Raw genomic sequence first — 54,171 nt, 5'->3', positions numbered from 1 at the left:
GGCTCCTGGGAGTTCCGAGACGGCTTCCACTCCTCTGACGCGCAGGGCGCCCGCGCGAACCATACTGAGCGCCGGGGCGAACGCCCGCGGATACAGCAGCGGATAGACGAACGGCGTGTGCTCACGGCGGTAGCGGTACGGGTGCGCTGCCAGCTTGCGGTCGTCCGCGTGCACGAAGACCGGGACCCCGAGCTCCTCTACGGCGCGCGCGGCAACCCCGACATGGTCGAAGTGCCCGTGAGTGAGCACGATGCCCTGCAGGTCGCGCATCCGCAGATTCAGCTCGTGGGCCGCGCGGATCAGCGGACCCCAGGTGTTCGGGAACGCCGCATCCACCAGGGTCCACGCGTCGCCCTGGGCCAGCAGGTAACAGTTCGTGAACGCGTGCTCCAGCCGGTGGACGCCGGGGACCACGTCCGGTGTCAGTCGCGGAGTGCCGCTCCGGCGCTCGGGTGTGAGGGTGATGGCTCGGGTCACGGAGGCCTCCCGTCGATGTGCTCCGTTTCTACGCGTGAGGCCCGAGGGCGGGGAGGGGTTGACAGGATGCGGTCGCCGGCCGTTTCGGGATCGCCCCATAGCCCCTAAGCTGTTCCGGGGGAAAGGGGCATCGTATGGGCGCGATCGCTGTGCACGAGTTCGTCTCGCTCGACGGCGTCTTCGAGGATCCGAGCTGGACCGCCGAGTTCGGGTTCGATGCGGAGATGGGCGAAGACATCGGCCGGCTCACGCGTTCATCCGACGCGATCCTCCTCGGGCGGCGCACGTTCGAGATGTTCGCGCCCGCCTGGTCGCAGCGAACCGCGGCCGACGACCCGGGGGCTCCGTTCTTCAACGACAGCCCGAAGGGCGTGGTCAGTTCGTCGCTCGACGACGAGGCCGCGTCCGGCACCTGGGCCAATTCGCGATCTCTGGGCGCCTACGACGCCGGCCGGATCCGCGAGTTCGCCGACGGGTTCAGCGGCGGCGTGTACGTCAGCGGCTCCGGGTCGCTCGTCCGGTCGATGCTTGCCGACGGCCTGGTCGGGGCCCTCCATCTGTTCGTCTACCCGACCGTCCGCGGGACAGGCGCCCACCTGTTCCCCGACGGAAGCGCCGCCGCCCGGCTGCGGCTGCGCCACCACGACGCCTACGACAACGGCGTCCTCCACCTCCACTACACGCCTGCCTGACGCGACATCGATCGTTCGCGTCACGATTGAGGTCGCCACGCGTCCTCAATGGTAGGTAGCGTCATCGGTACCGCACATCACGGCACCGCCGTCCACACACAGCACACCCGGGAATCACTGTGACTCTGCTTCGTCTTTCGCTCCGCTTCGTGCGCCCCTACTGGCGCGCGGTCACCGCGGTCGTGATCCTTCAACTGATCGCGACCATGGCGGCCCTCTACCTCCCCACCCTCAACGCCGACATCATCGACAAGGGCGTCGTCAAGGGCGACACCGACTTCATCTGGCAGACCGGCGGCACGATGCTCATCGTCTGCTTCATCCAGGTGATCGCGGCGGTCGCGGCGACCTACTTCGGCGCCCGCGCGTCCATGTCGGCCGGTAAGGACATCCGCCGCACCTTCTATCGCAAGGTGGATGCGCTCCCCTCGCTCGACCTCGCGCGCTGGGGCATGCCGACACTCATCACTCGCAACACCAACGACGTGCAGCAGGTGCAGATGCTGCTGCTCATGACGTTCAACTTCATGGTGTCGACGCCGATCATGTGCATCGCCGGCATCATCTTCGCCGTGCGGGTCGACGCCGGGCTCTCGTGGCTGATCTGGGTCTCGGTCGCCGTGCTGTTCATCGTCGTCGGCATCCTCGTGACGCTGCTGCTGCCCATGTTCCGCGTGATGCAGGAGCGGATCGACGGCGTGAACGGCGTCATCCGGGAGCAGATCGTCGGCATCCGCGTGATCCGCGCGTTCGTGCGCGAGAAGTTCGAGACCGACCGGTACGACGACGCGAATGCGGCGCTCACCCGCATCTCGGTCAAGGTCGGGAACGTCTTCGTGCTGATGTTCCCGATCATCATGCTCATCCTGAACGCGGCCACGGTCGCCGTCCTCTGGTTCGGAGGTCACCGCGTCGCCGCGGGCGACATCCAGATCGGAGCGCTCACGGCGTTCCTGCAGTACCTGCTGCAGATCCTCGTCGCCGTCATGATGGGTGTCTTCATGGCCATGATGATCCCCCGCGCGATGGTCTGCGCCGAGCGGCTCGAGGAGGTCCTCGGAGCGGTACCGAGCACCACGATCGCAGGCGGAGGAGCGGGGGCCGTCCCCGCGAGCGGACGCGTCGAGGTGCAGAACGTCACGTTCGGGTACCCGGGCGCCGAGAAGCCGGTGCTGAACGATGTCTCGTTCACCGCTGAAGCCGGACAGGTCACCGCCATCGTCGGATCGACGGGATCGGGGAAGTCGACGCTCGTCTCGGTGATCGCCAACCTGTTCACCCCGCAGAAGGGCCACGTCATGATCGGCGGCGTGCCGGTCGACGGCCTGAGCCGGAAGCAGATCGCCGGGGTGCTCGGCCTCGTTCCGCAGCGCCCGTACCTCTTCTCGGGGACGATCGCCTCCAACCTCCGGTTCGGCAGGCCGGATGCCACCGATGACCAGATCTGGGAGGCGCTGCGCGTCGCCCAGGCCGAAGACTTCGTCCGCGCCAAAGAGCACGGTCTCGATGAGCGGATCGCCCAGGGCGGCACGAACGTCTCGGGCGGTCAGCGCCAGCGTCTCTGCATCGCCCGTGCGCTTGTCGCACGGCCCCGGGTGTTCCTCTTCGACGACTCGTTCTCGGCACTCGACGTCGCGACGGATGCCCGCCTCAGACGGGCTCTCTCCGACTCCACCGGAGACGCGGCGGTGATCGTGGTCGCACAGCGGGTCTCCACCATCCGCGAGGCGGACACCATCATCGTCATGGATGACGGTCGAGTGGTCGGCCGCGGAACGCACGACGAGTTGGTCGAGACGAACGACACCTACCGAGAGATCGTCGAATCGCAGCTGAGCTTGGAGGTGGCCTGAGATGGCGCGCAACACCGAACGCAAGAAGCGCGGCGGCCGCCCCGAGCAGGGGCAGGAACCCACCGCAACCGACATCGTCCTCGACGAGCTCGAAGAGGAGTACGACTTCACGCCGGGCGAGGCCGACGGCGACATGTTCGGCGGTGGCCCCGCGAAGAAGGCGAAGAACTTCTGGCCGTCGTTCAAGCGACTGCTCGGCCTCCTCAAGCCCGAGTGGCTCGGGATGGCCTGGGTCACGCTCCTCACGGTGGTCTCCGTCGTGCTCGTCGTGATCGCCCCCAAGATCCTGGGCAATGCGACGAACGTGATCTTCCAGGGCGTCATCGCCTCCCAGATCCCGAAGGGCGTCTCCGTCGACCAGGCGGTCGAACAGCTCCGCGCCGCCGGGCAGAGCCAGCTGGCGGATGTGGTCGCCGGCTCGGGTGTCACCGCCGGGCAGGGGATCGATTTCACCCAGCTCGGACGTCTGCTGCTGATCGTGCTGGCGATGTACCTGGTCGCCTCGCTGCTGCAGTGGTGGCAGGGGTTCCTGCTGAACGCCCTCGTCATGCGGGTGATCTACGGCCTGCGCAAGGACGTCGAAGCGAAGCTGAACCGGCTCCCGCTCAGCTACTTCGACACCCGCCAGCGAGGTGACCTGATGTCGCGGGTCACCAACGACGTCGACAACATCCAGACGGCGCTGCAGCAGGCGTTCTCGCAGCTGATCCAGTCGGTCCTGACGGTGATCGGCATCGGAATCATGATGTTCATCGTCTCGTGGCAGCTGGCGCTCATCGCCCTGATCGCGATCCCGCTCTCCGGTGTCATCGCCGGGGTCATCGGCTCGCGGTCGCAGAAGCTCTTCACGACGCAGTGGGCATCGACGGGCGCGCTGAACGGGCACATCGAGGAGTCCTACTCCGGGCTCGACCTGGTGCGTGCCTTCGGCCGCGACGAGGTCATGCTCGGCGAGTTCGACTCCCGAAACTCGACGCTGCACAGATCGCAGGTCGGGGCGCAGTTCGTCTCGGGCAGCATCATGCCGGCGATGAACTTCGTGTCGTACCTCTCGTACGTCCTGATCGCCGTCGTCGGCGGCCTGAAGGTGGCTGCCGGCCAGCTGACGATCGGCGACGCGACCGCGTTCATCCAGTACTCCCGCGAGTTCTCACAGCCGATCGGCCAGATCGCCGGTATGGCCAACATGCTGCAGTCGGGTGTCGCCTCCAGTGAGCGGACGTTCGAGTTCCTCGACTCCGACGAGCAGACCCCTGACACCGCGACCGAACACCTGCCCGAGCGGGCGGACGGGCGCGTTGAGCTCGACCACGTCGGCTTCTCGTACGACCCGGAGACCGAGCTCATCCAGGACCTGTCGCTCAGCGTGCAGCCCGGAAGCACGGTCGCGATCGTCGGCCCGACAGGTGCAGGCAAGACGACCCTGGTCAATCTGATCATGCGGTTCTACGAGCTGAACAGTGGGGCCATCCGACTCGACGGCATCGAGACGACTCTCCTGTCCCGCGCCGAGCTGCGCGGGCAGGTCGGCATGGTCCTGCAGGACGCGTGGCTGTTCTCGGGCACCATCCGCGAGAACATCCGGTACGGCCGGCTCGACGCCACCGATGACGAGGTGATCGCTGCGGCCAAGGCCACCATGGTCGACCGCTTCGTGCGTCAGCTGCCCGACGGCTACGACACCGTGATCACGGCCGACGGCGGAAACGTCTCAGCGGGCGAGCGGCAACTCCTCACGATCGCGCGCGCGTTCATCGCCAACCCGTCCCTGCTCATCCTCGACGAGGCGACGTCGTCGGTCGACACCCGCACCGAACTGCTCGTCCAGCACGCCATGGCGGCACTCCGAACCGACCGGACGTCGTTCGTGATCGCGCACCGCCTCTCCACCATCCGCGACGCGCACACCATCCTGGTGATGGAGCACGGCCGGATCGTCGAGCAGGGCGATCACGCCACACTGTTGGAGCGCAGAGGCGCCTACTACGACCTCTACATGACGCAGTTCCGCGGCGACGACGCGGAAGGGGAGCTGGAGCGCGAGTCGCAGGAACGGGAGCAGGAGCGGCCGGAGGTGCAGGAGGAGGTCGCGGCCCCGTAAACGGAGCGAGCGACCTCCGGCCGGCTACCGCTTCGCGATCTTCGCGACCGTCCGGACGACGACAAACCCGGCGAGAACCCACGGCCCGAGCACGACGATCGGGTCCAGCCAGTTGTGCTTCACGTCGGCTCGCCGAACCCCGAACCGGGACGAGAACGGATGGTGCCCCGCCTCCGAGAGGATTCCGGACTCGGTGATGGGGTCGTCCGGCCGGCGGCTCGCCAGCGACTTCGCGTGCGCGCCGATCGCATCCACCCGGTCGCCGAGCACCAGGAGCAGCCAGTGCGCGGTGCGACCCTCGCTGTACCGGTCGTAGGCGAGACGGCGGATCGCGCCGGACACCCCGTGCAACGGCTGTGCCGTCCCGAATACCGGCGTGAGCATCTTGTGCTCGATCGACCGCTCGCGATATCCCGTCGACTTCTGGCGCTCCGGGAATGTCCAGTGCGCTCCCGTGGCTTCCGGGTCGATCCGCTCCCGCGGGTGCGACGGGCGGTCGGCCGGGTCCTTGTCGACGCCCCAGCCCGGGATGCGCTGACGCAGCGCCTCCGGGTCGTACTTCTTCGTGTGGTCGCTTGCGACGTACGGCATGGTGGTCTCCTCCCTAGGCCGCGCTCGACACCACGAGCGGCTTGATGATGCCGTCGAGCTTCGTCGAGAACAGGTGGTAGCCGTCCTGGATGTGCTCGAGCGGGATGCGGTGGGTGATGATGTCGCTCGGGCTGAGGTACCCGTTGCGGACGTGCTCGAACAGCCGGGGCCACTGGCGCTTCACCGGGCACTGGTTGGTGTTGATGCGGAGGCCCTTGTTCATCGCGTCGCCGAACTTCACGGCACTGAACAGCGGACCGTATGCGCCCATCACCGAGATCGTGCCGCCCTTCCGCACGGAGTCGATCGCCCAGTTCAGCGCGACCGGCGACCCGCCCTGCAGCTTCAGCTTCGACGAGGTGATGTGCTGCAGTGCGGCACCGTCCGCCTCCGCGCCGACGGCGTCGATCACGACGTCCGCGCCGAGGCCGTCGGTCGCCCGCTTCAGCGTGAGAACGATGTCTCCGACCTCGACGAAGTTGTACGTCTCCGCGTGCGCGAACTCCTGCGCCTTGGCGAGCCGGTAGTCCAGGTGGTCGACGACGATCACGCGCCCCGCGCCCATCAGCCACGCCGACTTCGCCGCGTACAGCCCTCCCGGCCCGGAGCCGAGCACCACGACGGTGTCGCCCTCCTCGATCTCGCCGAGCTGCGCCCCGAAGTACCCGGTGGGCAGGGCGTCTGTGAGCATGACGGCGTCTTCGTCCGACATCCAGTCGGGGATGATCGTCGGGCCGACATCGGCGAACGGTACGCGGACGTACTCCGCCTGGCCGCCGTCGTAACCGCCGGTGGTGTGCGAGTAACCGTAGATCCCGCCGACCGCGGTGGCGTTCGGGTTGACGTTGTGGCAGTTGGAGTAGAGGCCGCGGACGCAGAAGTAGCAGCTCCCGCAGAAGATGTTGAACGGCACCATCACCCGGTCGCCGACCTTCAGGTTCTGCACATCGGGTCCGACCTCATCCACCACCCCGATGAACTCGTGCCCGAACGTGTGCCCGATCCGCGTGTCCGGCATCATGCCGTGGTAGAGGTGCAGGTCGGAGCCGCAGATCGCGGCCAGCGTCACCCGCACGATCACATCGTCCGGATGCTCGATCTTCGGCCTGTCCTTCTCCTCGACCCGGACCTTGTACGGCCCGCGGTATGTCATCGCCAGCATGGGGCCTCCTCTCGTCCCGTCCACTCCAGCCCGATGAGCGGAACGAGTCGAGGCGTTGACACCTCGCGCGGCCGGTGTAGCCGTACACCGAATCGCTAGGCAAGTGAACGGTTTGCTCTTCCCCGTACCCCGGTCGTAGAACGGGAGTATGACGAAGGATGAGCGCGCGTCCCTGCCTCCCGGCCCGGACTTCCAGTACGGCGGCTTCACGGTCAGGCTGGAACCCGAACACGGCCGGACCGGCCGGTGGCGTGTCGTGGACGACGAGAAGTACTACGGCCTCATCGCGGCCTCGGACCCGCTGAACGGCGAGCCCGAGGTGCACTTCGCCGCGCACTTCCCGGGCGAGGAGGAGATCCCGCCGATGAAGATCGTCCCGTTCTGGACCTCGGCGGTCGAGTTCCTGTTGGACGCGGGCGAGGGGCAGCCGCTGTGGGGCATCCCCGACGACCGCACCGCACCACATCCCATCGTGGTGGACGACCTCACGCCCCCGACCGGCCCGGTCGAGACGCAGGACGCCCCGGCGCAGTAGGCGACGAAGACGCTCAGGTGCCCCGGCCGATTGACCGGGGCACCTGAACATCGGCGTTTGTGTAGCTACGCACGCAATCGAGTGATCGCCGCAAGGCGAATGGCTGAATTCAGGTAGAGGGCCGCAATGGTCAGCGAAACGATCCCTCCGACCAATCCCACCGATCCATCGGCGAGCGTGGCCGACGTCACGGAAGCGATCGCTTGCGCCCCGAACCAGCATGCGAGCGCGTAGCCTGCGGGCGGGTGGGCTGTCATGCGCCACCAGCTGCGCGGGGCGTCTGGCTCGTTCTCGCCCCTGAACGTCCGAGAGGATACAAGCACGAGTAGCAGGACGATCCCGCTGCTCGCTGCCACGCCCCATACCAACTGCGTCGAGAGCCCGACCGTTATCCCGACTACTACCGCGAAGGCATAGACGGCGATGATCAGAATCGCTTTGGTAGCACCGTTGCGGACTCGCATGTGATCAGCTCGTGACTTTGTATTCGTAGTAGTTGCAGTAGGTGAACCCACAGTTGTAGAACGTCGCTTTCACTCGCTTCGACTGGTAGTGAGCACTGCTGACGGCGTCCTTCAGGCGGGCGCCCCCCGGGCACAGCAGGGACACCATGTAGTTCAGACCTGGTACGACGTTACAGATCGTTCCGTACCACTGGTACGTGTTCCACATGCGCTCCACGTCGGCGCGAGAGTATGTGTACGTCGTCGTGATGACGGACGGATCGGCCACCACGGGGAAAGCTGTGTCGGCGTTGAAATCAATGACCTGGGTCAGCGTGTTGCCGTCGACCTCGTAATGGGTCGAGAGAGCATTTCCGTCTGCATCCTTCGCCCACGGCGCTGCGATCTCGGCCTCGTAGGACCTGTCAGCATTGGCGACTGTTACTGACCCATTGTCCGTGAGCGTGAGGTTGGCTCCACCATGAAGCTTGATCAGATAGTCGTACCGTTTCGGCGAGTTCTCGTTGTTGATCACAGTGACGATCTGGGTGGTGCCGTCTTGGTGGATCACGGGAACGGTGGACGAGCCGTTGTTGTTGTCGAAGACGACCACACCGGCCTCCCGTGAGTCCGCTGCCATGGCTGCCTGGTCGGCAAAGGGCAAGCCGATCGTCATATCCGGACCCGCACCCGGTGCGCCCAGCTGCACCCCACCTTCCGCATTCACCGGCACCGACACCGTCGTCTCGCCCGCGACTGTCGCTCGTGCAGCCATGTCGCCGTCAGCAGCCGCAGCAGCTACACCGGACACCGCTGCTGGAGCAACGTCCTGGATCGCTGCGACCGCATCGACCGCATTCGTTGTTGCTGCGTCCGTGGAGGCGAAGCCGGTCAGACCGGCAGCGATCAGGAGCGCGCCCGTGATCGCTACCGTCGTTACCATTTCTCGAGATCTCCGCATGGGATCACCTTTCGCTCGTCATTGAACGAGTGGACTGGTGTTCCTCACCCGGCGACACCGGAACGAACGCTCCTACTGAGTCCACGACCGTGACCGGCAAGAGCCCGTCACTCTCTCAGACGTGAGAGGTCCCCGATCGTGACGCCATCGCGAAGAAGTTCTCGCCGCTGCGAACGCACGAGAGGCCCGGAGTCGTCGGACTCCGGGCCTCTCGTCGAGCGGCGGCCGCTAGGCGATCGCGCCGATCGCGAAACTGACGCCGCCCTGGTCGTCGACCTGGGCGTCGAGAACCTTGTCGTCGAGGACCTCGGCGGCCTGCGTCTCGAGGAAGATGCGGGCACCGCCCGACTCCACCACCTGGTCGGATACCTCCGGCTCCGGCGTGACGGCAGCCGCGAAGGCGGTGCTGTCGGGGTTGCTGCTGCTGATCCGCAGACCCGCGGCTTCGTCCGGGGACTGCTCGGTCAGCGTCTTGACGATCGTGCTGGCGTTCTCCGTGAGGGTGAGCATGCGCTCTCCTTCCGTTGTTTCTTCCAGGAGTGCCCTACGTTCCCGCATGCGGGGAACGGCTGCAACCGCTGTGGAGGCCATTGCCAGGGAACACTCACGGGGTGTTTATCCGAACGCCTTCACCAGTTCGCGGTTGAACGCGTCCAGGTCGTCCGGCTTGCGCGACGAGACCAGGGTGAAGGGCCCGTCGTCGACCACGACCTCCTCGTCCACCCAGGTTGCGCCGGCGTTGCGGTAGTCCGTCTGCAGGCTCGGCCAGCTGGTCAGTGTGCGGCCGTCGAGCACGCCTGCCTCGACGAGCACCCATCCGCCGTGGCAGATCACCGCGATCGGTTTGCCCGCGTCGGCGAACGCTTTCACCAGGGTGACAGCCTCCGGGAACGTGCGCACCTGGTCGCCGTTCGCCACGCCTCCGGGGAGCACCAGTGCGTCGAACTGGTCGGCGCTCGCGGCTTCGAGGGTCACATCCACCGGGAAGGTGTCGGCGGGTGTCAGGTGGTTGTACGCCTGCACCTCGCCGTCCTCCTTAGAGATCAGTCGTGGCGTGCCGCCGGCCTCGCTGACGGCCTTCCACGGCTCCACCAGCTCCGCCTGCTCGATGCCCTCCGGACCGACCAGGAACGCGATCGTCTTCTCATTCAGTGCCATCTGTCGTTCTCCTTCCGTCACCCCACCTGTACGCGCGGGGCGCGGCAGAATGAACCCATGGCGAGCATCCCGCAGCTGACTCTCAACGACGGCAACACCATCCCGCAGCTCGGCTTCGGCGTCTACAAGATCCCGGAGGCGGACACCGCGGATGCTGTGGTGGCCGCTCTCGACGCGGGGTACCGCCACATCGACACGGCGGCCTTCTATGCGAACGAGCGCGGGGTCGGCGACGGGGTCCGGCGTAGCGGGCTGGACCGGTCGGAGGTGTTCATCACCAGCAAGGTGTGGTGGACGGAGAACGGATACGACTCGACGCTCCGGTCGTTCGACGCGAGCCTGGAACGGCTGGGCTTCGACACGGTCGACCTGTTCCTCATCCACTGGCCGGCCCCGAAGAGCGACCGGTACGTCGAGACGTGGCGCGCGCTGGAGCGGGTGCGCGGGGAGGGCCGTGCGCGTTCGATCGGTGTCGCGAACTTCCACACGCACCACCTGGATCGGCTCGCCCGCGAGACAGAGATCGTGCCCGCGGTGAACCAGGTGGAGCTGCACCCGTGGTTGCCGCAGCAGGAGGTGCGCGCTTATGACGCCGCTCACGGCATCGTCACCGAGGCGTGGTCGCCGCTGGCGCGAGGCCGCATCCTCGGCGACCCGACGCTCGACACGCTGGCGGCGAAGCACGGAGTGTCTGCGGCCCAGGTGGTCATCCGGTGGCAGTTGCAGCTCGGCAACGTGGTGATCCCGAAATCGACGTCGCCGGAGCGCATCCGCGCGAACCTCGACGTCTTCGGTTTCGAGTTGGACGCCGACGACCTCGCCGCCATCGCGCGCCTCGAGACGGGCGAGCGGACCGGGAAAGACCCCGACGACCTCGGCTGAGGCCTAGGCGCCCGCGGCAGACGCGCGCGCCACCGGCTGACGCAGAATGGTCCGCAGCTTCTCGGGCGCGGTCCGTCGCGCGTCGCTCAGGTAGATCTCGTGGTGACGCCCTGTCATGACCAGACCCGCCTCGGGAACGAACGAGTTGTGCAGCGCGTCGAGCACCGGCGCCTCATCGTCGTACGAGCCGACGTGGAGCGTCTGCACGCAGAGCCCCTCGTCGAGGGTCTCCACTCGGAGCGAGTCGAGCAGCGGCGCAGCACCCTTACGGCTCACCGAATCGCGGGCCGTCGCCAGGTGCTCGGCTGTGATCCACTCCGGCACCAGGTTCAGCAGCGTCCAGCTCCACTGCGACTTGTCGCGCGCGCTGGTGAACGCGGCCATGTCATCCGCCCACCACAGCGCCTCGAGCGGCATGACGGTGTAGTCGCGGTCGAGGGTGCGCTTGCTCAGGAACTTCAGCGCGTAGGCGAACGGGTAGATCGTCTGAAGCGCATCCCGGTACTGCTCGGCGGTGTTCGGGTCGCCATGCCCGTCGACCATCAGGTAGCGCAGCGGCGGGACCGTCACGACATCGAACCGTCCGCGCCGGGCGGTGTAGGTGCCGAGCTCTTTCTTCAGATCCACCTTCACAGCGCCACCCTCACGCGCCGCCTCACTCACCGGAGGGGTGCGCCCCGACGACGTCCAGCAGCCACGCCAGCGTGAACGCCCGCTCGCGCCACGCGGCGTACCGGCCGGACACACCGCCATGGCCGGCCGCCATCTCGATCTTGAGCAACGCGTCCGCCTCGACCTCGCGCAGCTTCGCCACCCACTTGGCCGGCTCGACGTACAGCACACGCGTGTCGTTGAGGCTGGTGACGGCGAGGATGCGCGGGTAGCGGGTGGCGTGCACGTTCTCGAGCGGCGAGTACGACTTCATGTAGTCGTAGACCTCCGGATCGTGGAGCGGGTCGCCCCACTCGTCCCACTCGATCACCGTGAGCGGCAGCGACGGGTCCAGGATGCTGGTCAGCGGGTCCACGAACGGCACCTCCGCGAGGATGCCGGCGAAGTCGCGCGGAGCAAGGTTCGCGACCGCGCCCATCAGCAGGCCGCCGGCGCTTCCTCCCTGCGCCGCCATGCGCGACGGCTCCGTCCAACCGCGGTCCACCAGGTGGCGGGCCGCGGCGACGAAGTCGGTGAAGGTGTTCTTCTTGTGGAGCTTCTTGCCCTTCTCGTACCAGAGCCTGCCGAGCTCGCCCCCGCCGCGCACGTGCGCGATGGCGAAGACGACGCCGCGGTCGAGCAGGCTGAGACGGGGGATGCCGAACGATGGGTCCATGCTGGCCTCGTACGACCCGTAGCCGTAGAGCACCAGCGGGGCCGGTTCGCCGGGCGTGACCAGGTCGGTGCGGTACACCAGCGAGATCGGGATGCGGGCGCCGTCCGCCGCAGTGGCCCACTCCCGGCGCTGCTCGAACAGCGACGGGTCGAAGCTGCCCAGCACCGGCTGCTGCTTGCGCAGCGCCAGTTCACGGGTCCGCACGTCGTAGTCGTAGACCGTCGACGGCGTGACGAAGCTGCCGTAGCCGAGGCGGAGGAACGGCTGCGTCCACTCGGGGTTGCCGCTGACCCCAACGGTGAACAGCTCTTCGTCGAAGTGCAACTCGTGCGGGGTGTCGTCGACCGGCCCATCGGCGTCCGGGTCGGGGAGGCACGCGACGGCGACTCGTGTCATGCCCTCGCGGCGGTACTCGACGCTGACGAAGTCGCGGAACGCATCCACACCCTCCAGTCGCACGGCGGGGTCGTGCGGGAGCAGCACACGCCGCGGACCCTGGGGATCGTCCGCGGAGACGCTGACCAGTTCGAAGTTGACGGCCTCGTCGTTGTGGACGATCAGCAGCCGGTCGTGGCCGCTGACGACGGCGTGCTCGACGTCGTACTCGACGCCGTCGACGCGGGGCCAGACCACGCGGAACTCGCCGGTCGGGTCGTCAGAGCGCAGCAGCCACGCCTCGCTGGTGATGTTGGAGCCGGCCTCGATCACCAGGAACCGCCGGCTCCGGGTGAGGCCGACGCCGATCCAGTACCGCTCGTCCGGCTCGTGGAACACCTGGACGTCGTCGACGTCCGGGCCGTCGCCCACACGGTGGCGCCAGACGGTGTCCGGGCGCCAGGACTCGTCGACGGTCGTGTAGAAGATGTAGGCGCCGGTCTGGTCGAACAGTGCACCGCCCGCCGTGTCGGCGATCTCGTCCGGGAAGATCGTGCCGTCGTCGGTGAGCGAGCGGACGCGGATCGTGTAGCGCTCGTCGCCCTCGGTGTCGACCGCCCACAACAGCCGCGTGCCGTCGGCGCTCACGTCGAAGCTGCCGAGCGCGTAGAACTCGTGCCCCTCCGCCTCGGCGTTGTCGTCGAGCAGGACCTGCTCACCGGGGAGGCCGTTCCGCTGGGCGTCCTCGTCGAGGGTCGGCGGCACCCAGTCGTCGGCGGAGGCGATCGGGGCCCGGCAGTGGATGCCGTACTGCTCGCCCTCGACGGTGCGGGTGTAGTACCACCAGTCGCCCTCGCGCACCGGGACGCTCATGTCGGTCTCGCGGGTGCGCGCCTTGATCTCGTCGAAGATCTGCTCGCGCAGCACGGCCAGGTGCTCGGTGCGCGCGTTCGTGAACGCGTTCTCCTCGTGGAGGTGCGCCACGACCGCCTGGTCGTCCTTCTCGCGGAGCCACTCGTAGTCGTCCACATAGACGTCGCCGTGGTGGATGCGTTCGACGGGCTTCTTCGGGGTGACCGGCGGGGTGAGCATGAGCCCAGGCTATCGGGCGACGCCCACCCCGGCCGGGGTCACGGACGGAGCAGGACCTTGCCGACGCGGCCGGGCTCGCCGCTCGCGGTCACCGCCCCGGCGATGTCGTCGAGTGAGTGGATGCCGGCGACCGGCAGCGTCAGTGTGGCGTCCTGGATACGGCCGATCAGCTCCTGGAACAGGCGACCGCGCTGGTCGGCGGGCATCTCACGGCTGACGACGCTTCCCCAGAAGCCCTTCACCGTTGCCTGCTTGAAGATGACATCCCCGGAGGCGAGCTCCAGCGTCGGCGACGCCATCGCGCCGAAGACGACGAGGGTCCCGTTCACGGCGAGGGTGGAGAGCACGTCGCCCGCGGCCGAGCCGCCGACGGAGTCGACACCCACCCGGATCGGCGCGCCACCGGTGATCTCGGCGAGCTGGTCGCGCCAGCTGTCGTCGTCGGTCGCGATGACGTTGCCGATGCCCTGGGCACGCAACTCCTCCACCCCGGCCGCGCGGCGGACCAGGCCGACCACGTTGAGTCCGCGGGCGGTTCCGAGCTGCGCGACCATCCGGCCGACCGCTCCGTTCGCGGCGTTCTGGATGAGCCAGTCGCCCTCCTGCAGGTCCAGCGACTCGAGCAGGCTGATGGCGCTGAACGGCATCGACACCAGTTGCGCGGCGGACTCGTCGGGGAGGGCCTCCGGGACGGGGATGAGACCAGCAGCGCCGGCGACGAAGTACTCCGCCCAGACGCCGAACGTTCCGCCGGTGACGACCCGCTGGCCGACCGTGAGCTGCTCGACGCCGTCGCCCAGCGCATCCACGACACCGAGTGCCTCGGTGCCGGCCTGGGCGGGAAGCTCCGGCTTGTAGCCGTAGGTGCCGCGCACCGTCCACAGGTCGTGGTTGTGGATGGGCGAGAGCAGCATCCGGGCACGGACTTCGCCCGGACCGGGCTGCGGGAGCGGGCGCTCCCCGACGGCGAGGACCTCGGCCGGGTCGCCGAACTCGTTGTGGATCAGTGCCTTCATCGTTCAGTCCTCCGAGACGGTGATCGTGACGTCGATGTTTCCGCGCGTCGCGTTCGAGTAGGGGCACACCTGGTGCGCCGCGTCCGCGAGCGCCTGGGCCTCCTCCGACTCGAGCCCGGGCAGGACGACCTCCAGCAGAACGGACAGCTGGTACCCGCCGTCGCCGTTCGGGCCGATCTGCACGCGGCCGCCGACCGACGAGTCGTCGACCTTCACCTTCTGCGCGCGGGCCACCGACTGAAGCGCGGAGTGGAAGCACGCGGCGTAGCCTGCGGCGAACAGCTGCTCGGGGTTCGTGCCGGCGCCAGAGCCGCCCATCTCCTTGGGGATGGCCAGGTCGAGCGCGAAGGCGCCGTCGCTGGTGGCGACGCGGCCGTTGCGACCGGCGCCCGTCGAGAGGGCTTCAGCGGTGTAGAGGACGTTCATCAGTGCCTTTCGGTGTTCTGTTCTTCCGGGTGAGGCTGCTGCGCCGCGGCGTGCATGGTCTCGGTGAGCCGGTGCAGGGTGTCGATGAGGGCGGTCGCCGCCTGCTCGTCGGGCAGGCCGGTGCCTGCGGCGATCCGGCCGGGGATGTGCGCGAGCTGCGGCCGCAACTGCGTGCCGCGCTCGCCGATGCTGACCGTGACGACGCGCTCGTCGCCGGGGCGGCGTTCACGCCGCACCAGGCCGGACTGCTCCATGCGCCGCAGCAGCGGGGACAGCGTCCCCGAGTCCAGCTGCAGGTGGTCGCCGAGCGAGCCGACCGTCTGGTCGCCCTCCACCCAGAGGGTGATGAGCACGAGGTACTGCGGGTAGGTCAGGTCCCACGGCTCCAGGAGCGTGCGGTAGGCCTGGGTCGTCGCGCGCGTCGCCGCGTAGAGCGAGAAGCACACCATCTCATCGGTCACCGGCATGCTGTAAGTCTTGCACACAATTCAATTGTGCACAACTTAATCGACGCGATCTAGTTGACGCAACACGCCGTTACGCGGTGGCCGAGAACGGCGTGTTGCGTCCACTCGATTGAGGGATGCGGCGGTGGGGCGGCGGGTCAGCGGGCGGCGTCGAAGGCGAGCAGCGCCGCACCGGCGCGTCCGGCGTCGCCGCCGAGCGCGCTCTGGGCGACCGGCGGCCGCTCCCGCCAGGCCAGCCCGGCGGACATGCGCTCGCCGAGTGGCCCGAAGAGGGCCTCGCCGGCGTGCGACACCCCGCCGCCGAGCACGATCAGCCCCGGATCGAAGAGCAGGGTCAGGATGTTGAGGCCCTGCGCCAGGACGTCCAGCGCCTCCGACCACACGCGGTCGGCCAGGGGATCCTCGCCGAGGCGGCCCACGATGCGGCGCGTGCTGAGCGCCGCGCCGCCGGCCGCCCGGTAGCGCCGGGCGACGCCGGCACCGGACATGTAGACCTCGAGGCAGCCGCGCTGCCCGCAGGTGCACGGCTCGCCGCCGGGGATGACGGGGATGTGGCCGAACTCGCCGGCGGCGCCGGTCGCGCCGGTGACAGCGCCGCCGGACGAGACCAGGGCGGCCGCCACGCCGGTGCCGATCGGCACCAGAGCGAAGTCACCGAATCCGCGTGCGGCTCCCGTGCTGCGCTCGGCGAGCCCGGCGGCGCGCACGTCGTGACCGACGGCCACCGGCAGGCCCAGCTCCGCGCGGAGGATGTCGAGGAGCGGCACGTCCCGCCAGCCGAGGTTCGAGGCGTAGTGCACGAGGCCGCGCTTCTCGTCGAGCATGCCGGGAGTCGCAACTCCCGCACCGACGACGTCGTGACCGTCGTCTGCCGCGGTCCGCCGCAGCTCGCCGAAGAGTGCGACGAGGGCGGCGAGGATGCCGTCGGGCGGCGTCGCCAGGGTCGACTCCGCGACGGTCGCGCCATCCTCCGCGACCACGGCGCCCTTCATCGCGGTGCCGCCGAGGTCCACGGCGAGGACGACCGGCAGTCCGCTCATGCGGTGGTCTCCCCGGGGTTGCCGGCACCCCGACCGCCTGCGACTGCGGCGACGACAGCGCGGACGACGTCCGCCGACGTGACCTCCCGCTCACCGGTGTCGTACGCCGTCGGCGCGCCCGCGCCCACGGTGGTCACGATCCGTGGTGCGCGCAAGTGCACCTCACGCACGCCCGTGCGGGCCACGATGTCGGCGGCGTTGGCAGGCCGCACTCCGCCCCCCGCGAGGATGACGATGCGGTCGCCGGCCTGCTCCACGAGGGCTTTCAGTTCGTCGGTGCCTTCGGTGACCCGCGGTGCTCCGCCGGACGTGAGCACGCGCCCGACGCCCAGCTCCACGAGCTGCTCCAGCGCCTGTGTACGGTCCACCACCTGGTCGAACGCCTTGTGGAACGTCACCGGCGCATAGCCGCAGGCTGCCACGAGTCGGCGGGTGGCCTCCATGTCGATCCGGCCGTCGGCGCGCAACGCGCCGATCACGAACCCGACCGTCACCTGTGCCGGGCTGGGGAGCGCTCGGATCGAGTGGATGTCGTCGACCATCGCCTGCAGCTCCGCGTCGTCGTAGACGAAGTCGCCGGGCCGTTGGCGGATGAGCACCTGGATGCCGATCCGCGTGGCCGCGCTCAGCGCCGCCGCGACGGTGCCGATCGATGGCGTGATCCCTCCCTCGCCGAGGGCTGCGCACAACTCGATGCGATCCGCACCGCCCTCCTCGGCGACGCGGACGCCGGCGAGGTCGTCGAGGCAGATCTCGACGACCGTCACGCGAGGCGCTCCAGCGCCGCAATGAGGTCGACGCCAAGCTCGATCGCCCCGACGGGCCTGCCGCCGCCGAGCACCGGCAGATCGACGAGTGTGCGGGCATCCGAGAGGGAGGTTCCGAGCGCCTCCAGCACACGCAACGCGATGAGAGTGGTCGCGCGCGGACTGCCGTCCACGATCTTCATGGCCACGGCCGTGCCGTCGCTGGACGCGACCCCGATTACGCCCTCTGCGCCGCCCTTGGCGAGCGCGCCGGGAACGGTCTCCATCAGGGTGGTGTTCTGGTGCCCGGCTCCGCCGACGTAGTAGGGATGCTCGCGCATCGCGTCCGCCACCGCGCGTTCGGGCGTGCCCGGCCGGGCCTGTACCAGGCGTCCGAAGGCGCGGGCGATCCCGCGCACGCTCGTTCCGAACAGCGGCGCGCCGCAGCCGTCGATGGCGTCGTGGCCGACCGGCACACCGGTCAGCTCGGCCATGGTCGAGCGGATGTGCTGCTGCAGTGGGTGGGCAGGGTCCAGGTAGCCGTCCGTCGGCCAGCCGTTCGTCGCCGCGGCGAGCAGCATCGCGGCGTGCTTGCCGGAGCAGTTCATCCGGACGCGCGAGCGGCCCTCGCCGTCGCGCAGCATCCGCTCGAAGGTCGCTTCGTCCTCCGGACGGTCGACCGGGCAGCCGAGGGCGGCTTCGTCCACTCCGGCGCGTGCCAGGAGTGCGCGCACAACGCGCACATGCTCGTCCTCGCCGGTGTGGCTGCCGGCGGCGATGGCCAGCTCGGGCCCGGCGAGCGGGGCGCCCGCGGTCAGACAGGCGAGCGCCTGCAGAGGCTTCACCGTGCTGCGCGGCAGGACCACCGCGTCCGGGTCGCCCAGCTCGATGAGTGGCGCGCCCGACGGATCGAGCGCGACCAGGCTGCCGAAGTGCCGGCTCTCGATCAGGCCGGAACGGCGGACGACGGCCAGCTCTGCAAGTGCCGCGGAGCCGGCGGCCGAGGGGAGGGACACGGTGGGGGTGGTGCTAGGCATGACCGGCTTTCGGGGTGTCTGCGTCGTCCCCGTGCTCGACGGCGGCGACGACAGGGAGGGCGGGGAGGGTCGGCGGTGCGGTGGTGCGACGGCGCGAGCCGCGCTGCAGTCGCGAGGCGAACGCCGAGAGGCTGCCGTTCACGATCAGGTAGATCACCGTCACGGCGACGTAGGTCGGGATGAGGAGGTGCAGATAGGAGGCCAGCACCTGCCCACGGTAGAGCAGTTCGGTGAAGGCGACGATGTAGCCGAGGGAGGTGTCCTTCAGGAGGCTGACGAACTGGGTGACCAGCGACGGCGCCACGTTCCGGAACGCCTGGGGGAGGACCACGTACGTCATCGCCTGCACCGGGCGCATCCCGAGGCTGAGGGCCGCCTCGCGCTGTCCGCGCGGCAGGCTGAGGATGCCCGCCCGGATGATCTCGGCGAAGACGGCCGCATTGGCGATCGTCAGCGGGACGACCAGCTTCCACAGCGTCGGCAGGTTGATGCCGATCTGCGGCAGGCCGAACAGCATCAGGTAGATGACCAGCAGCACCGGCACTGTGCGCGCGATCTCGATGTAGAGCCCGCAGAGGAAGCGCACCCACTTCACGTGACTGACGCGACCGAGGGCGAGCAGCACGCCGAGCAGGCCGCCGAGCACGGCGACGATGACGGCGGCTTCGAGGGTGCCGAGGAGGCCGACGAGCAGGTACTGCCAGATCGCCCACTCGGTGAACGGCGCCCAGCGCTCGGGCGCGAGCTGTCCGTGCGCGGCGAACTGCCAGAGCCCCAGCCCGACGATCACGGCGAAGACGATCACGCTGATGGTCGACCCGATGGCGATGTTTCGGCGCCCGCGCGGGCCGGGTGCGTCGTAGATGAAGGCCGCGTCGTAGCGGCGCCTCGAGCGGCGTGCGCGCACCGGAGCGGGACGGTCGGGGATGAGCTGCGCGGTCATCGGACGATCGCCACCTTCCGCTCGACCCAGCCGGCGGCGAGGCCGATGGCGAGGGCGATGGCCATGTAGAGGATGCCGGCGCTGGAGAAGATCAGGATGGGCTGCGCCGCGACGAGGTTGATCTTGTTGACCTCGGCGGTGAGCTCCACGACGCCGATCGCGGCGGCCAGGGCGGTGTTCATCGCGAGCGCGATCATCACGTTGCCGATCGGCTGGACGACGGCGCGCAACGCTTGCGGCACGACCACGTAGCGCAGCGACTGCCAGAGGGTCAGACCCAGGGCGCGGGATGCCTCCACCTGCCCGACCGCGACGGTGTTCACGCCCGATCGGACGGCTTCGGCGACGTAGGCCGCCTCGTAGACGGTCAGCACGATGATCGCGGTCGGTGTCAGCGGCAGCAGGATGCCGGCGTCCGGGAGTGCGAAGACCGCGAGCAGGAGCAGCGCCAGCAGCGGCACATTGATGAAGAACTGCACGTACAGGAACGCGGCAGCACGCAGCACCGGGATCGGGCTGACGCGGGCGATCGTCACCAGGATGCCGAGGACGATGGACCCGACACCCGCCACCACCGCCATCAGCAGTGTGGTGCCGAGCGCCTGGACCAGTGGTCCCAGGTTGTCGATCAGGGGATTCATCGTTCTCTCATCGCGCGGGCGGGGGTGGCTGAGCGAAAGGGAGGCCGGATGCGCGCGGGCGTGGGGGCCGCCTCCACGCGCATCCGGCCGGTTACGTCAGGAGCCGGGGACGGAGCCGATCTCCGGGGGCGTCGGGATGGCGGAGTCGGTCACGGTGCCGAGCGTGGTCTTCCACGCCTTGCCCCACTGGCCGCCCTTCTGGATCGTCTTGAGCCAGTCGTTGACGAACTTCTTGAAGTCGTCGTCGCCGTGCTTGAGACCGATGCCGTACGGCTCCTTGGTGAAGGGCTGTCCGACGACCTTGATCTGCTTCTCGCTGGCGGCGTCGCTGGCGAGGAGGGTGTAGTCCTGCACGTACGCGTCGCCGCGGCCCTGGATGAGCGCCTGGACGGCGGCCGGGTCGGTGCCGAACGCGGTGAGGGTGGCCTTGGGCGCGACCTTCGGCACCTCGGTGACGGCCGGCGTGTTGGCGCCGACGATCACGTTCTTGCCGTCGAGGTCCTTGTAGCTCTTGATGTCCTTGTTGTCGCTCTTGACGGCGACGGACAGGCCGGACTCGAAGTACGGGCCGGCGAAGTCGACCTGCTTGGCCCGCTCCTCGGTGATCGTGTAGGTGTTGAAGACCACGTCCACGGTGTCGTTCTGGAGCATCGCCTCGCGCGTCTCGGACGCCGGTGGGACGATCTCCACGTTCGGCTTGCCGATGATGTAGGTCGCGAGGAGCTTGGCGAGCTCGGCGTCGAAGCCGCTCACCTTCGACGGGTCGGTCGGGTCCTGCTGCGAGAGCAGCGGGGCGTCGAGCGCCTCGGCGACGATGAGCTTTCCACGCTTCTTGATCTTCTCCATCGTGGAGCCGGAGATGATGAGGCCTGCTTTCGCGACCGGCGCACCGGCGAGGACCGAGTCTCCCGAGGCGGTCGAGCTGGCGGAACTGCCGGGCAGTGCCGTGTTTCCGGAACAGGCGGTGACGGCGAGCGTCACGGCCGCGAGCAGGACGCCGGCGACGGCGCTTTTCCTGCGGATGCTGCGTGTCATGGGTGCATCCCTTTCTGATGGGGTGGGGTGGGGTGTGCTGTGGAACCGGTGGTGCGTGGCCTCGCCGTGTCAGTGCGACAGCACCGAGGCCAGGAACGACTGCGCCCGCGCGGTGGCCGGCGAGTCGAAGAATTGTGCGGGAGGCGCCTGCTCGACGATCTGCCCCCTGTCCATGAAGACGACCCGGTCCGCAGCGCGGCGGGCGAAGCCCATCTCGTGGGTGACGACGATCATCGTCATCCCCTCCTTCGCGAGGGAGGTCATCACATCCAGCACCTCACCGACCATCTCGGGGTCGAGGGCACTGGTCGGCTCGTCGAACAGCATGACCTTCGGCTGCATCGCGAGGGCGCGGGCGATGGCCGCACGCTGCTGCTGGCCGCCGGACAGTTGGGCGGGGTGGCTGTCGGCCTTGTCGGCGATGCCGACGCGGTCGAGCAGCTGCATCGCCTCGGCGCGTGCCGCATCCTTGCCGAGCTTGCGCACCTTGAGAGGGGCGAGCGTGACATTCTCCAGGATGGTGCGGTGCGCGAAGAGGTTGAACGACTGGAACACCATGCCCACCTCGGCGCGAAGCTTCGCGAGCGCCGCGCCCTCCTGAGGGAGCAGTTCGCCGTCGACGCGGATCTCGCCGCCGTCGATGGTCTCCAGCCGGTTGATGGAGCGGCACAGCGTCGATTTGCCGGAACCGGACGGCCCGACCACGACGACGACCTCGCGCTCAGCGACGTCGAGGTCGATGTTCTGCAGCACGTGGAGCTCGCCGAAGTACTTGTCGACCCCGCGCAGGCTCACCATGGGTCGGGTGTCCGTCGCTGTCATCCGGTTCCTCGCATCGTCTTCGGGCAGGTTCCGATGAGCGTACTAAGTAACGACCAATAACCGCAATATCGAATTTAGATAATGCGATTTCGAACGAAGTCGGTACAGTATCCTCAACCGAACGCGGAGTGCATGGTCTCCGCCAGCCGAGGGGACGCGCCGATGACGAGCACGATCGAGGGAACCGGGACGGGCACGGTCCCGGCCGGGTCAGGCACGCCGGGCGGCATCCTCGACCTCGTCCGCTCCGGCCGCTCACGCTCGCGGGCCGACCTGGCCCGCAGCACCGGGCTGTCGCCCTCCACGGTCTCGCAGCGCGTGGACGCGCTGATCGCCGCCGGCTACCTCCGTGAGGCGGGCGCCGGCGTCTCGCACGGCGGTCGCCGCCCGCGCGCGCTCGAAGTGGATGCGTCCACCGGCGTCGTCTGCGCCGCCGACCTCGGCTCGCACCACGCCACCTTCGGGCTGATCGACCTCAACGGACGACTCCTCGCGTCACGCACGGAGGCAATGGACATCGCCACCGGCCCCGCGGTCGTCCTCGGCTGGATCGCGGACATGGGCGCCGAACTGACGGCGGAGCACGGTCAGCCCGGCCAGACCCTGCGCGGCTTCGGCATCGGCCTCCCCGGGCCGGTCGACTCGACCACCGGTCGCATGGTGTCGCCGTCGCGCATGCCGGGCTGGAACGGCGTGGACGTCGCTGCTGAGTTGACCGCCATCACCGGACTGCCCGCCGCCGCCGACAACGACGCCAACCTGATGGCCCTGGGCGAGTACGACACGCTCGGCGCGGAGGTCGGCGAGCTCGTCTTCGTCAAAGCGGGCTCGAGCATCGGCTGCGGCATCATCGCCTTCGGCGGCGTCTACCACGGCCACCACGGCATGGCGGGCGACATCAGCCATGTCACCGTGCCGGGCGCTCCGGATGTGCTGTGCTCGTGCGGACGGATCGGGTGCCTGGATGCGGTCGCCGGCGGGGCGGCGATCGTGCAGGCCCTGCGCGCCTCCGGAGTCGAGATCAGCGACACGCGCGAGGTGCTGGCGCTTGCGCGGGACGCACATCCACGGGCCACGCAGGAGTTGCGGGAGGCGGGGCTCCGCACCGGCGGCGTGCTGGCGACCATCATGAACTTCTTCAACCCGCAGCGCCTGGTGCTCGGCGGCATCCTGGGGGAGGCGGAGGCGTTCGTCGCAGGCGTCCGCTCGGCGATCTACTCCGACTGCCTGCCGATGATCACCGACCAGCTCGACATCGCAGTGAGCGTCGCGAAGGAGAACGCGGGCATCCGCGGGGCCGGCCGCCTCATCCTCGACTCGGTGTTCGACCCGGCGCGGGTCGACCTCGTGGTGCGGTGACCGCGACGATGAGCCACGGCGTCGCCATCGTCGGGGCCGGACGGATGGGCGGTGCACACGCCGCCGCGTGGGCGCGCAACGGCATCCCGGTGCGCTGGGTCGTCTCGCCGCGGCGGCGGCCCGAGCTGCCCGATGCGCCGGACGCCCGCTGGGCCACCACCCTCGCCGAGGCGCTCGGCGACCCGGCCGTCACGCTGGTGTCGATCTGCACGCCCACGCCCTCGCACGCGGAGCTCGCACTCCAGGCGTTGGCCGCAGGCCGAAGCGTACTGCTGGAGAAGCCGATCGCACTGACCAGGGAGGATGCCGCTCGCGTCGCGGACGCCGCATCCCGGAGCCAGGGCACGCTCATGGTCGCCCACGTCGTCCGCTTCTTCCCCGGCTACGCCGCCCTGGCCGACCGGGTGGCCTCCGGCTCGGTGGGGCGGCCCCGGGTCGTGCGAGCGTCCCGGATCTCGGACGCCCCGGTGGGATACGACTGGCTGACCGACGACGGCCGCTCCGGCGGGATGCTCGTCGACTTCGCCATCCACGACATCGACCAGGCGAATGCGCTGCTGGGCCGGGCTGTCGCCGTCACCAGCGTGCCGCTCGCCGGTGCCGTCGGTGCCGCAGGCGCCGCCTTCGGCGCCCCTGTCGCGACGACGATCGAGTACCACGGCGGCGGTGTCGCGCAACTGCTCAGCGTCTCCGACCTCCCGCCCGGAGCGCCGTTCCGCGCCAGCTTGGAGGTGGTCGGTGACACCGGAGTGGATGCGGCGACTCCCGAAGCGGGTGACGCCTTCGCCGCCCAGGCCCGGTACTTCGTCGAATGCGTCGACCGCCGAGCAGCGCCTACGCGCGCTCCGGTCGCCGCCGCCGTCGAGGCGCTCCGGGTCGCCCTCGCCGCACGGGAGTCCGCGCGCACCGGACGGCGGATCGCGCTGCCGCTCGGCTGACTGACCTCGAAGGTGGGGACCGAGGATCGCCCGCCACGCCGTTCTCCCCGTCGTGAAACGGAGGATGCTCGATCCGGCCGGCCCAAAACTTCCTTCCTCCCCGACATTCCCGCACTCCCCGGCCCGCATCACCTCCCTTTCCTGCACCGCCGCAACGGGGGTCTCGGCGGTCGCGTCCCTCTTCTGCATCGCGGGAGACGGAGGAGTCCGCGTGCGACACGCCGCCGCCCGCGGCGAAACGGAGGACGGACCGACTGGCCCGATCGCAGCTTCCTCCGCTTCCGCCTGCCCCGGCGTTCCACGACCGGGTTCTCCGCACAGTCCTGCACCCTGCCCGGGTAGGGTGGGCGCGTGAGCGACAAGTGGTGGCAGTCGGCCGTTGTCTATCAGGTCTACCCGCGGAGCTTCGCGGACAGCGACGGTGACGGGATCGGCGACCTGAAGGGCGTGATCCAGCACCTCGACTACCTGAAACTGCTGGGCGTGGACGTCGTCTGGCTGTCGCCGATCTACGCCTCCCCCCACGACGACAACGGGTACGACATCAGCGACTACCGCGCGATCGACCCGTTGTTCGGCACCTTCGGCGACTTCGACGAGCTGCTGGAAGGACTGCACGCCCGCGGAATGAAGCTCGTCATGGACCTCGTCGTCAACCACACCTCCGACGAGCACCCCTGGTTCATCGAGTCGGCGTCGTCCACCGACAACCCGAAGCGCGACTGGTACTGGTGGCGGCCCCCGCGCGACGGCCGGCAGCCGGGGGAGCAGGGCGCTGAGCCGAACAACTGGGGCTCAGCCTTCTCGGGCCCCGCCTGGCAGCTGGATCCGCAGACGGGTGAGTACTACCTCCACCTCTTCTCGCGGAAGCAGCCCGACCTCAACTGGGAGAACCAGGAGATGCGCGCGGCCGTCTACGACATGATGAACTGGTGGCTCGACCGCGGCGTCGATGGGTTCCGGATGGACGTCATCAACTACATCTCGAAGGTCACCGACCTGCCCGACGGCGCGATCCCCGAAGGCTCGCTGTTCGGCGACGGGTATCCGTACTACGGGCAGGGGCCGCGCATCCACGAGTTCCTGCACGAGATGCACGAGCGGGTCTTCCTCGGGCGGGGTGACCGCTACCTGACCGTCGGCGAGATGCCGGGCGTCGACATCGAGCAGGCCCGGCGGTTCACGGACCCGCGCAGCGGCGAGTTGGACATGGTGTTCCAGTTCGAGCACGTCGACCTGGACCACGGCCCCGGCGGCAAGTGGGACCACCGCCCGGTGACCGTGCTCGACCTCAAGCGCAACCTGAGCAAGTGGCAGGAGGGACTCGCCGAGGTCGGCTGGAACAGCCTCTACTGGAACAACCACGACCAGCCGCGCGTGGTCAGCCGCTTCGGCGACGACGGCGTGCACCGGGTGGCCTCTGCGAAGGCACTCGGAACCGTGCTGCACCTGATGCGCGGCACCCCGTATGTCTACCAGGGCGAGGAGCTCGGGATGACGAACGTCCCGTTCGCCGCGATCGACGACTTCCGCGACATCGAGTCGCTGAACCACTACGCCGAGGCGGTCGACATCCTGGGTGCGTCGCCGGACGAGGTGCTCGCGGCGCTCCGCCGGACCAGTCGCGACAACGCACGCACGCCCATGCAGTGGACCGCCGGGCCGAACGCCGGCTTCACCGCGGGGACACCCTGGATCTCAGTGAACCCCAACGCCGCCGAGATCAACGCAGAGGCGGAGGTCGCCGACGACGACTCGGTCTTCGCCCACTACCGCGCCCTGATCGCGCTACGGCACCGATCGGAGGTCGTGGCGACCGGCGACTACGAGTTGGTGCTCACCGAGCATCCGCAGGTGTTCGCCTACACGCGCTCGCTCGGCGACCGGTCCCTCCTGGTGCTCGCGAACCTGAGCGGGGCCGAGGCGGCCTTCGACAGCGCGGCCCTTCCCGGCTGGCGCGAGGCGGAAGTGGTGCTGACGAACCTAGGTGCCTCCGGCGGGTCCGTCATCGACGCCGGCAGGCTGCGCCCGTGGGAGGCCGTCGTCCTCGCCCGCGGCTGACGTTCGAGCCTTGCGCGCGCGCCGCGACGGGTGTGGGATGGGCGACAGGCGACGGCGGGAGGCGGCGATGGGCGAGTACGTGGCTCGGGCGGAGGTCGACGTGGCGGCGCCGCGCCGTGCCGTGTGGGAGGTGCTGACGTCGAACGGCGCGCGTCCCGAGATCATGTTCGGCGCGGAGGTCGTCTCCGACTGGCGGCTCGGGTCGGAGATCGTGTGGCGCGGCGAGTGGCAGGGCACCGCGTTCGAGGACCACGGTCGCGTGATCGAGCTGGAGGACCGGGAGGACCCCTGGCGGATCGTGCTCACCCACTTCAGCCCGCTGAGCGGTCTCCCCGACGAACCCGAGAACTACCACACCCTCCGCTTCGAGCTGGATGAGCTGCCCGACGGGACGCGGATCACGCTCGACCAGGACAACAACCCGACCCGTGAGGCGGCGGAGCACTCCCAGGCGAACTGGGCGCGGATGCTGGAGGGCGTGAAGACGGTTGCCGAGCGCGAGGCTCGGTAGGGGTCAGTCGCCGAACGCCTCGCGCAGGAACGCGCTGAGGAAGACGTCGAAGGCCTGGACGGTGCCGTTGCGGTCGCCGCCGATCAGGAAGCCGAAATGCAGCCCGGCGGCCGAGTCGACCAGCCAGTGCGAGAGGACCCCGGCCCGGCGGGTCTCGACACCCTGCTTCTTGAGCCACGTCTTGACCGTGTCGCGCCACTGGAGGAACGAGGTGGTGACCCGTTTCCCGATGTCGGGGTCCACGGGCTCCAGGGCGCCGGCTTCGAACTGGAGCCGGAGCGCCGTCCGGTTGTCCTCGCGCAGGGATCGGCGGAACGCCTCCTTGTACCAGTCGCGGAACTGGTCCCTGTCGAATGCCGTCACGTCGACCCCAGTCATCGACTCGGACTGCTGACGCACGCCCTCCGCGAGGATGGCGTCGATCATCTCCTGGCGGGACCCGAAGTGGTAGACGAAGGAGTAGGTGCTGACGCCCAGCGCGCTCGCCAGACTCCGGAAGGTCATCCGCGAGAGCGGCTCCGTCGCGACGTGCTCCATGATCCGCCCGAGGAGCTCGGGTTTGCGGTTCGGATCCGGAGTGCGTCCCACGCCATAACACTAGTCCGAATATCGCGCCGGATGACTAGTGATCTCTCGGATGGCGGCAGGCCCTACGGCTTGTGCGGGTTGCCCGGTCCTCCGCCGTTTCCCTGGCCTCCGCCAGGGTTGGGCGCAGGCTGTGCGGGCTGTGCCGGCGCGGCGGGCGCCGCAGGCGGCTTCGGCGCCACCGGGGCCGTCGTGTACTTTCCGTTCGGCGAGGGGAAGGCTGCGCCTCCGTACACTCCGTTCAGCGCCGTGAGGATCCGTTTGGCGATCGCGAACTTCACGTTTCCACCGCCGATCCCCTGGAAGCTCACGCTTCGGAGCGCCACACCTCCCTCGACGTTGCCCACCCAGGTCGCCTGGGCGACCCGCGTCGTGGAGGTCACCAGCCAGTTCTCGACAGAGTTGTCGGTCGTGCCCGTCTTGCCGAAGATCGGCACGCCGTCGCCGGGATTCGCGGAAGCCGCCGTGCCGCCGCCGCGCAGGACGCCCTGCAGGGCGTAGATGGCGGCTGCTGCGACCTGCGGGTTGATCGGTGTCGACGAGCAGGTCGACTTGGGCACCGGCTGCTGTGTTCCGTCGGCTGCGACGACCTTGTCGATCGCGATCGGGCTGCATGCGACGCCGTTGTTGGCGATGCCCGCGTACGCCGTCGCCATTGTCAGCGGGGCGATGTAGTTGGTGCCGAGCACCGAGGACGGATTCGCCATGAAGCGGTTCTGCTGCTCATCAGCACCATGGACCAGGAGGTCTTGCGCCCGTTGCTTGATGCCGCACAGGTCGAGCTTGGTCGCCATCATGGCGAAGATCGAGTTGATGGACTGGGCTGTCGCGTTCATCACCGTCGTGGCGCTCACCGACTCGCCTTCGTCGTTCGCCACCGGCCATGGCGACCCGCCGATGTCGTTGCACGGCTCGCTGGAGTGGAACAGGGTCTGCGGGAAGAGGTGCTGCGACCCGTTGACCGTCTCGTAGAGCGAGTGGCCCTCCTGCAGCCATTCCAAGAGGTCGAACGCCTTGTATGAAGATCCGGTCTGGAAGCCTTCCGAGCCGCCGTAGGCGTAGTCGGTGTTGTAGTTGACCGCCGTCGTCGTGGGAGCCGGTTGCGCGGTGTTGTCGTACTGACGGTTCTGCACCATCGTGACGACCCGGCCCGTGCCGACCTCGACCGAGACGTTCGACGAGCCGAGGTCGAGCCGGGGATCGGATGCCGGGATGTAGGCACTCACCGCCGACTGCGCCTGGTTCTGCAGGTCGAGGTTGAGGGTCGTGTAGATCTTCAGGCCGCCGCGGTTCAGGAAGCTGGAGCGGTCGTCCTCCGACTTGCCGAAGATCGGGTCCTGCTCGATGATCCGCTCGACGTAGTCGCAGAAGAACGCTGCGTTGTACTGCTGCGCCGTCATACAGCCGTTCTGAGTCGGCGTGATCTTCGGCTCCACCTTCGTCGCACGCGCAGCGTCGTGCTCCTCCTTGGTGATCTTGCCGTTCGCGAGCATCCGATCGAGCACGTAGTTGCGACGGTCGAGGGTCTCCTTATACCCGTTGGCGGCGCCGTTCTCCTTGCTGTCGGGCTTGTCGATGCGCAGGTTGTCCGGGTTGTTCAGGATGGCGATGAGGGTCGCGGCCTGCTGCACGTTCACGTCGTTCGCCGACACACCGAAGTAGTACTGGGCAGCGGACTGGACGCCGTACACGCGACCACCGAACAGAGCGATGTTGAGATAGCTCTGCAGGATGTCGTTCTTGGAGTACTCCTTCTCGAGCCCGATCGCGTAGCGCATCTCTTTGAGCTTGCGGGAGGGGTCGACCTTCGTCGCGTCGTCGTAGCAGGCCTGGTAGGCCGTCTCCTGCTTCTTCTGCACGGCATCAGAGGCGGTCGGGTCGGGCTGCTTGTTCTCGCAGCGCTGCACGAGGATGTTCTTCACGTACTGCTGGGTGATCGACGAGCCGCCCTGCACCGACTTGTGCAGCGCCGTGAGCACTGCGCCGCGGAGCGTGCCCGTGACGTCGACGCCGCCGTGCTCGTAGAAGCGCGGGTCCTCCGTCGCGACGGCCGCATCCTTCAGGTTCTGGGAGATGGCGTCCCAGCCCACTTCGATGCGGTTCTGGGAGTAGAACGACGCGATGGGGACCTGCTGACCATTGCTGACCGCGTACATCGTGGAGGCCTGCGCGAGCGGCTCGACCTTGACGTACTCGGGAAGGCCGTCGAAGACGCTGATGGTGGAGTCTGCCGCAGAGCCGGTCAATGCCACCGCAGGCGTGACCGCCGCCGCTGCCAGCACGCCCGCCAGGCCGCTCAGTGCGACGAAGCCGACAAGCGCAGGCGCCCATCCCCATCTCATGCGTCTTCTCCCTCGTAGAGACCGTTCATCCGTGGCGGCAATGATACGCGTCGGGTGTGACGGCTCCGGGAGGCGGGCGCTCAGGTTGGGGGCTGAGCGAAGGTCCGGCGAACGGTGGACGGAAAGGTCACTCCGCGTCGCGCAGCTTGTCGCAGAGCTGCGCGAGGGTCTCGAGCTCCTCCGGACTCAGCCGGCCGCCTACGCGGTCGTTGATGGTCTTCATGTGGTCGACGGCCACCCGGCGGAACATGGCGAACCCGGTCTCCGTCAGGCGGATCACCGTGCCGCGCGCGTCCGTCGGCTCGGGCTCCTTGCACACGAGGCCTCGTGCCACCAGGCGGTCGACGAGCCGGCTGACGCTGGGCTGCGTGAGCAGCACGTGCTTGTTGAGGTCGCGAAGCCGGAGCTCGCGGTCCGGCTGGCGCGAGAGGTTGAACAGCACGTCGTACTCGTTGAACGAGATGTCCCGCGTGGGAAACTCGGCGGCCAGCGTGCGCATCACCGCGACCTGTGCGCGGAAGAGCGACTCCCAGGCGGCAACGGCGCTCACACGGGAACGGTTGGTGGGGTTCTGCGTCGCCGTCTCGCTCATGGCTCATCCCTCCGGCTCGTGCTCAATGCATTCGCATCTTCTCATCATGAGCGTCGGGGCGACATCCGTGCCACCACGGGCCGAGCGGAGGGGACAGTGAGAGGAGCGGCGCCGAACAAAGATTGAGGGCCGACCGCAGAGGCTAGCGGCCGGCCCTCTCCCTTGCACCAAGAGTGTCCTGCAATCACATTCCGCGATGGCTGCCACAGCAAACAACCATTGCTCTTGAACTATATAACGAAGAGGTAACGGCAGCTAGTTATCAAGTCGTTATTTTTTCTGCGAATTTTCTATGCGTCCCTGAGCGAACTCGCGGGAGGTACTCTCGGGCACGTGGACGACGACGCCGCGGGCTTCTCGGGTTCCATTCCCGCTCACTACGATTCCGGCCTCGGGCCGGTGATCTTCCGTCACTATGCCGACGTGTTCGGTCGAGCGATCGCCGAGAGCCGACCCCGCCGCATCCTCGAGACCGCCGCGGGCACCGGAATCTCCTCGGCCGCGATCGTCGAGCACAACCCGGACGCCGAGCTCGTGATTACCGACCTGAACGACGGAATGCTGCAGTTCGCGCGCCAAGGTTCCGCCGACGACCCGGGTCGAGGTCGTGGATGTGCAGGACCTGCCGTTCCCCGATGGGAGCTTCGACGTCGTGGCATGTCAGTTTGGCATCATGTTCGTCCCGGATCTGGATGCCGCCTTCCGTGAAGCCCGGCGCGTTCTTGCTCCCGGTGGTGTCTTCCACTTCTCGGTGTGGGACAGCCATGCCAAGAATCGCTTCGCCGCCATCACCGACGGCCTGCTGACGGAGACCTACCCGGACGACCCGCCTCCCTTCTACCGGGTGCCGTTCGGGCTGAGCGATGTGAACCGGCTCCGCGACGTCGCGCAGTCGACCGGCTTCGGCCGCGTGCGAGTCGACATCGTTCCGCATGACGCGCCCGTCGCCTCCTGGGCCGAATTCGCCGACGGACTGATCGCCGGCAACCCGGTCGCCGACCAGCTGCGGCGGCGGTCCGCCGACCTCGATGCGCTGATCGAGGAGGTCGCTCGTCGGCTGGAGCGCGAGTTCGGACCTGCCCCGGCGACCACCCCGGTGCAGACGATCTTCTTCCGCGCGTTCACACGCTGACACCGCGCCTGTCCCACCATTCGGACAAACACCTGGACTTAACCACTCGGAATCGAATACTCTGTTTCGAGTAATCAACATTCGGAGGTGAGCCATGACGAAGCGCGCAGTGTCCAACCCGCTAGCGCTGGCCGTTCTCGCCTGCCTCTGGGAGCGTCCGATGTACCCGTACGAGATGACCACGACCATGCGCGAGCGCGGCAAGGAGGACAGCATCCGCCTGAACTTCGGGTCGCTCTACTCGGTGATCAAGTCGCTCGAGAAGCACGGGTTCATCCGGGTGGCACAGACGGAGCGCGAGGGCAATCGCCCGGAGCGCGTGGTCTACTCGATCACCGACACGGGTCGGCTCGAAGCGGAGCAGTGGCTGCGCGAACTGGTCGAGGTCCCGGTGAAGGAGTACCCGGCGATAGAGACGGGGCTGTCGCTCCTGCCCATGCTTCCGCCGCAGACCGCGGCTGACCTCCTCGAAGGCAGGCGCGACCGACTGGACCTCGACCTCGCCGCGCGCCGCGAAATCCACGAGCAGAACAATGGGCTCCCTGAGCTCTTCATGGTCGAATCCCACTACCGCCTGGCGGTGATGGAGGCCGAGCGCGCGTTCGTCGCCGACCTCGCCGCGCGCATCCGTGACCGCTCCATCGGCGGCTACACCTCCTGGGAGCAACTGCATCAGTTGCTCTCCGACGGCGTCGGGATGGAGGAGCTGATCGGCCGCATCGCCGGCGGCGACTTCGGGCAGGAGGCGGCCGACCTGTACCGCTGACACAGAACGATGGCCGGAGAGCGGCAACTCTCCGGCCATCCACACCTTCAGTCGTTCCGTCAAGGAACCTGCGTCAACAGTCACCGAGGGCTGTCTTCAAGGATATCCCGTGCCGGTGGCTGGCCATCAAAAAGAAAGGAAAGCCACCATGGCAACCGCATCCGGGTCGGCGCTCGTCGCCGACCACCTCGTGAAGACCTACAGCGGAGGGCGAGGCAAGCCTCCCGTCCGCGCGCTCGACGACCTCGGCTTCGAGGTCCAGGCGGGTACCGTCTTCGGACTTCTCGGCCCCAACGGTGCCGGCAAGTCCACCACCATGAAGATCCTGTCCACGCTCACCCGGCCCGACTCGGGGACCGCGTTCGTCGCGGGCGTCGACGTCGCCCGGCATCCCTCGCGTGTGCGCCGCGCCATCGGGTTCGTGGCGCAGAAGCCGGTCTCCGACCCGTCCGACACGGGCCTCGAGAACCTCGTGCTGGCCGGCCGCCTGCAGGGGCTCTCCGGGAGGGAGGCGACCGCCCGTGCGCGGGAGCTGCTCGACCGGTTCGGCCTCACCGACCACGCCCGTCGGCAGGTCAAGACGTACTCCGGCGGCATGTCCCGGAAGCTGGATGTGGCGATCGGCCTGATGCACCGGCCGGAGGTGCTGTTCCTCGACGAGCCGACGACCGGGCTCGACCCGGAGGCGCGGACCGAGCTGTGGCTGGAGCTGGAGCGGATGACCACCGCCGAACAGCTGACCGTTCTGCTCACGACGCACTACCTCGACGAGGCGGACCGCCTTGCGGACCGCCTCGCCATCGTCGACCACGGCCGCGTCGTCGCCGGGGGCACTCCGGAGGAGCTCAAGAACGACCTCCGCGGCGACGCCGTCATCGTCGAGCTCGCCGGCGACGCCGACCCGTTTACCGGACTGGCCGCCCTGCAGCGGGTGGATGCGCTCCGCGAGGTCGGCGGGGACGGCAGGACGCTGCGCGCCCGCGCCGACAACGGCGCGGCGACCCTGCCGCTCGCGCTCGCCGCCCTGGAGGCCGCCGGCGTCGCCGTCGCCTCCGCCACCGTCGCCCGGCCAAGCCTGGACGACGTCTACCTGCGGCACACCGGCCGCACCTTCACGCGGGCGCAGGAGTCCGCCGAGTTCGTCCTGGAGAACGCATCATGACCACTGCAGCCCTCAGCCCATCCCGGTCGCTGCGCCGTAGCGGCCCGACGTTCTTCTCGCACACGCTGCTGCTCACGGCACGCCAGCTGCGTGCCGCCTGGCGGATGCCCGTGTTCCTGGTCATGAACCTGGTGCAGCCGGTGATCTGGCTGCTGCTGTTCGGCCAGCTCTTCAAGTCGGTCATCGACATCCCCGGTTTCGGTGTGGGGGAGAGCTACCTAGAGTACCTGACGCCCGGCGTCGTGATGATGCTCGCGCTGTTCGGGAGCGCGTGGTCGGGCACCGTCTACATCCAGGACATGGACCGCGGAGTGATGGACCGCTTCCTCACGTCGCCCACGAACCGCACGGCGATGATCGTGGCCACGCTGGTGTACCAGTCGATCCTCGCCGTGGCGCAGTCGCTCATCGTGCTGGCGATCGCGTTCTGGGCGGGCGCACGCTTCGAAGGCGGAGTTGTCGGCATCCTGCTGCTGCTCCTCGGCGTTGTGCTGCTGACGGCCGTGTTCTGCTCGCTGTCCAACGCGGTCGCCCTGCTGGCACGGGAACAGACAGCGCTGATCGGCATCTCGCAGCTGATCACGCTGCCGCTGATGTTCCTCAGCTCGGCGATCATGAACACGAAGCTGTCGCCGGAGTGGGTGCAGAACGTCGCAGCGTACAACCCGTTCGAGTGGGCGGTGATCGTCGGCCGTCAGGCGCTGAGTGCGCATCCCGACTGGGCGTCCCTGTGGGCGCACGCCGGCCTGCTGGCGGCCCTGGCCGTGGTCATGGCCGCCTGGGCGACGAGCGCCTTCCGCGCCTACCAGCGCGCCACCTGACCGCCCTGCTCCCTCGTCGCGCAGCCATCGCTTCCTCGATTATTCCGCCGACACGCGGTCGGAACCCGGATCAAGTGAGGAAGCGATGGTGAGGGGACGGGAGGAAGGGTCAGAACAGGTCGGGGGAGGGGGCGCTCGCGTAGCGGATGGAGACGTCGGCGTGGCGGTCGAAGCGGTAGCCGACGCCGCGGACGGTGCGCACGATGTCCTCGTAGCGGGCCAGCTTCGAGCGGAGGCGGCGGACGTGGACGTCGATGGTGCGCTCGTTCGGTACCTCGTCCTCGTCGGCGTCGCTCCACAGCGAACTGATCAGCTCGGAGCGCTCGATGGTGCGGCCCTCGCGCAGCACCAGGTACTGCAGCAGCTCGAACTCCTTGTAGGTCAGGGCGACCGTCTGGTTGTCGAGCACCAAGCGCTTGCGCGAGATGTCGACGACGACGCCGGACGCGGCGCGGTCCTCGTCCTCGTCCACAGCGACCGTCTGGCGGTGCTTGGCGATCGCCGACGGGTCCTGCAGAGCGAGGCGGACCACATCCACGTCGCGTCCGCCGGCGCCGGCCGGGGCCAGAGCGACGGCGGCGTAGGTCTCGGCGGAGGGCGACAGCTCGGCGGTGAGGCGCTTCAGGGCCTCCACGAGCTGGCCGAGGTCGGTGCCGTCGGCGGCGGCCTTCGCCTCGTCGATGCCGACGTAGAGCACGAAGCCGCGGGCCTCGGTCCCCTCCGGGACGGCACGGATGCGCGGCGCCGAGTCGACGGGAGCAGGAGCGGCGGCGGCGGCCGGGGCGACGGCGCGGCGGACCGGGCTGACCGGCGAGACGGTGGAGGTGCGGGGGAAGGCGGTGTCGATGGTGGCCAGAGACATGGGGATCGCGTCCTTAGAGATGATGTTCCGCATCCCGGTGCGACGAGACTCCGCGGGTAGGCGGAGGTGCAGGGATTTGTGCGGGAAGTGTGTCGTGTTTGGCCCTACAAAGAGGGGCCGATGCGCAGGAGCGTGAGTGTGGCGCTCCCGGGGAGCGTTCGCCCGGTCACGACGGGATGCGTCGGAGGGCGGCTGCTCGGCGAAGTGTCGTCAGATTAGCGGCACATTCGGCAACACATGACGGAGTCGCGGCCGGCCATCATCATGCCGGCATTCCCAAGGGCCTCGAAGGAGGTCAGGGTACGCGCGTTGTCAGTCATGCTGGACAGTAAAACCGATCATGACGCGCGGTGTCAAATGATTACGCAATATTGCGGGATGCTACACAGTCCCGTAGAGGCGATCCCCGGCGTCGCCCAGGCCCGGGACGATGTAGCCGTTCTCGTTGAGCCGCTCGTCGAGAGACCCCAGGACGATGGTGACGTTACGGCCCTCGGTCGCCTTCTCCAGCGCCTCCAGGCCTTCCGGAGCGGCGAGCAGGCAGATGGCGGTCACGTCGACCGCGTTGCGCTTGAACAGGAAGTCGATCGCGGCGCCCAGCGAGCCGCCGGTGGCCAGCATCGGGTCGAGCACGAAGCACTGCCGATCGGAGAGGTCCATCGGGAGGCGCTCGGCATACGTCGTCGGCTCCAGCGTCTCCTCGTTGCGCACCATCCCGAGGAACCCGACCTCGGCGGTGGGCATCAGCCGCACCATCCCCTCGAGCATGCCGAGTCCGGCGCGGAGGATGGGAACGACCAGCGGACGTGGCTCGCTCAGCGCGACCCCCGTCGTCGTCGTCACGGGGGTCTCGATCTCGACCGGCTGGACCCGCACCCCGCGGGTGGCCTCGTAGGCGAGCAGCGTCACCAGCTCCTCCGTGAGCTGGCGGAACACCGGCGAGGGCGTCCGCTTGTCGCGGAGCACCGTCAGCTTGTGGGTGATGAGTGGGTGGTCCGCAACGTGCACTCGCATAGGCTCAAGGCTAGCCGACCTCGTCCGCACCCCGCCCCGGAAGGACCGCCGTGAGCCTGACCGTTCCCAGCTCGTACGAGCAGTGGATGCGCCGAGCGCTCGACGACGCCCGGCTCGCGTTCGGAACGGGCGATGTGCCCGTCGCGGCGCTCGTCGTGGACGAGAACGGCGAGGTCATCGGAACAGGCCGCAACGAGCGCGAACTCCGCCACGACCCCACGGCGCATGCCGAAGTGCTGGCGCTCCGGGAGGCGGCGGCGACTCGAGACGACTGGCACCTGGAGGGATGCACCCTCGTCGTCACGCTGGAGCCCTGCGTCATGTGCGCGGGCGCGGTGCTCGCGGCGCGCATCCCGACCGTGGTGTTCGGCGCCTGGGACGAGAAGGCGGGCGCGGCAGGGTCGGTGTACGACGTGCTGCGCGACCGGCGGCTCAACCACCAGGTGCAGGTGTTCGCGGGCGTGCTGGCGGAGGAGTGCGGCGAAGTGCTGCTCGACTTCTTCCGCGCCAAACGCTGACGTACGGAACTACGCGGGCAGGCTGCTCAGCCACTCCGAGAAGGCTGCGCGCGACGCCTCCTGCATCCGTGCCGAATGCAGTTCGCGCTCGCGTCGGAGCGCCTCGGGGTCGATGGCCAACTCATCGAGCTCGTTGTATCCGTCCGCTACCCAGGCCTCGTGCATCTCGTCGGTGACCTCGGGATGGAACTGGACGGCGAGCCCGTACCCGCCGAGCGCGAACGCCTCGTTGGAGTAGTCGCTGGACGACGCGAGGAGGGTGGCGTGCTCCGGCAGCTCGAAGGTGTCGCCGTGCCACTCCACCACCGGGACGCCGTCGAAGTGCCGGATCGGTGACTGCACACCGGCCTCGGTGGGCTCGACGCGCCGGTAACCGATCTGCATGGTGTCACCCCGGTACACGCGCTGACCGAGTGCCCCGGCCATCAGCTGGGCGCCCAGGCAGACGCCGAGGGTCGGGCGTTGAGCCTCCAGCCGCGTGCGCAGCAACTGCTTCTCCGCCTCCAGGAACGGGAACTCGTCCGTCTGGTACGCGCCCATCTCGCCGCCGAGGACGACGACGAGGTCGGCCTCTTCGGGGTCGATCGCGGTGACGTCCTCGCTGCTCGCATCCACGATCCTGAGCTCGTACCCGTGCTCGCGCAGTACCGGGCCGATGTTGCCCAGGTGGATGCTCGGGTCGTGCTGGAGGATGACGGCGGTGCGGGTCACTCGAGTCCTTTGATGACGATCGTGTCGGTGGCGGGCGCCTGGTCGTTGGGGTCGATCCAGACGTCCGGTTCGATGTAGATGACGCGGGCCGCGGGAACGGCCTCGCGGATGCGTCGCTCGACGACATCGATCGCAGCCGCCACGTCGGCGAGCCGGTGCTCGCCGGAGAACGCCAGTTTGGCCGCGACCATGAGCTCCTCCGGCCCCAGGTACAGCGTCTTCATGTGGATGATGCGCTCCACCTCGGTGCCGCTCGTGACCGCCTTCTCGATGGCCGCGAGGTCGACGTCGGTCGCTCCCTCCCCGACGAGGAGGCTCTTCGTCTCCATGCCCAGGATGATCGCGACCGTCACCAGCAGTGCGCCGATCAGCACCGTCCCGATGCCGTCCCACACGCTGTTGCCGGTGATGACCGTCATGCCGACGCCGATCAGAGCGAAGGCCAGGCCGATCAGGGCGGCCACATCCTCCAGCAGCACGACCGGCAACTCGGGAGCTTTGGCGCGGCGGACGAACTGCGGCCACGACATCCCCTTCTTGTGCGGACGCGACTCGTGGACGGCGGTGCGCAGCGAGAAGGACTCCAGCCCGATGGCGATCAGCAGCACCACGATGGGCAGCCAGGCGTTCTCGAGCGGGTGCGGGTGGGTGAGCTTCTCCACCCCCTCGTAGATCGAGAAGACGCCGCCGACGGAGAACAGGATGATCGAGACGACGAAGGCATAGACGTAGCGCTCGCGGCCGTAGCCGAACGGGTGCTCCCGGTCCGCAACCCGCCGCGAGCGGCGGCCGCCGAGCAGCAGCAGCAGCTGGTTGCCGGAGTCCGCCAGCGAGTGGACGCCCTCGGCCAGCATCGAGGAGGAGCCGGAGAACGCCCACGCGATGAACTTCGTCAGTGCGATCCCGAGGTTGGCCGCGAAGGCGGCGACGATGGCCCTGGTTCCACCTGATGCGCTCATGCCCCCAATCCTAGGATGGAGGTATGGACGACGCGCAGAACGTGACCCTCCCGACCATCGCGATGCTGGGGGCGGGCTCGATGGGCCGGGCCATCCTCAGCGGACTCCTCGCGCCGGGCGTCGAAGTCGCCGGGATCCGGGTGACCAACCGGTCGGAGGCGCGGGCGGCGGAGCTCGCCGGCACCCCCGGTGTCACGGCGTACGCGACCGACAACCAGGCGGACGCGAACCGGCTGGCCGTCGACGGAGCGCAGGTGGTCATCGTCGCGGTCAAGCCGGGAATGGTGCGCGATCTGCTCGGCGAGATCGGCGACTCCCTCGCGCCGGGAACCGTCGTCGTGAGCGTCGCGGCCGGTGTGACCGCCGCGACCATGGAGTCGCTGCTGCCCGACTCGGTGTCCGTGATCCGGGCCATGCCGAACACTCCGGCGGTCGTCGGAAAGGCGGTCACCGGCATCAGCGCAGGCACACGCACGCACCCGGAGGACGTGGCGGTCGTCCGTGCGCTGTTCGAGACGGTCGGAGAAGTGGTCGAGGTGCCGGAGGCGCAGCTGGATGCGCTGAGCACGATCTCGGGGTCGGGTCCCGCCTACGTGTTCCTCCTCATCGAGGCGCTGACCGACGCGGCCGTCCAGAAGGGGTTCACGCCCGAGCAGGCGGCGACACTCGTCAACGGCACCTTCCTCGGCGCGGCATCCCTCCTCGTCTCGTCGGGCGAGGACCCGGCAGAGCTGCGCCGCCGCGTCACCAGCCCGAACGGCACCACCGAGCGCGCGATCGCCGTCCTGTCCTCCGCCGACCTCCCGTCCCTCTTCGCCCGCGCAACCGACGCCGCCCTCACCCGCGCCCGCGAGCTGGCCGCCTCCTAACCCCCTGGCCCCACCGTCGAGTCCACACAAACTGCACGGTTCCGGCTCGAAAACGTGTAGTTATCGCGTACTCGACCGGTGGAGGGCTCGGCGGACGCGGAGAGCGACGGCCTCGAAGGGGTCGGCGGCGGTCACGAAGATGACCTCCCATCCGAGGTCGACAAGGCGTTCGCGGCGGCGGATGTCGTTGCGGTACACGGCAGTGTCGGTGCGGTGATGATCGCCGAGGTATTCAATCGCCACGAGGGCGTCCGGGTACGCCAGGTCGATCATCGCCTCCGTTCGGTCTCCCTCGGGAGAGCGGACGACATGATTGAGCGCCGGAGCGGGAAGGCCGGCATCCTCCAGTGCAAGCCGAAGCCGCGACTCCTGCGGGGACAAGGAGCCGTAGCGAACCCTGCCGAGGGCTTCTCTGAGGGATGTGACCCCGCGCCGCCGCCCGTGCCGCCGCGCCGCCGCCTCCAGGTCCTGCATCGTAGCGGGAGGGGGCGTGCCGGAGTACGGCTCGTCGCCGGTGATCAGATAGTCGCCGATCGCAACGAGGTCGGGGACCGCCAATTGTGAACTGAGCTGCGCCCAGGCGTCCTGTGGGGCAACGACGCGAAGCCCTTCGACGATCGACCACCGGTGTTCGTCGGGAGTGAGCTGGTGTGCGATCACCCCTTTGCGCCGAGGCGGCCGAGCTGGTTCGAAGACCGCGACTTCGACGCTGCGGGTCTCCGCCCAGCCGGGCAACGGCATTCTGTGAATGACCGCCGCCGACCGATGGCTGAAGAGGGCCTCCGCCGGGAGGACCACAGCTGCCTGCCGACACAGCGAGAGGTGAGTCTCGGCGGGCCCGTCCGCCCGCATCCCGTGGAAGGGTCGATGAAGGTGCGACCCGTAGACCGCGCGCCGCGGCATCCCCTCTGTGAGAAGCTGCTTCGCCCTGACTCCGCTCTCGTCCATCCCCCAACTCAAGCGCCCCCCGCCTCGCGCAACCCACTTATCCACAGCCCCCACCGTCGAGTACACGAATAGTGCACGGCCCAGCGGCGTGTCGCGTGCAGAAAGTGTGTACTCGACGGTGGGGGCGGGGAGGGGGAGGGGGGTCAGGCGTCGAGGGCGGCGAAGCGCTCTATGTCGGCGGAGGCGCCGGAGACGATGACGAGGTCGTGGTCGGTGACGACGGTGTCGGCGGTCGCGTAGGTGAAGGGGCGACCCGGGCTCTTCACGCCGACCACCGTGATGTTGTACTTGGAACGCACCCCGGACTCGCCCAGCCGGAGGTCGCGGATCGGCTTCGGCGGGTACATCTTGACCAGCGCGAAGTCGTCGTCGAACTCGATGAAGTCGAGCATGCGCCCGGACACCAGGTGCGCCGCGCGCTCGCCGGCTTCGGCCTCCGGGTAGATCACGTGGTTCGCCCCGATGCGCTCCAGGATCTTGCCGTGCGACTTCGAGATCGCCTTCGCCCAGATCTGCTGCACCTTGAGGTCGACCAGGTTGGCCGTGATCAGCACGCTCGCTTCGATGGACGAACCGACCGCGACCACCGCGATCGAGAAGTCTTCCGCACCGATCTGCCGCAGCGTCTCGATCGATCGCGCGTCCGCCTGCACCGCGTGCGTGACGCGGTCGGCCCACTTCTGCACGAGCCCGGCATCCGTGTCGATGGCGAGCACTTCGCGGCCGAGCCGGTCCAGTTGCCCGGCCGTGGCGGCGCCGAAGCGGCCGAGGCCGATGACCAGGACGGGGGCGTTGTGCTTGATCCGGTCAACCAACGAGCGGCCTCTCCTCCGGGTTGCTGTACAGCTGCCGGCGCTGGCTCTGGGCGAGGGCTGCGGCGAGTGTCACTGTACCAACGCGTCCGCAGAACATGGTGGCGGCCAGCACGTAGACGCCGGCGTCCGGCAGTCTCTCGGTCAGCCCGGTCGACAGCCCGCAGGTCGCGAAGGCCGAGATGACATCGAACAGCACGTGATCGAGCGGCGCCTTGGTGATCTGCAGGATCAGGATGCTCGACACGGCCACGACGGTCGCGCCCCACAGTGCGACGGCGACCGACAGGCGCAGGACGTCGATGGGGATGCGTCGGCGGAACGCATCCATCGAGTCCACGCCGCGCGCCTCGGCGAACCCGGCCAGCAAGAGGACAGCCAGCGTGGTCACCTTGATGCCCCCGGCGGTGGATGCGGACCCGCCGCCGATGAACATCAACATGTCGGTGACGAGCAGGCTCGACCCGTGCAGGTCGTCGATGGGGATCGTCGCGAAGCCGCCCGACCGCGCCATCGTCGAGAGGAACAGCGACTGGAACACCGTGTGCCCGGCATCCAGGTGGCCGAACGTCTTCGGGTTGTCGTATTCGAGCACGATGTACAGCACGGCCCCGGCGACGAGCAGGATCACCGAGGTCAGCAGCGTCAGCTTCACGTGGATGGACCAACGGCGCCGTTTCGCGCGCAGATTGGATGCCACGGCGAGGATCACCGGGAACCCGATCGCCCCAAGGAACACGCCGATCATCAAAGCACTGAGAAACCAGTAGTCCGTCGCGAACGCGTTGATGCCCTCGGCGTTCGGCGTGAATCCCGTGTTCGTGAACGCCATCGCCGAGTAGTAGATCGACTCCCAGACCGCGGTGCCCACGTCGATCCCGGCGATCAGCATGCGCGGGAACAGCAGCAGCGCGACGGCGCCCTCGATGACGACCATGCTGAGGGCGACCGTGATCAGCAGCTTGCCGACGTCGCCCAGCCGAACGGCCTGTCCCTCGGCGACCGGGCCCGCGTGCATCCGGAGTGGGTTGCTGTCGCTCGCGGCCATCAGCTTGGCGCGCAGGCCCAGCTTGCGCGAGACGACGAGGCCCAGGATGGACGCCATGGTCAGAACCCCGACGGCGCCCACCTGCACGCCGATGTAGACCAGCAGGTGACCGAAATACGACCAGTGCGTGGCCATGTCGACGGTAGAGAGCCCGGTGACGCAGATGACGGACATGGCCGTGAACAGCGAGTCGGCGAGCGGCGTCCACTGACCTTTGGCCGACGCGATCGGCAGCGAGAACAGCAGCGTGAAGACGAGGATGAGCAGGGCGAACACGAGAATCGCGAACCGGGACGGGCTGCGCGCGGCGAAACCGTTGACGACGGTGCGGACGCGCGCCCCCGGCGAGGCGGCCCGGCCGGGGACCGCCCGGATGGTGCTCATGTGTGGTCCATCCCGTCGTCTTCCTCCTCGGGGGCGGGCTTCGGACATGGTACTGCGTCGGGGGAATGACTAGGTTGGTGAGCATGGCCGACATCTTCGACGTGATCGCCGACCCGACGCGGCGCGAGATCCTGCGCGTGCTGCTGGATCGCGGCTCGGACGCGACGCATGCCGTGGGCGATATATCCGTCTCGGAGATCGTGGCGACTCTGGAGCTGAGCCAGCCCACCGTTTCGAAGCACCTGAAGGTGCTGCGCGAGGCAGGGCTGGTCGCGGTCCGCGAAGTCGGCCAGCACCGCTACTACCGGCTGGATGCCGAGCCGCTCGAAGCGGTCGAGGACTGGGTCATTCCGTTCACGGCATCCGACGAGGATGTCGCGCTGAGCGTGCGTCTGGCCGAGGAGACCCGCGAGTTCGCGAGCACCGTCGGCAAGGTCCTCGCCGACACCCGTCACCGGGTCTCGTCGGCGACCGAGCGGGTCACGCCGAAGAAGTGGCGCAAGGACTGACCGTCCCGAGTAGTATCGCGGGCAGGAAGGCGGACGATGGCACACGATCTGAGGGATGTGCGTTTCGTGACGGTCGCCGAGGTGGCCGACATGATGCGCGTCTCCCGCATGACCGTTTACCGGCTCGTCCACTCCGGCGAACTGCCGGCCATCCGCTTCGGGCGCTCGTTCCGTGTTCCTGAGTCCGCCGTCGAGCAGTTGCTGCACACGGCCGCCGTCCGGGAGAGCGACGTCGCGGACTCGGCGTGACGTCGGGTAGACTGTCACTTCGTGTCGCCGCGTCCCCGCGGCATGCCCCTGATTCTTTGTGAGGTCCACGTGGGTTCGGTTATCAAGAAGCGTCGCAAGCGTATGGCGAAGAAGAAGCACCGCAAGCTGCTTCGCAAGACGCGCCACCAGCGTCGCAACAAGAAGTAGACCCTCGGTCTGCAGCTCAAGCGTCGGTCCGTCCGGTCCGGCGCTTTTTGCTGTGCTTTAGAGTGGATGCGTGTCCCGAGTCTCCCTGACCCTCATCGGCAAGCCGGGCTGCCACCTGTGCGATGACGCCCGAGACGTCATCGCCTCGGTGATCGCAGACCTTCCCGCGGACGGTCCGGTCGTTACGGTGGAGGAGCGCGACATCCTGCAGGACGCGGAACTCCACGAGAGGTATGTGGAAGAGATCCCCGTCGTGCTCGTCGAGGGACGCGTCCACACCTTCTGGCGGGTCGACCCCGACCGTCTGCGCACAGCACTTCTGGAGGCCCGATGACCATCCGCCACGTCGTCTCGTGGAAGCTCGCGACCCCCGATGACGCTGAGCGCGCGCAGCACGCGGCCGGGATAAAGCTCGGCTTGGAGTCGCTCCCCGCCGTGATCCCGCAGATCCGTTTCCTGCAGGTGGGCGTGAACGTGGTGCCCGCCAACGATTTCGACGTCGTGCTGATCAGCGACTTCGACAGCGTGGACGACGTCGTGACGTACCAGGAGCATCCTGCGCACCTGGAGGTCGCGGCGTTCATCCGCTCGGTGGTCGCCTCGCGCGCCTCCGTCGACTACGAGGTGTGACGGCTCAGATGACCGGGCTTTGCGCGATGTCCGCGTCGCGTCGGCGGTAGTCGTCGAGGAACTGCTTCAGGTTCCCCGCGTAGAGCTCCCTGGTCAGGTCGCCGCCCTTGGCACCGTCGCGGTCTTTCGCGGCGGCGAGGATGCCCGCCAGAGCGGCCGGCAGGTCGTCGACGCCGAACGGGGTCTCCCACACCGAGATGTAGCGGAGGAGCTGGGGGCTGAGTCCCTCGCTCACCGAGACGAGCACGCCGTTCTGGCCCGCGCGCTCCAGCTCGAGGAAGAAGTCGTTGAACGCGCGCCCGAGAGCCGGGAGGTCGCGGCCCTTCGCTGCCTTGCGGGCGTCCTTGTGCGCCTTCTCCATGCGGGTCACGACAGCGCCGTCGAGCGTCGGCACGATCGTGCGCGCCGCATGCTCGTGGAGGAGGCCGGTCGCGTAGATCGCCTCGTCGATCGCCTTCAGATCGATGGGCGCCACGCGGGTGTACCGGTTCGGGGCCATCTCGACCAGTCCGATGTCGGCGAGCTTCATGAGCGCTTCGCGGATCGGCGTGCGGGAGACGCCCAGCCACGCGGTCAGCTTCTCGTCGAGGAGGGTCTCGCCCGGCTCGAGCGTGCCGTCGAGGATGCCGTCATAGAGGCGGGTGTAGACCACGTCGCGCAGGAGCCGGCGCTCGACGGGGGCGGTATCGCTCACGGGCAACGGCATCAGCGGCTCTCCTTCTGGGAGGTGGCGAATTCGTCGGCGATGGTGACGAGCGCCTTGTCGAACAGGTCCATGGCGGCGCGGCCGGCCTTGTCGGCCTTGCCGGCCGTGGCGGCGTCGATCAGAGCCTTCACGGCGGGGCGAGCTTTGGTGAACGCTGCTCCCGACCGGGATGCGTTGAGCGCGCGCTGCATTTCGGGCAGGTGGCGCTTCAGCAGCCGGGCGACGGTTCCGTTGTCGAAGCGACGGAGGAATATGCCGAGGAAGCCGTCGGCGGAGAGGCCGGTCCGGATGACGGCGGCAGCGTCACCGTCGGTCTCCGCGCGCAACGCCGCGCGGTCGACGTCGGTGAGCAGGGGGGTGGCATCCCGGACCACGCCGGCGACGAGAACCCCGACGGTTGCGATCAGGTCGCGCAGGCGCTCGGGCTCGATCGGCGTGACGCGCGTGCGTCGCTGGGGCAGGATCTCGACGAGCCCCATCGCGGCGAGCTGGTTGAGCGCTTCGCGGACGGGCGTTCGGGAGACTCCGACCCACCGCTCGATCTCGGCGTCGTAGAGCTGTTCGCCGGGAAGCAGGTCGCCGTCGACGATGGCGTCGAGGAGGCGGAAGAAGACTTCGTCACGGATGAGCCGGCGCGGGCTGGCGGCTTCGGTCACGGGAACGGGCATAAATGAATGTTACATCCCGGTCGATCGGTCGCGGGTCTGATGTACAGAGTGTCGAAGGCGCACATCCTGTTCCGGACGGGCGCCCCGAACTCCACGGAGCGCCCACCCGTCGCCCAACGGCCACTCAGCGTGCCGGGCGTAGGCTGGTCCGGTGAGATCAGCTCCGACCGCTCGGCGGGAGACTGGCGTGACGGTCCTGGAGGCCGAGACCACACCGCTCGATGACGTCCGCCAGCTCATCCCCTTTCTCGACTCCCGCACGCCCCTGCTCTGGCTGCGCAAAGGAGAGGGGATGGCCGGGATCGGCGAGGTGCTGCGGCTCGACTTCACCGGACCCGACCGCATCGAGCAGGCGTCTGCCGCGTGGCGTGCGACGACGGCGGCCGCGACCGTCGACGATTCCGTGCGGACGCCCGGCACCGGCCTGGTCGCCTTCGGAACCTTCGCCTTCGACGACGAGAGCGCCGCGACGAGCACACTCATCGTTCCGGAGTTCGTGGTCGGCCGCCGGGGCAGCCGCAGCTGGGTGACGCGCATTCGACGTGCCGGTGAGCCCGCGGCGTCCGCGCTGCCGCGTCCCACGGCGTTCGGCGACGAGTACCGGCTCAACCTCCTCCCTGGCGGACTCGGCGCGGACGGCTACCGGTCGGCCGTCGCGGGCGCCGTCGAGCGCATCCGCGAGGGCGACCTCTCGAAGGTGGTGCTGGCCCGCGACCTGCGGGGCCACCTGCCGGTGGAGTCCGATCTGCGGCGCGCGCTCGTGGACCTCGCTCTCGGCTATCCGGACTGCTGGACCTTCGCGGTGGATGGCCTGGTCGGGTCGTCGCCGGAGACGCTGGTCCGCGTCCACCACGGCACGGTGACGGCGCGCGTCCTCGCCGGGACGATCTCCCGCGGCCCTGACGCGGAACAGGATGCTGCCGCCGCGGCCGAGCTGATCGCCAGCGCGAAAGACCAGGGCGAGCACCGCTTCGCCGTCACGAGCGTGATGGATGCGCTGCGCCCGCACAGTGCGGACCTGGCCGCCAGCGACGAGCCTTTCACCCTCAAGCTGCCCAACCTCTGGCACTTGGCGACCGACATCGCCGGTCTGCTGAGCGACGGGTCCAGCTCGCTCGACCTCGCGTCCGCCCTCCACCCGACGGCCGCCGTGGCCGGTACCCCGCGCACCGAGGCGCTCGCTCTCATCCGCGAACTGGAGCCGTTCGACCGCGGGCGTTATGCCGGTCCGGTCGGTTGGGTCGGCGGCGACGGCGACGGCGAGTGGGCGATCGCGCTGCGCTGCGCCCAGGTGACGTCGAGCGGGGACCTGACGGCCTACGCGGGCGCGGGCATCGTCGCGGACTCGGACCCCGAGCGGGAGCTGGCTGAGACCACGATGAAGTTCCGGCCGATCGTGGAGGCGTTCGGCTGAGGTCCGGCGTTCGGCTGAGGTCCGGCGTTGACTGTCAGGACTGCTCCAAGCGCCGCCTCTGCTCCTCGACGTCGTAGTCGGGCTGTGGCCACTCGAGGTCGAGACCCTCGAGGGCGTGGATGAGGAGCTGCTGGACCGCGATGCGGGCGTACCACTTGTGGTCTGCTGGGACCACGAACCACGGCGCGTAGGCGGAGTCGGTGCGGTCGAAGACGACCTGGTACGCCTCCTGGTAGGCGTCCCAGCGCAGGCGTTCGTCGACGTCGGCGGGGTTGAACTTCCAGTACTTGTCCGGCCGTTCCAGTCGGGACGCGAGTCGTTTCTTCTGCTCGTCCTTGCCCAGGTGCAGCATCACTTTGATGACCGCGGTGCCGGACTGGGCGAGTTCCTTCTCGAACGCGTTGATGGCGCCGTACCGCCGCTCCAGTTCCTCAGCCGACGCCAGCTCGCGGACGCGGCCGATCAGGACGTCCTCGTAGTGGGAACGGTCGAAAACGCCGACCTGCCCGGCTGCGGGCACCTCCCTCCACACCCGCCAGAGGAAGTCGTGGGCCAGCTCTTCGGGGGTGGGCTTGCCGAAGCCGGCATAGTGGACGCCTCCCGGGTTCATCGCGCCGATGACGTGGGAGACGATGCCGCCCTTTCCCGCGGTGTCCATCGCCTGCAGGACGAGGAGCACGGAGCGCGGTTCACCCTCCCGGCCGCACGCGAAGAGCTGCTCCTGCAGATCGGCGAGGCGCTCACCGCCGCGGGCCAGCGCCTTCTCGCCTGACTTCTTGTCGCCGTCGAAGCCGGGCGTCCCGTCGGTGCGCTGTTCGGACAGGCGGAAACCCGGCTGCACCCTCAGCAACTCGTACGGTTCTGCGCTCCAATGCTTCTGGTCGCTCACAGCCGCCTCCTCGTCGTCGGGACGCCCATGGTAGTCCCGCCGTCGTTCCGCAGGGTCGCGTGAAATGACTGCTAGCCGCGGTCGTCGGCGCCGCACTACGGTGTGCCCGAGTGGAGGAGGCCGAGGTGAACTCGTTCTGGAGTGTGTTTCTTTACGTCTTCTGGATCTTCGCGTTCGTCGCATTCCTGATGGTGCTGTTCACGGTCCTGGTGGACCTGTTCCGGGATCAGGAGCTGAACGGATGGTGGAAGGCCGTGTGGGTGATCTTCCTGGTGTTCGTGCCCGTGATCGCGTTGCTCGTCTACCTGATCGCGCGCGGTCGGGGGATGGCGCAGCGCAACCTGGCGCGCCGGGCGACGGTGCCGGAGGACGACACCTGGGGTCAGCATCCGACGGCCTCCGCGACACCGGCGGCGGATATCGAGCGCGCACAGGCGCTGCTCAATCAGGGCGTGATCAGCAGTGGGGAGTTCGACGCGTTGCGCGCCAAAGCGCTGGGACAGCGGTACTGAGTGGCGTGTGGACGCGCCGGTCACCGGGTGCTCGCTGACCATTCGGCGTGCATACAGGGTCGGCGAATGCACGCCACGGACGCTGCAGCCTAAGCTGGTGGGGTGAGTAAGGCCGACCTCAGCAAGCAGCCCGCCCAGGTCGCCGCCATGTTCGACCAGGTGTCGACGCGCTACGACCGGACCAATGCCGTCCTGTCGGTGGGCAATGCGGCGCTGTGGCGCGTGGCGACGACGCGAGCCGTCGCCCCCCGAGCCGGCGAGACGATCCTCGACGTCGCCGCCGGAACCGGCACCTCGAGCGCGTCGCTCGCGCGGAACGGTGCGTCGGTCGTGGCGGCCGACTTCTCCGAGGGGATGATCGAGGTCGGCCGGCAGCGCCAGGCCGGTAACCCCTTCGTCCGGTTCGTGCAGGCCGACGCCACAGCGCTTCCGTTCGACGACGACGCGTTCGACGCGGTCACGATTTCCTTCGGGTTGCGGAACATCGTCGACCCGAAGAAGGCGCTCGCCGAGTTCTACCGCGTGGTGAAGCCGGGCGGCCGCGTCGTGGTCTGCGAATTCTCCCAGCCTCCGCTTTCTCCCGTCCGCGCGGGGTACTCGGCCTACCTGAAGTACGGGATGCCGGTCCTCGCCCGCGTCGCCAGTTCCAACCCTGCTGCTTACGAGTACCTGATGGAGTCCATCCAGGCGTGGCCCGACCAGCGGGAGCTCGCGGCCTGGCTGCGCGAGGCGGGGTTCGAGCGCGTCGCGTTCCGCAACCTCACCGCGGGCATCGTGGCCCTCCACCGCGGCTTCAAACCGGAGCGTCCAGCGGTCGCGGCACCGGTGGCAGAGGTCGCCGAGGTCGCCGAGGTCGCCGAGGACCCCGCGACGGATGCTGCCGGAAAGCCGAAGGCTGCGACTCCCGCGAAGCCGAAAGCTGCGACCCCCATCAAGCCCAAGGCGGCAACTCCCGCCAAGCAGAAGGCAGCAACGCCGACGAACCCGAAGCCGGCGGGTACCGCCCAGCCGAAGACCTCCACCCCGGCGAAGCCGACAACCGCGAAGCAGACGGCCAGCACCCCGAAGCCGGCGACCACCGCGAAGCGCACGCCCAAGCCCACGTCGGAATCCGCCGGGCCTGCCCGTTCCGAACAGTCTGCGTCCGCCGTCCCGTCCGAGGGGGAGTAAGTGCCACGAAGCGTCCCCGCGGTGCGGCGTCCGTCGCTCACTGGTCAACTGGGCTTCACGGAGCGGATCCTCCTCCGCGGTGAGGATCGTGAGCTGGCTAACGCGGTCGACGACGGGCTCGCCCAGGTGGAGGACGGCCTGCATCGCGAGATGCACTTCGCGGACAACCTCGCAGACGTGACCGCCCGCTACCTCCTTGAGGCCGGCGGAAAGCGCGTTCGTCCGATGCTGACCCTGCTGGCAGCTCAGCTCGGCGGCGGAACCAACGCGGACGTCGTCCAGGCGGCGGAGGCTGTCGAGATCACCCACCTCGCCTCGCTCTACCACGACGACGTGATGGACGACTCGCAGATGCGCCGGGGTGTACCGAGCGCCCAGTTCGTCTGGGGCAACTCGGTGGCGGTGCTCACCGGTGATCTGCTCTTCGCGCGCGCCAGCAAGCTGGTCTCCGCGTTGGGGGAGCGCGCGATCCAGCTGCAGGCGGACACGTTCGAGCGGCTGTGCCTCGGCCAGCTCCACGAGACCATCGGCCCCCAGAACGACGAAGACCCGATCGAGCACTACATCCGGGTGCTCCAGGACAAGACCGGTTCGCTCATCGCGGTCGCCGCTCAGATGGGCGTCGTCTTCTCGAACGCACCGACCGAGTACGAGCAGCCCGTCGTCGTCTTCGGGGAGAAGATCGGCGTGGCCTTCCAACTGATCGACGACGTCATCGATCTGTCGTCGCAGGGCGTCGCCGAGACGGGCAAGACACCGGGCAACGATCTGCGGGCCGGGGTCGCCACCCTCCCCGTGCTGCGGCTGCGCGAGCGGGCGTCCACCGATCCGGAGGCCGCGGCGCTGCTCGCGCGGCTCGAACGCGACGTCATCGGCTCTGCCGAGGACGGCGAGGTGACGCCGCAAGCCATGGACGCGATCGCCGCGCTGCGCGAGCACGATGTGACCCGCCAGACGCTGGAGGAGGCGCACCGCTGGGCGCGTGAGGCCGTGGAGGCGCTCGCGCCCCTGCCGGACGGACCGGTGAAGAAGGCACTCGTCCGGTTCGCGGACACCATCGTCGAGCGCTCCAGCTGAGCCGCACGCAACAGCAGAAGGAAACAACGCATGACCAAACTGCGACTGGCCATCGTCGGCGCCGGCCCGGCGGGCATCTACGCCGCCGACATCCTGTTGAAGGCTGAGCGGAACTTCGACGTCTCCATCGACCTGTTCGAGCAGTTGCCCGCGCCCTACGGGCTGGTCCGCTACGGCGTCGCGCCCGACCATCCGCGCATCAAGGGCATCATCACCGCGCTGCGAGAGGTGCTCGACCGCGGCGACATCCGTATCTTCGGCAATGTCGAGTACGGCCGCGACATCACCCTCGACGACCTGAAGCGCCACTACAACGCGGTCATCTTCGCGACCGGAGCCGTGCGCGACGCCGACCTGGACATCCCCGGAGTCGAGCTGCACGGCTCGTACGGTGCCGCCGACTTCGTCAGCTGGTTCGACGGCCACCCGGACGTCCCGCGGACCTGGCCGCTCGAGGCGAAGTCCGTCGCCGTGATCGGCAACGGCAATGTGGCCCTCGACATCTCGCGGATGCTGACCAAGCACGCCGACGACCTCCTGCCGACCGAGATCCCGGACAACGTCTACGAGGGTCTGAAGAACTCGCCGGTGACCGACGTCCACGTCTTCGGCCGTCGTGGACCTGCGCAGGTGAAGTTCACCCCGCTGGAACTCCGGGAGCTCGGGGAACTGCGCGACGTCGACATGATCCTGTACGACGAGGACTTCGACTACGACGAGCAGTCGAAGGCGGCCGTCACGACCAACAAGCAGGTCATGGTGATCGACCGCGTGCTCCAGCAGTGGCGACAGCGCGAGGTCGGCAGTGCCTCCCGCCGGCTGCACCTGCACTTCTACGCCAAGCCGCTCGAGGTCGTCGGAGACGAGGACGGCAACGTGCGCGCCCTCCGCTACGAGCGGACGGCGACCGATGGCGAGGGCGGCGTGCGCGGGACCGGAGAGATCCGCGAACTGCAGATCGACGCGCTCTACCGGGCTGTCGGGTATTTCGGTTCGCCGCTTCCCGGTATCCCCTTCGACCGCAAGCACGGTGTCATCCCGAACCACGAGGGCCAGGTGCTGCGCAAGGGCGACAACGAGCGCATGTACGGCGTCTATGCGACGGGGTGGATCAAGCGCGGTCCGGTCGGACTCATCGGTCACACGAAGTCGGATGCGATGGAAACGATCAAGCATGTGATCAACGATCAGGGAAACTGGTGGTCCCCGTCAGACCCCGATGAGCAATCTGTGGAGAACCTCCTGCGCGAGCGCGGTGTGGAATTCACGACACTCGACGGCTGGCACAACCTCGACACGCACGAGCAGGCCCTGGGCGCCGAGCGCGGCCGCGTTCGCGTGAAGGTGGTGCCGCGCGACGAGATGGTCCGCGTCTCCAACGCCGAGCCCGTGGGCAGCGGCTCGACCGCGATCGGACTGGCCGAGTAGCGCGGCGAGGATGACGACAGCGCACGAATGGCGACCCGACGTCCTCGGGGAGCCGTTCGAGCAGCTGACACTCCCGCTCGCCCCGGACGGCGAGGGCGACGTCGTGGCGACGCTGGTCCGCTACTCGCCTGCCCCGCGCCTCCGCCTCCACCGCGGCCCGGCGGCCGACGCAGACGTGCTCTACGTGCACGGCTGGTCGGACTACTTCTTCCAGACCGAACTGGCGCGATTCTGGCACGACCAGGGCGCCCGTTTCCATGCACTCGACCTGCGCAAGTACGGCCGGAGCCTCCGGCCGGGGCAGACGTCCGGCTTCGTCGACGACCTGGCGGTGTACGACGAGGACATCGCGGCAGCGCTGGAGGCGATGGGCCACGGAGAAGGCGCGCGGCGCTCGCGCCGGCTCATCCTGCTCGGCCACTCGACCGGCGGCCTCACGCTGAGCCTGTGGACCGACCGTCACCCCGGCCGGGTAGATGCGCTCATCCTGAACAGCCCGTGGCTGGAGTTCCAGGCGCACTCGGCCGGCCGTGCCGCGCTGGCGCCGCTCGTCGACCTGCGCGCACGCTTGGACCCGAAGGCTGCCATGCCCAATGTCGACCTCGGGTTCTACACCCGCACGGTCTCACGTACGCTCGACGGCGAGTGGGACTACGACCTGGCCTGGCGCCCGGTGCGCGGGTTCACCATCCACCCGGCGTGGCTGACGGCCGTCCTCGCGGGTCACGCCCGGGTCGCTGCCGGGCTCGACATCGACGCGCCCGTGCTGACCCTGCTCTCGGCGCGATCGACGCTGCTGCCGTACTGGACACCCGACATGCTGCGCTCGGACGTGGTGCTGGTCGTGCATGACATCGCGCAGCGGGCGCTCGGCCTGGCGCCGAACGTGACCGTGGCGTGGCTGAAGGACGCCCTCCACGACGTGTTCCTCTCCGCACCGCCGGTTCGCGCAGCAGGCTACGCGTCGGTGAAGCGGTGGATGCGGGGCTACCTCAGCGGAAGTTGACGAACTGCACGGCGACGTCGAGGTCGGCGTTCTTCAGCAGTGCCATCGTCGCCTGGAGATCGTCGCGGCTCTTCGAGCTGACGCGCAGCTCGTCGCCCTGGATCTGCGACTTCACGCTCTTGGGCGCCTCGTCGCGGATGATCTTGTTGATCTTCTTGGCCGCATCCTGCTCGATGCCGTTCTTGAGCCCGACCTCTACGCGGAACTCCTTGCCCGACGGGTACGGAGCCCCGGTGTCGAGAGACTTCAGGGTGATCCCGCGCTTGATGAACTTCGACTCGAGCACCTCGAGGACGGCCTTGACGCGCTCCTCGGTGTTGGCCTTCAACAGCACCTTCTCGCCACTCCACTCGATCGACGCTCCGACGTTCTTGAAGTCGTAGCGCTGCTCCACCTCCTTGCGGGCCTGGTTGACGGCGTTGTCCGCCTCCATCTTGTCGACCTTGCTGACGACGTCGAACGAGGAGTCTGCCATGGTATCCGTCCTTCCGGGGGTTGAGCTGCCCCCAGTCTACGAGCCCGTCAGCGCACGAAGTCGCTGTCGACCCGGCCGCCGAGGTCATCGAGAAGGGCGGCTGCGACGTCGGCAGCGGCTGCCGTTCCGGATTCGGTTGCGAAGCGGGCCAGCGCTTCGGCCGACCGCGGATCCGCTGCGTGGAGCCGGCGTGCCAGCCACTTGCCACTGCCCAGCCAGGCGTCGGACCGCAGCAGGGCCAGTTCGGCGAGGGACCGGAAAAGGTCGGCCCGGATGGCAGTGATCTGGAGGGGGTCGTTCGCGTCCGTGAAGTCATCGAGGAGGTCGGTGATGGCGTATCGCCGGAGCTCCAGCTGGTGGGGCGAGAGACTCGGGCCGCGAGCAAGTCGTTCGGCCGACCAGCGATGGAGCTCGTCGAACTCGTCCCCGATGCGCAGCGGCGAACCTTCGGTCAGTAAGAAAGGGAGCACCGGACGCAGCGATGCGAAGTCGCGTTCGGACCAGTCGCGGAACGCCTCGACCGTGTAGGCGAAGACGTCGATGCGCTCGCCTTCACGGTGTACGACGCGAGCATCCGAGTCGCTTCCCTCGCCGAAGGCCGTCGCCGGAGCGATCAGCAGGATGTCGATGTCGCTCGTCGCGGTTCGCCGGCCCGTCGAGGAGCTACCGCCCAGAACGATCGTGGTGGCGTCCGGGTACTGGTCGTCGCAGAAGCGGAGGGCGACGGACTCCGCATCCATCCCGTTCGTCGTCGTCGCGCCGGGGGCGGTCAGGCGGTCTGCGCGAGCTCGACGTAATAGGTGACGTGGCAGCCGTCCCCGCTGCACTCGACGCAGAGAGTGATCTCCTCACTGTGCTGTGTGGGGTCGGCCCCCGTACCGTCGCACCGTTCGCAAATCTCCAACGTTCTCATGCCCACGATTGTGCGCTCGACCACCGACATTCGCGGCAGCCGCGCCGGGGTGTCGCGATCGCGTTGCATCCACGGCGGATTCTGCCCACAGCAGAACGCGCGAATCCTGCAGGAGCGGATGTGCACCATCCGACATAGGCT

The 54,171-nt window shown here is 68.6% G+C and carries 62 protein-coding genes (1 of these 62 cut by a window edge); 27 read left to right on the top strand and 35 right to left on the bottom strand.

The features are described 5' to 3' along the window. Positions 1-477: the 5' portion of an MBL fold metallo-hydrolase gene (locus AB4079_RS02635; RefSeq protein WP_441785719.1), read on the bottom strand. Its footprint begins 315 nt before the window's first position; only the first 477 of its 792 coding nucleotides appear in the window; its start codon is at positions 475-477; its stop codon lies beyond the left edge, outside the window. A 134-nt stretch (positions 478-611) separates the two neighbouring features. Between AB4079_RS02635 and AB4079_RS02630 the strand changes: the two genes are divergently transcribed. The 3 genes from AB4079_RS02630 (at position 612) to AB4079_RS02620 (ending at position 5,123) form a co-directional block, all read left to right on the top strand. Beyond that, positions 612-1,169, top strand: coding sequence for a dihydrofolate reductase family protein (locus AB4079_RS02630; RefSeq protein WP_441785718.1), 558 nt, complete (start codon positions 612-614; stop codon positions 1,167-1,169). A gap of 119 nt (positions 1,170-1,288) precedes the next feature. Continuing rightward, a complete protein-coding gene (locus AB4079_RS02625; RefSeq protein WP_441785717.1) occupies positions 1,289-3,022 on the top strand; it encodes an ABC transporter ATP-binding protein in 1,734 nt (577 codons plus the stop codon). A gap of 1 nt (position 3,023) precedes the next feature. Then, a complete protein-coding gene (locus AB4079_RS02620) occupies positions 3,024-5,123 on the top strand; it encodes an ABC transporter ATP-binding protein (RefSeq protein WP_441785716.1) in 2,100 nt (699 codons plus the stop codon). Positions 5,124-5,147: 24 nt separating this feature from the next. Here AB4079_RS02620 and AB4079_RS02615 read toward each other — a convergent pair whose 3' ends face one another. Further along, entirely contained in the window at positions 5,148-5,714 is a 567-nt protein-coding gene (locus AB4079_RS02615) for a hypothetical protein (protein ID WP_441785715.1), read from the bottom strand. A 13-nt stretch (positions 5,715-5,727) separates the two neighbouring features. Then, positions 5,728-6,876, bottom strand: coding sequence for a zinc-dependent alcohol dehydrogenase (locus AB4079_RS02610; protein WP_441785714.1), 1,149 nt, complete (start codon positions 6,874-6,876; stop codon positions 5,728-5,730). A 148-nt stretch (positions 6,877-7,024) separates the two neighbouring features. Here AB4079_RS02610 and AB4079_RS02605 point away from each other — a divergent pair, with 148 nt between their 5' ends. Beyond that, the gene (locus AB4079_RS02605; RefSeq protein WP_441785713.1) at positions 7,025-7,411 is read left to right on the top strand and encodes a hypothetical protein; all 387 of its coding nucleotides are present in this window, start codon (positions 7,025-7,027) and stop codon (positions 7,409-7,411) included. A gap of 65 nt (positions 7,412-7,476) precedes the next feature. On the opposite strand, the gene AB4079_RS02600 is transcribed toward AB4079_RS02605, so the two are convergent. The 4 genes from AB4079_RS02600 to AB4079_RS02585 form a co-directional block, all read right to left on the bottom strand. Then, on the bottom strand, positions 7,477-7,875 hold the full coding sequence (locus AB4079_RS02600; protein ID WP_441785712.1) for a hypothetical protein: 399 nt from the start codon (positions 7,873-7,875) through the stop codon (positions 7,477-7,479). Between the two features lie 4 nt (positions 7,876-7,879). Next, positions 7,880-8,815, bottom strand: a complete 936-nt coding sequence (locus AB4079_RS02595) for a hypothetical protein (RefSeq protein WP_441785711.1) — start codon at positions 8,813-8,815, stop codon at positions 7,880-7,882. 228 nt (positions 8,816-9,043) lie between these two features. After that, the gene (locus AB4079_RS02590) at positions 9,044-9,325 is read right to left on the bottom strand and encodes a Fe-S cluster assembly protein HesB (protein WP_441785710.1); all 282 of its coding nucleotides are present in this window, start codon (positions 9,323-9,325) and stop codon (positions 9,044-9,046) included. 105 nt (positions 9,326-9,430) lie between these two features. Next, positions 9,431-9,973 (bottom strand): type 1 glutamine amidotransferase domain-containing protein, encoded by a 543-nt coding sequence (locus AB4079_RS02585; protein WP_441785709.1) that lies wholly within the window; start codon positions 9,971-9,973, stop codon positions 9,431-9,433. A 57-nt stretch (positions 9,974-10,030) separates the two neighbouring features. On the opposite strand from AB4079_RS02585, the gene AB4079_RS02580 reads away from it, so the two are divergent. After that, complete coding sequence (locus AB4079_RS02580) at positions 10,031-10,855, top strand: aldo/keto reductase (RefSeq protein WP_441785708.1); 825 nt, start codon at positions 10,031-10,033, stop codon at positions 10,853-10,855. A gap of 3 nt (positions 10,856-10,858) precedes the next feature. Here AB4079_RS02580 and AB4079_RS02575 read toward each other — a convergent pair whose 3' ends face one another. The 12 genes from AB4079_RS02575 to AB4079_RS02520 all read right to left on the bottom strand — a co-directional run bounded on the left by AB4079_RS02575 (position 10,859) and on the right by AB4079_RS02520 (position 21,822). After that, positions 10,859-11,488, bottom strand: a complete 630-nt coding sequence (locus AB4079_RS02575) for a GyrI-like domain-containing protein (protein ID WP_441785707.1) — start codon at positions 11,486-11,488, stop codon at positions 10,859-10,861. Positions 11,489-11,510: 22 nt separating this feature from the next. Next, on the bottom strand, positions 11,511-13,649 hold the full coding sequence (locus tag AB4079_RS02570) for a S9 family peptidase (protein WP_441785706.1): 2,139 nt from the start codon (positions 13,647-13,649) through the stop codon (positions 11,511-11,513). A gap of 38 nt (positions 13,650-13,687) precedes the next feature. Then, positions 13,688-14,665 carry a zinc-binding dehydrogenase gene (locus AB4079_RS02565; protein ID WP_441785705.1) on the bottom strand — a complete coding sequence of 326 codons (978 nt, stop codon included), beginning with the start codon at positions 14,663-14,665 and terminating at the stop codon, positions 13,688-13,690. Between the two features lie 3 nt (positions 14,666-14,668). Continuing rightward, positions 14,669-15,091: an organic hydroperoxide resistance protein gene (locus AB4079_RS02560; protein ID WP_441785704.1), complete on the bottom strand. Its 423-nt coding sequence runs from the start codon at positions 15,089-15,091 to the stop codon at positions 14,669-14,671. Beyond that, positions 15,091-15,558 (bottom strand): MarR family winged helix-turn-helix transcriptional regulator, encoded by a 468-nt coding sequence (locus AB4079_RS02555; protein ID WP_441785703.1) that lies wholly within the window; start codon positions 15,556-15,558, stop codon positions 15,091-15,093. The genes AB4079_RS02560 and AB4079_RS02555 overlap by 1 nt, the downstream gene beginning before the upstream one ends. A 137-nt stretch (positions 15,559-15,695) precedes the next feature. Beyond that, positions 15,696-16,598: an ROK family protein gene (locus AB4079_RS02550; RefSeq protein ID WP_441785702.1), complete on the bottom strand. Its 903-nt coding sequence runs from the start codon at positions 16,596-16,598 to the stop codon at positions 15,696-15,698. Then, complete coding sequence (locus AB4079_RS02545) at positions 16,595-17,365, bottom strand: copper homeostasis protein CutC (protein WP_441785701.1); 771 nt, start codon at positions 17,363-17,365, stop codon at positions 16,595-16,597. Before AB4079_RS02545 ends, AB4079_RS02550 begins: the two co-directional genes overlap by 4 nt. Beyond that, positions 17,362-18,381, bottom strand: a complete 1,020-nt coding sequence (locus tag AB4079_RS02540; RefSeq protein WP_441785700.1) for an asparaginase — start codon at positions 18,379-18,381, stop codon at positions 17,362-17,364. The genes AB4079_RS02545 and AB4079_RS02540 overlap by 4 nt, the downstream gene beginning before the upstream one ends. Next, positions 18,374-19,324, bottom strand: a complete 951-nt coding sequence (locus AB4079_RS02535; protein WP_441785699.1) for an amino acid ABC transporter permease — start codon at positions 19,322-19,324, stop codon at positions 18,374-18,376. The genes AB4079_RS02540 and AB4079_RS02535 overlap by 8 nt, the downstream gene beginning before the upstream one ends. Further along, positions 19,321-19,965, bottom strand: a complete 645-nt coding sequence (locus AB4079_RS02530; RefSeq protein ID WP_441785698.1) for an amino acid ABC transporter permease — start codon at positions 19,963-19,965, stop codon at positions 19,321-19,323. Before AB4079_RS02530 ends, AB4079_RS02535 begins: the two co-directional genes overlap by 4 nt. A 96-nt stretch (positions 19,966-20,061) precedes the next feature. Beyond that, positions 20,062-21,000: a glutamate ABC transporter substrate-binding protein gene (locus AB4079_RS02525; protein ID WP_441785697.1), complete on the bottom strand. Its 939-nt coding sequence runs from the start codon at positions 20,998-21,000 to the stop codon at positions 20,062-20,064. A gap of 69 nt (positions 21,001-21,069) precedes the next feature. Further along, entirely contained in the window at positions 21,070-21,822 is a 753-nt protein-coding gene (locus AB4079_RS02520) for an amino acid ABC transporter ATP-binding protein (protein ID WP_441785696.1), read from the bottom strand. Between the two features lie 162 nt (positions 21,823-21,984). Between AB4079_RS02520 and AB4079_RS02515 the strand changes: the two genes are divergently transcribed. The 4 genes from AB4079_RS02515 to AB4079_RS02500 all read left to right on the top strand — a co-directional run bounded on the left by AB4079_RS02515 (position 21,985) and on the right by AB4079_RS02500 (position 26,691). Further along, positions 21,985-23,181 (top strand): ROK family protein, encoded by a 1,197-nt coding sequence (locus AB4079_RS02515; protein ID WP_441785695.1) that lies wholly within the window; start codon positions 21,985-21,987, stop codon positions 23,179-23,181. Further along, the gene (locus AB4079_RS02510; RefSeq protein WP_441785694.1) at positions 23,178-24,119 is read left to right on the top strand and encodes a Gfo/Idh/MocA family protein; all 942 of its coding nucleotides are present in this window, start codon (positions 23,178-23,180) and stop codon (positions 24,117-24,119) included. Before AB4079_RS02515 ends, AB4079_RS02510 begins: the two co-directional genes overlap by 4 nt. Positions 24,120-24,470: 351 nt before the next feature. After that, positions 24,471-26,180 (top strand): alpha-glucosidase, encoded by a 1,710-nt coding sequence (locus AB4079_RS02505; RefSeq protein WP_441785693.1) that lies wholly within the window; start codon positions 24,471-24,473, stop codon positions 26,178-26,180. A gap of 37 nt (positions 26,181-26,217) precedes the next feature. Then, the gene (locus AB4079_RS02500) at positions 26,218-26,691 is read left to right on the top strand and encodes an SRPBCC family protein (RefSeq protein WP_441785692.1); all 474 of its coding nucleotides are present in this window, start codon (positions 26,218-26,220) and stop codon (positions 26,689-26,691) included. A 3-nt stretch (positions 26,692-26,694) separates the two neighbouring features. Here the strand turns inward: AB4079_RS02500 and AB4079_RS02495 are convergent, their stop codons facing one another. The 3 genes from AB4079_RS02495 to AB4079_RS02485 form a co-directional block, all read right to left on the bottom strand. After that, on the bottom strand, positions 26,695-27,279 hold the full coding sequence (locus AB4079_RS02495) for a TetR/AcrR family transcriptional regulator (protein ID WP_441785691.1): 585 nt from the start codon (positions 27,277-27,279) through the stop codon (positions 26,695-26,697). 62 nt (positions 27,280-27,341) lie between these two features. Next, complete coding sequence (locus tag AB4079_RS02490; protein ID WP_441785690.1) at positions 27,342-29,618, bottom strand: transglycosylase domain-containing protein; 2,277 nt, start codon at positions 29,616-29,618, stop codon at positions 27,342-27,344. A gap of 127 nt (positions 29,619-29,745) precedes the next feature. Further along, complete coding sequence (locus AB4079_RS02485; protein ID WP_441785689.1) at positions 29,746-30,210, bottom strand: MarR family winged helix-turn-helix transcriptional regulator; 465 nt, start codon at positions 30,208-30,210, stop codon at positions 29,746-29,748. Positions 30,211-30,543: 333 nt separating this feature from the next. Here AB4079_RS02485 and AB4079_RS02480 point away from each other — a divergent pair, with 333 nt between their 5' ends. From AB4079_RS02480 to AB4079_RS02460, 5 genes are all read left to right on the top strand, one after another. After that, on the top strand, positions 30,544-30,918 hold the full coding sequence (locus AB4079_RS02480) for a hypothetical protein (protein WP_441785910.1): 375 nt from the start codon (positions 30,544-30,546) through the stop codon (positions 30,916-30,918). Further along, positions 30,818-31,342, top strand: coding sequence for a class I SAM-dependent methyltransferase (locus AB4079_RS02475; protein ID WP_441785688.1), 525 nt, complete (start codon positions 30,818-30,820; stop codon positions 31,340-31,342). Before AB4079_RS02480 ends, AB4079_RS02475 begins: the two co-directional genes overlap by 101 nt. A gap of 94 nt (positions 31,343-31,436) precedes the next feature. Continuing rightward, positions 31,437-32,108 (top strand): PadR family transcriptional regulator, encoded by a 672-nt coding sequence (locus AB4079_RS02470; protein WP_441785687.1) that lies wholly within the window; start codon positions 31,437-31,439, stop codon positions 32,106-32,108. Positions 32,109-32,256: 148 nt separating this feature from the next. Further along, entirely contained in the window at positions 32,257-33,270 is a 1,014-nt protein-coding gene (locus AB4079_RS02465; RefSeq protein WP_441785686.1) for an ABC transporter ATP-binding protein, read from the top strand. After that, positions 33,267-34,091 carry an ABC transporter permease gene (locus AB4079_RS02460; protein ID WP_441785685.1) on the top strand — a complete coding sequence of 275 codons (825 nt, stop codon included), beginning with the start codon at positions 33,267-33,269 and terminating at the stop codon, positions 34,089-34,091. Before AB4079_RS02465 ends, AB4079_RS02460 begins: the two co-directional genes overlap by 4 nt. Before the next feature lie 109 nt (positions 34,092-34,200). Here the strand turns inward: AB4079_RS02460 and AB4079_RS02455 are convergent, their stop codons facing one another. Both AB4079_RS02455 and upp read right to left on the bottom strand, forming a co-directional pair. Then, positions 34,201-34,953 carry a winged helix-turn-helix domain-containing protein gene (locus AB4079_RS02455; protein WP_441785684.1) on the bottom strand — a complete coding sequence of 251 codons (753 nt, stop codon included), beginning with the start codon at positions 34,951-34,953 and terminating at the stop codon, positions 34,201-34,203. 381 nt (positions 34,954-35,334) lie between these two features. After that, positions 35,335-35,967: a uracil phosphoribosyltransferase gene (upp, locus tag AB4079_RS02450; protein ID WP_441785683.1), complete on the bottom strand. Its 633-nt coding sequence runs from the start codon at positions 35,965-35,967 to the stop codon at positions 35,335-35,337. Between the two features lie 50 nt (positions 35,968-36,017). Between upp and tadA the strand changes: the two genes are divergently transcribed. After that, positions 36,018-36,485: a tRNA adenosine(34) deaminase TadA gene (tadA, locus tag AB4079_RS02445; RefSeq protein WP_441785682.1), complete on the top strand. Its 468-nt coding sequence runs from the start codon at positions 36,018-36,020 to the stop codon at positions 36,483-36,485. A gap of 9 nt (positions 36,486-36,494) precedes the next feature. Here the strand turns inward: tadA and AB4079_RS02440 are convergent, their stop codons facing one another. Beyond that, positions 36,495-37,196 (bottom strand): glutamine amidotransferase, encoded by a 702-nt coding sequence (locus AB4079_RS02440; protein ID WP_441785681.1) that lies wholly within the window; start codon positions 37,194-37,196, stop codon positions 36,495-36,497. Continuing rightward, on the bottom strand, positions 37,193-38,155 hold the full coding sequence (locus tag AB4079_RS02435; RefSeq protein ID WP_441785680.1) for a cation diffusion facilitator family transporter: 963 nt from the start codon (positions 38,153-38,155) through the stop codon (positions 37,193-37,195). The genes AB4079_RS02440 and AB4079_RS02435 overlap by 4 nt, the downstream gene beginning before the upstream one ends. Before the next feature lie 23 nt (positions 38,156-38,178). On the opposite strand from AB4079_RS02435, the gene proC reads away from it, so the two are divergent. Beyond that, positions 38,179-39,024, top strand: a complete 846-nt coding sequence (gene proC, locus AB4079_RS02430) for a pyrroline-5-carboxylate reductase (RefSeq protein ID WP_441785679.1) — start codon at positions 38,179-38,181, stop codon at positions 39,022-39,024. 60 nt (positions 39,025-39,084) lie between these two features. Here proC and AB4079_RS02425 read toward each other — a convergent pair whose 3' ends face one another. From AB4079_RS02425 to AB4079_RS02415, 3 genes are all read right to left on the bottom strand, one after another. Next, positions 39,085-39,972 carry a hypothetical protein gene (locus AB4079_RS02425; RefSeq protein ID WP_441785678.1) on the bottom strand — a complete coding sequence of 296 codons (888 nt, stop codon included), beginning with the start codon at positions 39,970-39,972 and terminating at the stop codon, positions 39,085-39,087. A gap of 143 nt (positions 39,973-40,115) precedes the next feature. After that, on the bottom strand, positions 40,116-40,787 hold the full coding sequence (locus AB4079_RS02420) for a potassium channel family protein (RefSeq protein WP_441785677.1): 672 nt from the start codon (positions 40,785-40,787) through the stop codon (positions 40,116-40,118). After that, positions 40,780-42,216: a TrkH family potassium uptake protein gene (locus AB4079_RS02415; protein WP_441785676.1), complete on the bottom strand. Its 1,437-nt coding sequence runs from the start codon at positions 42,214-42,216 to the stop codon at positions 40,780-40,782. The genes AB4079_RS02420 and AB4079_RS02415 overlap by 8 nt, the downstream gene beginning before the upstream one ends. A gap of 83 nt (positions 42,217-42,299) precedes the next feature. Here AB4079_RS02415 and AB4079_RS02410 point away from each other — a divergent pair, with 83 nt between their 5' ends. From AB4079_RS02410 to AB4079_RS02390, 5 genes are all read left to right on the top strand, one after another. After that, entirely contained in the window at positions 42,300-42,725 is a 426-nt protein-coding gene (locus AB4079_RS02410; RefSeq protein ID WP_441785675.1) for an ArsR/SmtB family transcription factor, read from the top strand. A 36-nt stretch (positions 42,726-42,761) separates the two neighbouring features. Next, on the top strand, positions 42,762-42,974 hold the full coding sequence (locus tag AB4079_RS02405; RefSeq protein ID WP_441785674.1) for a helix-turn-helix domain-containing protein: 213 nt from the start codon (positions 42,762-42,764) through the stop codon (positions 42,972-42,974). A 69-nt stretch (positions 42,975-43,043) separates the two neighbouring features. Next, positions 43,044-43,142, top strand: a complete 99-nt coding sequence (locus AB4079_RS02400; RefSeq protein WP_003792170.1) for a 30S ribosomal protein bS22 — start codon at positions 43,044-43,046, stop codon at positions 43,140-43,142. 70 nt (positions 43,143-43,212) lie between these two features. Further along, positions 43,213-43,476, top strand: a complete 264-nt coding sequence (locus AB4079_RS02395) for a glutaredoxin family protein (RefSeq protein WP_441785673.1) — start codon at positions 43,213-43,215, stop codon at positions 43,474-43,476. After that, entirely contained in the window at positions 43,473-43,772 is a 300-nt protein-coding gene (locus AB4079_RS02390) for a Dabb family protein (protein WP_441785672.1), read from the top strand. Before AB4079_RS02395 ends, AB4079_RS02390 begins: the two co-directional genes overlap by 4 nt. 4 nt (positions 43,773-43,776) lie before the next feature. On the opposite strand, the gene AB4079_RS02385 is transcribed toward AB4079_RS02390, so the two are convergent. Both AB4079_RS02385 and AB4079_RS02380 read right to left on the bottom strand, forming a co-directional pair. Next, the gene (locus AB4079_RS02385) at positions 43,777-44,478 is read right to left on the bottom strand and encodes a GntR family transcriptional regulator (protein WP_441785671.1); all 702 of its coding nucleotides are present in this window, start codon (positions 44,476-44,478) and stop codon (positions 43,777-43,779) included. Next, complete coding sequence (locus AB4079_RS02380; protein ID WP_441785670.1) at positions 44,478-45,146, bottom strand: GntR family transcriptional regulator; 669 nt, start codon at positions 45,144-45,146, stop codon at positions 44,478-44,480. The genes AB4079_RS02385 and AB4079_RS02380 overlap by 1 nt, the downstream gene beginning before the upstream one ends. 187 nt (positions 45,147-45,333) lie before the next feature. Here AB4079_RS02380 and AB4079_RS02375 point away from each other — a divergent pair, with 187 nt between their 5' ends. Next, on the top strand, positions 45,334-46,560 hold the full coding sequence (locus tag AB4079_RS02375) for an isochorismate synthase (protein WP_441785669.1): 1,227 nt from the start codon (positions 45,334-45,336) through the stop codon (positions 46,558-46,560). A 34-nt stretch (positions 46,561-46,594) separates the two neighbouring features. On the opposite strand, the gene AB4079_RS02370 is transcribed toward AB4079_RS02375, so the two are convergent. After that, the gene (locus AB4079_RS02370) at positions 46,595-47,449 is read right to left on the bottom strand and encodes a PPK2 family polyphosphate kinase (protein ID WP_441785668.1); all 855 of its coding nucleotides are present in this window, start codon (positions 47,447-47,449) and stop codon (positions 46,595-46,597) included. Positions 47,450-47,637: 188 nt separating this feature from the next. Here AB4079_RS02370 and AB4079_RS02365 point away from each other — a divergent pair, with 188 nt between their 5' ends. From AB4079_RS02365 to AB4079_RS02345, 5 genes are all read left to right on the top strand, one after another. After that, positions 47,638-47,961, top strand: a complete 324-nt coding sequence (locus tag AB4079_RS02365) for a PLDc N-terminal domain-containing protein (protein ID WP_441785903.1) — start codon at positions 47,638-47,640, stop codon at positions 47,959-47,961. A gap of 102 nt (positions 47,962-48,063) precedes the next feature. Then, on the top strand, positions 48,064-49,131 hold the full coding sequence (gene ubiE, locus AB4079_RS02360) for a bifunctional demethylmenaquinone methyltransferase/2-methoxy-6-polyprenyl-1,4-benzoquinol methylase UbiE (protein WP_441785667.1): 1,068 nt from the start codon (positions 48,064-48,066) through the stop codon (positions 49,129-49,131). 21 nt (positions 49,132-49,152) lie between these two features. Then, on the top strand, positions 49,153-50,208 hold the full coding sequence (locus tag AB4079_RS02355) for a polyprenyl synthetase family protein (protein WP_441785902.1): 1,056 nt from the start codon (positions 49,153-49,155) through the stop codon (positions 50,206-50,208). Positions 50,209-50,238: 30 nt separating this feature from the next. Further along, a complete protein-coding gene (locus AB4079_RS02350) occupies positions 50,239-51,636 on the top strand; it encodes an FAD-dependent oxidoreductase (protein WP_441785666.1) in 1,398 nt (465 codons plus the stop codon). Between the two features lie 10 nt (positions 51,637-51,646). Next, positions 51,647-52,642 (top strand): alpha/beta hydrolase, encoded by a 996-nt coding sequence (locus tag AB4079_RS02345; protein ID WP_441785665.1) that lies wholly within the window; start codon positions 51,647-51,649, stop codon positions 52,640-52,642. Here the strand turns inward: AB4079_RS02345 and AB4079_RS02340 are convergent. The 3 genes from AB4079_RS02340 to AB4079_RS02330 are packed head-to-tail and all read right to left on the bottom strand — an operon-like array spanning position 52,629 to position 54,159. Continuing rightward, the gene (locus AB4079_RS02340) at positions 52,629-53,117 is read right to left on the bottom strand and encodes a YajQ family cyclic di-GMP-binding protein (RefSeq protein WP_441785664.1); all 489 of its coding nucleotides are present in this window, start codon (positions 53,115-53,117) and stop codon (positions 52,629-52,631) included. The two genes, AB4079_RS02345 and AB4079_RS02340, sit on opposite strands and share 14 nt — an antisense overlap. A gap of 47 nt (positions 53,118-53,164) precedes the next feature. Further along, positions 53,165-53,857, bottom strand: a complete 693-nt coding sequence (locus tag AB4079_RS02335) for a nucleotidyltransferase domain-containing protein (RefSeq protein WP_441785663.1) — start codon at positions 53,855-53,857, stop codon at positions 53,165-53,167. Between the two features lie 29 nt (positions 53,858-53,886). Beyond that, the gene (locus AB4079_RS02330) at positions 53,887-54,159 is read right to left on the bottom strand and encodes a hypothetical protein (protein ID WP_441785662.1); all 273 of its coding nucleotides are present in this window, start codon (positions 54,157-54,159) and stop codon (positions 53,887-53,889) included. Positions 54,160-54,171 lie beyond the last annotated feature (12 nt).

This window comes from Leifsonia sp. 2MCAF36, from assembly GCF_052115525.1.
Lineage (GTDB): Bacteria > Actinomycetota > Actinomycetes > Actinomycetales > Microbacteriaceae > Leifsonia.
This window is presented reverse-complemented; position numbering and strand designations above follow the sequence as displayed.

Excerpts from the sequence above, each read along its gene's own strand:
- AB4079_RS02520 (WP_441785696.1), bottom strand. The coding sequence starts at position 21,822 with ATGACAGCGACGGACACCCGACCCATGGTGAGCCTGCGCGGGGTCGAC.
- AB4079_RS02560 (WP_441785704.1), bottom strand. The coding sequence starts at position 15,091 with ATGAACGTCCTCTACACCGCTGAAGCCCTCTCGACGGGCGCCGGTCGC.
- AB4079_RS02555 (WP_441785703.1), bottom strand. The coding sequence starts at position 15,558 with ATGCCGGTGACCGATGAGATGGTGTGCTTCTCGCTCTACGCGGCGACG.
- AB4079_RS02410 (WP_441785675.1), top strand. The coding sequence starts at position 42,300 with ATGGCCGACATCTTCGACGTGATCGCCGACCCGACGCGGCGCGAGATC.
- AB4079_RS02580 (WP_441785708.1), top strand. The coding sequence starts at position 10,031 with ATGGCGAGCATCCCGCAGCTGACTCTCAACGACGGCAACACCATCCCG.
- AB4079_RS02525 (WP_441785697.1), bottom strand. The coding sequence starts at position 21,000 with ATGACACGCAGCATCCGCAGGAAAAGCGCCGTCGCCGGCGTCCTGCTC.
- AB4079_RS02380 (WP_441785670.1), bottom strand. The coding sequence starts at position 45,146 with ATGCCCGTTCCCGTGACCGAAGCCGCCAGCCCGCGCCGGCTCATCCGT.
- AB4079_RS02405 (WP_441785674.1), top strand. The coding sequence starts at position 42,762 with ATGGCACACGATCTGAGGGATGTGCGTTTCGTGACGGTCGCCGAGGTG.
- AB4079_RS02365 (WP_441785903.1), top strand. The coding sequence starts at position 47,638 with ATGGTGCTGTTCACGGTCCTGGTGGACCTGTTCCGGGATCAGGAGCTG.
- AB4079_RS02595 (WP_441785711.1), bottom strand. The coding sequence starts at position 8,815 with ATGCGGAGATCTCGAGAAATGGTAACGACGGTAGCGATCACGGGCGCG.
- AB4079_RS02465 (WP_441785686.1), top strand. The coding sequence starts at position 32,257 with ATGGCAACCGCATCCGGGTCGGCGCTCGTCGCCGACCACCTCGTGAAG.
- AB4079_RS02590 (WP_441785710.1), bottom strand. The coding sequence starts at position 9,325 with ATGCTCACCCTCACGGAGAACGCCAGCACGATCGTCAAGACGCTGACC.
- AB4079_RS02515 (WP_441785695.1), top strand. The coding sequence starts at position 21,985 with ATGACGAGCACGATCGAGGGAACCGGGACGGGCACGGTCCCGGCCGGG.
- AB4079_RS02620 (WP_441785716.1), top strand. The coding sequence starts at position 3,024 with ATGGCGCGCAACACCGAACGCAAGAAGCGCGGCGGCCGCCCCGAGCAG.
- AB4079_RS02385 (WP_441785671.1), bottom strand. The coding sequence starts at position 44,478 with ATGCCGTTGCCCGTGAGCGATACCGCCCCCGTCGAGCGCCGGCTCCTG.
- AB4079_RS02335 (WP_441785663.1), bottom strand. The coding sequence starts at position 53,857 with ATGGATGCGGAGTCCGTCGCCCTCCGCTTCTGCGACGACCAGTACCCG.
- AB4079_RS02470 (WP_441785687.1), top strand. The coding sequence starts at position 31,437 with ATGACGAAGCGCGCAGTGTCCAACCCGCTAGCGCTGGCCGTTCTCGCC.
- AB4079_RS02570 (WP_441785706.1), bottom strand. The coding sequence starts at position 13,649 with ATGCTCACCCCGCCGGTCACCCCGAAGAAGCCCGTCGAACGCATCCAC.
- upp (WP_441785683.1), bottom strand. The coding sequence starts at position 35,967 with ATGCGAGTGCACGTTGCGGACCACCCACTCATCACCCACAAGCTGACG.
- AB4079_RS02390 (WP_441785672.1), top strand. The coding sequence starts at position 43,473 with ATGACCATCCGCCACGTCGTCTCGTGGAAGCTCGCGACCCCCGATGAC.
- proC (WP_441785679.1), top strand. The coding sequence starts at position 38,179 with ATGGACGACGCGCAGAACGTGACCCTCCCGACCATCGCGATGCTGGGG.
- AB4079_RS02615 (WP_441785715.1), bottom strand. The coding sequence starts at position 5,714 with ATGCCGTACGTCGCAAGCGACCACACGAAGAAGTACGACCCGGAGGCG.
- AB4079_RS02530 (WP_441785698.1), bottom strand. The coding sequence starts at position 19,965 with ATGAATCCCCTGATCGACAACCTGGGACCACTGGTCCAGGCGCTCGGC.
- AB4079_RS02455 (WP_441785684.1), bottom strand. The coding sequence starts at position 34,953 with ATGTCTCTGGCCACCATCGACACCGCCTTCCCCCGCACCTCCACCGTC.
- AB4079_RS02490 (WP_441785690.1), bottom strand. The coding sequence starts at position 29,618 with ATGAGATGGGGATGGGCGCCTGCGCTTGTCGGCTTCGTCGCACTGAGC.
- AB4079_RS02340 (WP_441785664.1), bottom strand. The coding sequence starts at position 53,117 with ATGGCAGACTCCTCGTTCGACGTCGTCAGCAAGGTCGACAAGATGGAG.
- AB4079_RS02540 (WP_441785700.1), bottom strand. The coding sequence starts at position 18,381 with ATGCCTAGCACCACCCCCACCGTGTCCCTCCCCTCGGCCGCCGGCTCC.
- AB4079_RS02345 (WP_441785665.1), top strand. The coding sequence starts at position 51,647 with ATGACGACAGCGCACGAATGGCGACCCGACGTCCTCGGGGAGCCGTTC.
- AB4079_RS02565 (WP_441785705.1), bottom strand. The coding sequence starts at position 14,665 with ATGAAGGCACTGATCCACAACGAGTTCGGCGACCCGGCCGAGGTCCTC.
- AB4079_RS02630 (WP_441785718.1), top strand. The coding sequence starts at position 612 with ATGGGCGCGATCGCTGTGCACGAGTTCGTCTCGCTCGACGGCGTCTTC.
- AB4079_RS02600 (WP_441785712.1), bottom strand. The coding sequence starts at position 7,875 with ATGCGAGTCCGCAACGGTGCTACCAAAGCGATTCTGATCATCGCCGTC.
- AB4079_RS02435 (WP_441785680.1), bottom strand. The coding sequence starts at position 38,155 with ATGAGCGCATCAGGTGGAACCAGGGCCATCGTCGCCGCCTTCGCGGCC.
- AB4079_RS02425 (WP_441785678.1), bottom strand. The coding sequence starts at position 39,972 with ATGGACGAGAGCGGAGTCAGGGCGAAGCAGCTTCTCACAGAGGGGATG.
- AB4079_RS02460 (WP_441785685.1), top strand. The coding sequence starts at position 33,267 with ATGACCACTGCAGCCCTCAGCCCATCCCGGTCGCTGCGCCGTAGCGGC.
- AB4079_RS02605 (WP_441785713.1), top strand. The coding sequence starts at position 7,025 with ATGACGAAGGATGAGCGCGCGTCCCTGCCTCCCGGCCCGGACTTCCAG.
- AB4079_RS02415 (WP_441785676.1), bottom strand. The coding sequence starts at position 42,216 with ATGAGCACCATCCGGGCGGTCCCCGGCCGGGCCGCCTCGCCGGGGGCG.
- AB4079_RS02550 (WP_441785702.1), bottom strand. The coding sequence starts at position 16,598 with ATGAGCGGACTGCCGGTCGTCCTCGCCGTGGACCTCGGCGGCACCGCG.
- AB4079_RS02535 (WP_441785699.1), bottom strand. The coding sequence starts at position 19,324 with ATGACCGCGCAGCTCATCCCCGACCGTCCCGCTCCGGTGCGCGCACGC.
- AB4079_RS02330 (WP_441785662.1), bottom strand. The coding sequence starts at position 54,159 with ATGGTGCACATCCGCTCCTGCAGGATTCGCGCGTTCTGCTGTGGGCAG.
- AB4079_RS02350 (WP_441785666.1), top strand. The coding sequence starts at position 50,239 with ATGACCAAACTGCGACTGGCCATCGTCGGCGCCGGCCCGGCGGGCATC.
- AB4079_RS02585 (WP_441785709.1), bottom strand. The coding sequence starts at position 9,973 with ATGGCACTGAATGAGAAGACGATCGCGTTCCTGGTCGGTCCGGAGGGC.
- AB4079_RS02610 (WP_441785714.1), bottom strand. The coding sequence starts at position 6,876 with ATGCTGGCGATGACATACCGCGGGCCGTACAAGGTCCGGGTCGAGGAG.
- AB4079_RS02500 (WP_441785692.1), top strand. The coding sequence starts at position 26,218 with ATGGGCGACAGGCGACGGCGGGAGGCGGCGATGGGCGAGTACGTGGCT.
- AB4079_RS02485 (WP_441785689.1), bottom strand. The coding sequence starts at position 30,210 with ATGAGCGAGACGGCGACGCAGAACCCCACCAACCGTTCCCGTGTGAGC.